The 55,166-nt window shown below is 74.9% G+C and carries 56 protein-coding genes (2 of these 56 cut by a window edge); 26 read left to right on the top strand and 30 right to left on the bottom strand.

The window, feature by feature from the left end:
- Positions 1–361: the 5' portion of a MerR family transcriptional regulator gene (locus CUT83_RS21815; RefSeq protein ID WP_101257515.1), read on the bottom strand. It extends 362 nt beyond the left edge of the window; the window shows 361 of its 723 coding nt (coding positions 1–361); the start codon lies at positions 359–361; its stop codon lies off the left edge, out of view.
- A gap of 65 nt (positions 362–426) precedes the next feature.
- Positions 427–999: a class I SAM-dependent methyltransferase gene (locus tag CUT83_RS21810; RefSeq protein ID WP_101257514.1), complete on the bottom strand. Its 573-nt coding sequence runs from the start codon at positions 997–999 to the stop codon at positions 427–429.
- A 90-nt stretch (positions 1,000–1,089) separates the two neighbouring features.
- Here CUT83_RS21810 and CUT83_RS21805 point away from each other — a divergent pair, with 90 nt between their 5' ends.
- Positions 1,090–1,746: a TetR/AcrR family transcriptional regulator gene (locus CUT83_RS21805; protein ID WP_158239043.1), complete on the top strand. Its 657-nt coding sequence runs from the start codon at positions 1,090–1,092 to the stop codon at positions 1,744–1,746.
- A 43-nt stretch (positions 1,747–1,789) separates the two neighbouring features.
- On the opposite strand, the gene CUT83_RS21800 is transcribed toward CUT83_RS21805, so the two are convergent.
- Positions 1,790–3,427, bottom strand: coding sequence for an ABC-F family ATP-binding cassette domain-containing protein (locus tag CUT83_RS21800; RefSeq protein WP_101257512.1), 1,638 nt, complete (start codon positions 3,425–3,427; stop codon positions 1,790–1,792).
- A 453-nt stretch (positions 3,428–3,880) separates the two neighbouring features.
- Between CUT83_RS21800 and CUT83_RS21795 the strand changes: the two genes are divergently transcribed.
- Both CUT83_RS21795 and CUT83_RS21790 read left to right on the top strand, forming a co-directional pair.
- Complete coding sequence (locus tag CUT83_RS21795) at positions 3,881–4,567, top strand: nitroreductase family protein (protein ID WP_101257511.1); 687 nt, start codon at positions 3,881–3,883, stop codon at positions 4,565–4,567.
- Positions 4,564–5,214: a nucleoside/nucleotide kinase family protein gene (locus CUT83_RS21790; RefSeq protein ID WP_101257510.1), complete on the top strand. Its 651-nt coding sequence runs from the start codon at positions 4,564–4,566 to the stop codon at positions 5,212–5,214. The genes CUT83_RS21795 and CUT83_RS21790 overlap by 4 nt, the downstream gene beginning before the upstream one ends.
- 388 nt (positions 5,215–5,602) lie before the next feature.
- Here the strand turns inward: CUT83_RS21790 and CUT83_RS21785 are convergent, their stop codons facing one another.
- Positions 5,603–6,364 (bottom strand): DUF1206 domain-containing protein, encoded by a 762-nt coding sequence (locus tag CUT83_RS21785; protein WP_240958247.1) that lies wholly within the window; start codon positions 6,362–6,364, stop codon positions 5,603–5,605.
- A 331-nt stretch (positions 6,365–6,695) separates the two neighbouring features.
- Here CUT83_RS21785 and CUT83_RS21780 point away from each other — a divergent pair, with 331 nt between their 5' ends.
- Positions 6,696–7,391: an ester cyclase gene (locus CUT83_RS21780; RefSeq protein WP_101257603.1), complete on the top strand. Its 696-nt coding sequence runs from the start codon at positions 6,696–6,698 to the stop codon at positions 7,389–7,391.
- A 104-nt stretch (positions 7,392–7,495) separates the two neighbouring features.
- On the opposite strand, the gene CUT83_RS21775 is transcribed toward CUT83_RS21780, so the two are convergent.
- The 5 genes from CUT83_RS21775 to CUT83_RS21755 form a co-directional block, all read right to left on the bottom strand.
- On the bottom strand, positions 7,496–8,476 hold the full coding sequence (locus tag CUT83_RS21775) for an acyl-ACP desaturase (protein ID WP_101257508.1): 981 nt from the start codon (positions 8,474–8,476) through the stop codon (positions 7,496–7,498).
- A 207-nt stretch (positions 8,477–8,683) separates the two neighbouring features.
- On the bottom strand, positions 8,684–11,125 hold the full coding sequence (locus CUT83_RS21765) for a Tex family protein (RefSeq protein ID WP_101257602.1): 2,442 nt from the start codon (positions 11,123–11,125) through the stop codon (positions 8,684–8,686).
- A gap of 90 nt (positions 11,126–11,215) precedes the next feature.
- Complete coding sequence (locus tag CUT83_RS31420) at positions 11,216–11,341, bottom strand: LPFR motif small protein (RefSeq protein WP_277347740.1); 126 nt, start codon at positions 11,339–11,341, stop codon at positions 11,216–11,218.
- 64 nt (positions 11,342–11,405) lie between these two features.
- The gene (locus CUT83_RS21760; protein WP_101257507.1) at positions 11,406–12,269 is read right to left on the bottom strand and encodes an SCO6745 family protein; all 864 of its coding nucleotides are present in this window, start codon (positions 12,267–12,269) and stop codon (positions 11,406–11,408) included.
- A 9-nt stretch (positions 12,270–12,278) separates the two neighbouring features.
- Entirely contained in the window at positions 12,279–13,073 is a 795-nt protein-coding gene (locus tag CUT83_RS21755; protein ID WP_101257506.1) for an enoyl-CoA hydratase/isomerase family protein, read from the bottom strand.
- 249 nt (positions 13,074–13,322) lie between these two features.
- On the opposite strand from CUT83_RS21755, the gene CUT83_RS21750 reads away from it, so the two are divergent.
- Positions 13,323–13,895 (top strand): ATP-binding protein, encoded by a 573-nt coding sequence (locus CUT83_RS21750; protein ID WP_101257505.1) that lies wholly within the window; start codon positions 13,323–13,325, stop codon positions 13,893–13,895.
- A 42-nt stretch (positions 13,896–13,937) separates the two neighbouring features.
- Here the strand turns inward: CUT83_RS21750 and idi are convergent, their stop codons facing one another.
- The 3 genes from idi to galE all read right to left on the bottom strand — a co-directional run bounded on the left by idi (position 13,938) and on the right by galE (position 16,778).
- Entirely contained in the window at positions 13,938–14,498 is a 561-nt protein-coding gene (gene idi, locus CUT83_RS21745) for an isopentenyl-diphosphate Delta-isomerase (protein WP_101257504.1), read from the bottom strand.
- 156 nt (positions 14,499–14,654) lie between these two features.
- Positions 14,655–15,593, bottom strand: a complete 939-nt coding sequence (locus tag CUT83_RS21740; protein WP_101257503.1) for a cation diffusion facilitator family transporter — start codon at positions 15,591–15,593, stop codon at positions 14,655–14,657.
- 177 nt (positions 15,594–15,770) lie between these two features.
- On the bottom strand, positions 15,771–16,778 hold the full coding sequence (gene galE / locus CUT83_RS21735) for a UDP-glucose 4-epimerase GalE (RefSeq protein WP_101257502.1): 1,008 nt from the start codon (positions 16,776–16,778) through the stop codon (positions 15,771–15,773).
- Between the two features lie 494 nt (positions 16,779–17,272).
- Between galE and CUT83_RS21730 the strand changes: the two genes are divergently transcribed.
- From CUT83_RS21730 to CUT83_RS21680, 11 genes are all read left to right on the top strand, one after another.
- A complete protein-coding gene (locus CUT83_RS21730) occupies positions 17,273–19,174 on the top strand; it encodes a DUF5941 domain-containing protein (protein ID WP_101257501.1) in 1,902 nt (633 codons plus the stop codon).
- Entirely contained in the window at positions 19,171–19,920 is a 750-nt protein-coding gene (locus tag CUT83_RS21725) for a phosphocholine cytidylyltransferase family protein (RefSeq protein ID WP_101257500.1), read from the top strand. Before CUT83_RS21730 ends, CUT83_RS21725 begins: the two co-directional genes overlap by 4 nt.
- Positions 19,908–20,969, top strand: coding sequence for an iron-containing alcohol dehydrogenase family protein (locus CUT83_RS21720; protein ID WP_101257499.1), 1,062 nt, complete (start codon positions 19,908–19,910; stop codon positions 20,967–20,969). The genes CUT83_RS21725 and CUT83_RS21720 overlap by 13 nt, the downstream gene beginning before the upstream one ends.
- A complete protein-coding gene (locus CUT83_RS21715) occupies positions 20,947–21,732 on the top strand; it encodes a CDP-alcohol phosphatidyltransferase family protein (RefSeq protein WP_101257498.1) in 786 nt (261 codons plus the stop codon). Before CUT83_RS21720 ends, CUT83_RS21715 begins: the two co-directional genes overlap by 23 nt.
- A gap of 50 nt (positions 21,733–21,782) precedes the next feature.
- Positions 21,783–22,655: a glycosyltransferase family 2 protein gene (locus CUT83_RS21710; protein WP_101257601.1), complete on the top strand. Its 873-nt coding sequence runs from the start codon at positions 21,783–21,785 to the stop codon at positions 22,653–22,655.
- A gap of 97 nt (positions 22,656–22,752) precedes the next feature.
- Entirely contained in the window at positions 22,753–23,700 is a 948-nt protein-coding gene (locus tag CUT83_RS21705; RefSeq protein WP_101257497.1) for an ABC transporter permease, read from the top strand.
- Entirely contained in the window at positions 23,687–24,520 is an 834-nt protein-coding gene (locus tag CUT83_RS21700) for an ABC transporter ATP-binding protein (protein WP_101257496.1), read from the top strand. The genes CUT83_RS21705 and CUT83_RS21700 overlap by 14 nt, the downstream gene beginning before the upstream one ends.
- 463 nt (positions 24,521–24,983) lie before the next feature.
- Complete coding sequence (hpnC, locus tag CUT83_RS21695; RefSeq protein WP_101257495.1) at positions 24,984–25,907, top strand: squalene synthase HpnC; 924 nt, start codon at positions 24,984–24,986, stop codon at positions 25,905–25,907.
- Between the two features lie 5 nt (positions 25,908–25,912).
- Positions 25,913–26,884, top strand: coding sequence for a presqualene diphosphate synthase HpnD (gene hpnD, locus CUT83_RS21690; protein WP_101257494.1), 972 nt, complete (start codon positions 25,913–25,915; stop codon positions 26,882–26,884).
- Positions 26,881–28,308 carry a hydroxysqualene dehydroxylase HpnE gene (gene hpnE, locus CUT83_RS21685; RefSeq protein ID WP_101257493.1) on the top strand — a complete coding sequence of 476 codons (1,428 nt, stop codon included), beginning with the start codon at positions 26,881–26,883 and terminating at the stop codon, positions 28,306–28,308. The genes hpnD and hpnE overlap by 4 nt, the downstream gene beginning before the upstream one ends.
- Positions 28,309–28,336: 28 nt before the next feature.
- Positions 28,337–29,419: a polyprenyl synthetase family protein gene (locus tag CUT83_RS21680; protein ID WP_420882469.1), complete on the top strand. Its 1,083-nt coding sequence runs from the start codon at positions 28,337–28,339 to the stop codon at positions 29,417–29,419.
- A 117-nt stretch (positions 29,420–29,536) separates the two neighbouring features.
- Here CUT83_RS21680 and CUT83_RS21675 read toward each other — a convergent pair whose 3' ends face one another.
- On the bottom strand, positions 29,537–30,331 hold the full coding sequence (locus CUT83_RS21675) for a tyrosine-protein phosphatase (RefSeq protein ID WP_101257492.1): 795 nt from the start codon (positions 30,329–30,331) through the stop codon (positions 29,537–29,539).
- 214 nt (positions 30,332–30,545) lie between these two features.
- Between CUT83_RS21675 and CUT83_RS21670 the strand changes: the two genes are divergently transcribed.
- The 6 genes from CUT83_RS21670 (at position 30,546) to CUT83_RS21645 (ending at position 35,274) form a co-directional block, all read left to right on the top strand.
- Complete coding sequence (locus CUT83_RS21670; protein WP_240958242.1) at positions 30,546–31,187, top strand: alpha-ketoglutarate-dependent dioxygenase AlkB family protein; 642 nt, start codon at positions 30,546–30,548, stop codon at positions 31,185–31,187.
- Between the two features lie 262 nt (positions 31,188–31,449).
- On the top strand, positions 31,450–33,411 hold the full coding sequence (locus CUT83_RS31415) for a sensor histidine kinase (protein ID WP_277347739.1): 1,962 nt from the start codon (positions 31,450–31,452) through the stop codon (positions 33,409–33,411).
- A 43-nt stretch (positions 33,412–33,454) separates the two neighbouring features.
- Positions 33,455–33,871: a roadblock/LC7 domain-containing protein gene (locus CUT83_RS21660; protein WP_101257490.1), complete on the top strand. Its 417-nt coding sequence runs from the start codon at positions 33,455–33,457 to the stop codon at positions 33,869–33,871.
- A 3-nt stretch (positions 33,872–33,874) separates the two neighbouring features.
- Positions 33,875–34,249, top strand: a complete 375-nt coding sequence (locus tag CUT83_RS21655; RefSeq protein ID WP_101257489.1) for a DUF742 domain-containing protein — start codon at positions 33,875–33,877, stop codon at positions 34,247–34,249.
- The gene (locus tag CUT83_RS21650; protein ID WP_101257488.1) at positions 34,227–34,847 is read left to right on the top strand and encodes a GTP-binding protein; all 621 of its coding nucleotides are present in this window, start codon (positions 34,227–34,229) and stop codon (positions 34,845–34,847) included. The genes CUT83_RS21655 and CUT83_RS21650 overlap by 23 nt, the downstream gene beginning before the upstream one ends.
- The gene (locus tag CUT83_RS21645) at positions 34,831–35,274 is read left to right on the top strand and encodes a hypothetical protein (protein ID WP_101257487.1); all 444 of its coding nucleotides are present in this window, start codon (positions 34,831–34,833) and stop codon (positions 35,272–35,274) included. Before CUT83_RS21650 ends, CUT83_RS21645 begins: the two co-directional genes overlap by 17 nt.
- Here CUT83_RS21645 and CUT83_RS21640 read toward each other — a convergent pair.
- Both CUT83_RS21640 and CUT83_RS21635 read right to left on the bottom strand, forming a co-directional pair.
- The gene (locus tag CUT83_RS21640) at positions 35,178–36,125 is read right to left on the bottom strand and encodes a transketolase family protein (RefSeq protein ID WP_101257486.1); all 948 of its coding nucleotides are present in this window, start codon (positions 36,123–36,125) and stop codon (positions 35,178–35,180) included. The genes CUT83_RS21645 and CUT83_RS21640 overlap by 97 nt on opposite strands.
- Positions 36,126–36,166: 41 nt before the next feature.
- A complete protein-coding gene (locus CUT83_RS21635) occupies positions 36,167–36,895 on the bottom strand; it encodes a thiamine pyrophosphate-binding protein (RefSeq protein WP_101257485.1) in 729 nt (242 codons plus the stop codon).
- A gap of 54 nt (positions 36,896–36,949) precedes the next feature.
- Here CUT83_RS21635 and soxR point away from each other — a divergent pair, with 54 nt between their 5' ends.
- Both soxR and CUT83_RS21625 read left to right on the top strand, forming a co-directional pair.
- Positions 36,950–37,411: a redox-sensitive transcriptional activator SoxR gene (gene soxR / locus CUT83_RS21630; RefSeq protein ID WP_101257598.1), complete on the top strand. Its 462-nt coding sequence runs from the start codon at positions 36,950–36,952 to the stop codon at positions 37,409–37,411.
- 118 nt (positions 37,412–37,529) lie between these two features.
- On the top strand, positions 37,530–37,874 hold the full coding sequence (locus CUT83_RS21625; RefSeq protein WP_101257484.1) for a DUF3140 domain-containing protein: 345 nt from the start codon (positions 37,530–37,532) through the stop codon (positions 37,872–37,874).
- Positions 37,875–37,923: 49 nt separating this feature from the next.
- On the opposite strand, the gene CUT83_RS21620 is transcribed toward CUT83_RS21625, so the two are convergent.
- Positions 37,924–40,119 (bottom strand): putative bifunctional diguanylate cyclase/phosphodiesterase, encoded by a 2,196-nt coding sequence (locus CUT83_RS21620; protein ID WP_277347738.1) that lies wholly within the window; start codon positions 40,117–40,119, stop codon positions 37,924–37,926.
- Positions 40,116–40,931: an SAM-dependent methyltransferase gene (locus CUT83_RS21615; RefSeq protein WP_101257483.1), complete on the bottom strand. Its 816-nt coding sequence runs from the start codon at positions 40,929–40,931 to the stop codon at positions 40,116–40,118. Before CUT83_RS21615 ends, CUT83_RS21620 begins: the two co-directional genes overlap by 4 nt.
- A 193-nt stretch (positions 40,932–41,124) precedes the next feature.
- Between CUT83_RS21615 and CUT83_RS21610 the strand changes: the two genes are divergently transcribed.
- Positions 41,125–41,475 carry a DUF8129 domain-containing protein gene (locus tag CUT83_RS21610; RefSeq protein ID WP_093849593.1) on the top strand — a complete coding sequence of 117 codons (351 nt, stop codon included), beginning with the start codon at positions 41,125–41,127 and terminating at the stop codon, positions 41,473–41,475.
- 167 nt (positions 41,476–41,642) lie between these two features.
- On the opposite strand, the gene CUT83_RS21605 is transcribed toward CUT83_RS21610, so the two are convergent.
- Positions 41,643–42,074 (bottom strand): DUF2267 domain-containing protein, encoded by a 432-nt coding sequence (locus CUT83_RS21605; protein WP_093849592.1) that lies wholly within the window; start codon positions 42,072–42,074, stop codon positions 41,643–41,645.
- A 175-nt stretch (positions 42,075–42,249) separates the two neighbouring features.
- Here CUT83_RS21605 and CUT83_RS21600 point away from each other — a divergent pair, with 175 nt between their 5' ends.
- Positions 42,250–42,651: a ChaB family protein gene (locus CUT83_RS21600; RefSeq protein ID WP_101257596.1), complete on the top strand. Its 402-nt coding sequence runs from the start codon at positions 42,250–42,252 to the stop codon at positions 42,649–42,651.
- Positions 42,652–42,675: 24 nt separating this feature from the next.
- Here CUT83_RS21600 and CUT83_RS21595 read toward each other — a convergent pair whose 3' ends face one another.
- From CUT83_RS21595 to CUT83_RS21540, 12 genes are all read right to left on the bottom strand, one after another.
- Positions 42,676–43,611 (bottom strand): glycosyltransferase family 2 protein, encoded by a 936-nt coding sequence (locus CUT83_RS21595; protein ID WP_101257595.1) that lies wholly within the window; start codon positions 43,609–43,611, stop codon positions 42,676–42,678.
- Complete coding sequence (locus CUT83_RS21590; RefSeq protein ID WP_241524819.1) at positions 43,601–44,473, bottom strand: glycosyltransferase family 2 protein; 873 nt, start codon at positions 44,471–44,473, stop codon at positions 43,601–43,603. The genes CUT83_RS21595 and CUT83_RS21590 overlap by 11 nt, the downstream gene beginning before the upstream one ends.
- Entirely contained in the window at positions 44,470–45,477 is a 1,008-nt protein-coding gene (locus tag CUT83_RS21585) for a glycosyltransferase family 9 protein (RefSeq protein ID WP_420882468.1), read from the bottom strand. Before CUT83_RS21585 ends, CUT83_RS21590 begins: the two co-directional genes overlap by 4 nt.
- A 5-nt stretch (positions 45,478–45,482) precedes the next feature.
- On the bottom strand, positions 45,483–47,141 hold the full coding sequence (gene rfaE2, locus CUT83_RS21580) for a D-glycero-beta-D-manno-heptose 1-phosphate adenylyltransferase (protein WP_241524818.1): 1,659 nt from the start codon (positions 47,139–47,141) through the stop codon (positions 45,483–45,485).
- Positions 47,142–47,181: 40 nt separating this feature from the next.
- Positions 47,182–47,904, bottom strand: coding sequence for a D-sedoheptulose-7-phosphate isomerase (locus CUT83_RS21575; RefSeq protein ID WP_101257481.1), 723 nt, complete (start codon positions 47,902–47,904; stop codon positions 47,182–47,184).
- Positions 47,901–49,121: a glycosyltransferase gene (locus CUT83_RS21570; protein ID WP_101257480.1), complete on the bottom strand. Its 1,221-nt coding sequence runs from the start codon at positions 49,119–49,121 to the stop codon at positions 47,901–47,903. The genes CUT83_RS21575 and CUT83_RS21570 overlap by 4 nt, the downstream gene beginning before the upstream one ends.
- Positions 49,118–50,083, bottom strand: coding sequence for a glycosyltransferase (locus CUT83_RS21565; RefSeq protein ID WP_101257479.1), 966 nt, complete (start codon positions 50,081–50,083; stop codon positions 49,118–49,120). The genes CUT83_RS21570 and CUT83_RS21565 overlap by 4 nt, the downstream gene beginning before the upstream one ends.
- A complete protein-coding gene (locus CUT83_RS21560) occupies positions 50,080–51,144 on the bottom strand; it encodes a glycosyltransferase family 9 protein (RefSeq protein ID WP_101257478.1) in 1,065 nt (354 codons plus the stop codon). Before CUT83_RS21560 ends, CUT83_RS21565 begins: the two co-directional genes overlap by 4 nt.
- Positions 51,141–51,842 (bottom strand): D-glycero-alpha-D-manno-heptose-1,7-bisphosphate 7-phosphatase, encoded by a 702-nt coding sequence (locus tag CUT83_RS21555; RefSeq protein WP_173915129.1) that lies wholly within the window; start codon positions 51,840–51,842, stop codon positions 51,141–51,143. The genes CUT83_RS21560 and CUT83_RS21555 overlap by 4 nt, the downstream gene beginning before the upstream one ends.
- Positions 51,839–52,912, bottom strand: coding sequence for a glycosyltransferase family 2 protein (locus tag CUT83_RS21550; RefSeq protein ID WP_101257477.1), 1,074 nt, complete (start codon positions 52,910–52,912; stop codon positions 51,839–51,841). The genes CUT83_RS21555 and CUT83_RS21550 overlap by 4 nt, the downstream gene beginning before the upstream one ends.
- Positions 52,909–54,546, bottom strand: coding sequence for a carbamoyltransferase family protein (locus CUT83_RS21545; RefSeq protein ID WP_101257476.1), 1,638 nt, complete (start codon positions 54,544–54,546; stop codon positions 52,909–52,911). Before CUT83_RS21545 ends, CUT83_RS21550 begins: the two co-directional genes overlap by 4 nt.
- A gap of 253 nt (positions 54,547–54,799) precedes the next feature.
- A protein-coding gene (locus CUT83_RS21540) for an NAD-dependent epimerase/dehydratase family protein (protein WP_420882472.1) crosses the window boundary here: on the bottom strand, positions 54,800–55,166 show its 3' portion. It continues 599 nt past the right edge of the window; only the last 367 of its 966 coding nucleotides appear in the window; its start codon lies beyond the right edge, outside the window; its stop codon occupies positions 54,800–54,802.

Here is a 55,166-nt window from a genome sequence, read left to right as displayed (position 1 = left end):
GGTCGTCCTCCGTCAGCCGCCGCCCGGCCCGCCGCTCCAGTTTCTCCCGGGTGGCCTCGGCCTCGGCGTCCGGAGCCCAGGAGGCCACCAGGGCCCGGTGCAGGGCCAGGTCCTCCGGGCTGAGGTCGGGGGGCAGCTGCCGCAGGTAGCGCTCGATGGCCGCCAGGGTCATCCCCTGGTGCTGCAACTCCTCGATCAGCGCGAGCCGCGACAGATGGCCGGGCCCGTACCGCCCCACCCGCCGCGGTCCGATCTCCGGCGGCGGCAGCAGCCCCCGGGTGGAGTAGAAGCGGATGGTTCGGACGGTCACGTCGGCTCGCGCGGCCAGCTCGTCGACGGTCAGGGAGGCAGCCGGATCCATGTCGGACAGTATTGCTGTCTCACCACAGTTGCGAAACCTCTTCCGACTCCGTCTCCGTCCCGGTCTCAGGGGCGGGTGGCCGCGATCCAGTGGGCGAAAGGCAGCTCCCGGCCCCGGGTCAGGCCGGTGAAACCGGCTGCGACGATCATCTCCCGGTGCCGGCCGGCGGGTCCGCGGAAGTCCGCCACCAGCAGGCGGCCCCCCGGCCGCAGGACACGGAACATCTCGGCGAAGGCGTGCTCGCGCCGGTCGGCGCGGACGTGGTGGACGGCGAAGCTGGTGACGACGGCGTCGAACGAGCCGTCCCCGGCGTCGAGTTCCTGGGCCGTGCCCAGGGTGAACGAAGCGTTCGCGCCCCGCCGGGCCGCCAGGCGGCGAGCGTGCTCCACCATCGGCTCCGACGGATCGACGCCGAGCACGGCGCCGCCCGGTGAAGCGGCCGCGGCGACCGCGAGGGTCAGCGCCCCGGTGCCGCAGCCGACGTCGAGCACCCGGTCGCCGGGACGGACCCCGGACCGCTCGGCGAGCCGCGCGAACAGCCGGCGGCGCGCCAGGGGCATGGCGAGCGAACTGAACAGCTCGTAGCGCCGGGGGTGGTTGATGAGGAGGCCGGGCCTGTCGGCCGCGGTTTCGGGCATGACGGTTCCCCCAATAACTTAGTGACGACTAACAACGGTTACCTTAGTCGCCACTAAGTTGCTGGGCAAGTGGACGGATACGATGGGGCCGTGCCCCAGCAGGAACCGACCACCACCCACCGCCGCACCCGGCTGAGCGCGGCCGACCGCAAGGCGTCGATCCTGGAGGCCGCCACCACCGTCTTCGCCGACGTCGGCTACCGGCGCGGCCGGACGGCCGAGATCGCCGCCCGCGTCGGCGTCAGCGAACCGGTGGTCTTCCAGAACTTCGGCTCCAAGGCCGCGCTGTACGCCGCCGTGCTCGACCAGGTGGCCGACTGGGTCGGCACGGGTCTGCGCGAGGAGCTGGACACCTGCTGCGGCGGCTCGGTGGCCGCCCTGCTCGACCACGTCCTCGCCCCCGGCCACATCGACCGGATGCACGCACGCGGCAATCTGGGAGCCCTGCTGGCCGACGCCGCCGCCCTCGCCGAGGAGCCCTCGATCACCGAGGCCTACGGCCGCTGCACCCGCCGCCTCGCCGAGGAGCTGACGGCGCTGCTGGCCCAGGGGCAGCGGGCGGGCGAGATCGCACCGGGGCTCGACCCGGCCGCCGGCGCGTGGTGGTTGCTGTCGTTCGTCGCCTCGCACCGCTTCCGCGGCACCGCTCTGCCCGAGGAGTCCCGGACGGAACTGGAGGACGGGCTCGCGCGGCTGACCCGCCGCATGCTCACCGGGGACGCCGGGCCCCGGACGGCCGGGAACTGAGCGCGGGCGCACCCCGTCCCCGGCCGTCCGGCTCCGGGACCGACTACAGCGGACCGGTCTCGGACAGCTCCCCGTCCAGCAGCAGCCAGCGGGTGATGCCGATCTCCCGCAGGAACGCCACATCGTGGCTGGCCACGACCAGCGCGCCCTCGTAGCCCTCCAGAGCGGTGGTGAGCTGCCGCACGCTGGCCATGTCGAGGTTGTTCGTCGGCTCGTCCAGCATCAGCAGCTGCGGCGCCGGCTCCGCCAGCATCAGCGCCGCCAGCGCCGCCCGGAACCGCTCACCACCCGACAGCGTCCCGGCCGGGCGGTCCGCCCGCGCACCCCGGAACAGGAAGCGCGCCAGCCGCGCCCGGACGCGGTTGTCGGTCGCCCCCGGCGCGAAGCGCGCCACGTTCGCCGCGACCGACAGCTCGTCGTCCAGCACGTCCAGACGCTGTGGCAGGTACCGCACCGGGACGTGCGCCACCGCCTCGCCCGCCGCCGGCTCCAGCTCCCCGGCGACCGTGCGCAAAAGCGTGGTCTTGCCCGCGCCGTTGCGCCCGACCAGCGCCACACGCTCCGGACCGCGCAACTCCAGCTCCGCACGGGCCCCGCAGCGCAGCTCCACAGCGCGCAGCGTCAGGACGGTACGGCCGCGCGGCACGGCGGTGTGCGGCAGGTCGACGCGGATCTCGGCGTCGTCCCGCACCGCCTCGGCGGCCTCGCCCAGCCGCTCCCGCGCCTCCTCCAGCCGCTCCTCGTGCAGGATGCGGTGCTTGCCCGCCGAGACCTGCGCCGCGCGCTTGCGCGCTCCCGCCACGATCTTGGGCAGGCCCGCGGTGGCGGCGGCCTTGCGGCCCTGGCGCATCCGTCCGGCGAGCTTGTCGTGCGCCTCGACCAGATCGCGCTTCTGCCGCCTGACGTCCGCCCTCGCCGCGCGGACCGCCCGCCCGGCCGCCTCCTGCTCGGTGGCCAGGGCCTCCTGGTAGGCGTCGAAGTTCCCGCCGTACCACTGGACCCCGCCGTCGCGCAGATCGGCGATCCGGTCCATGTGACGCAGCAGCTCGCGGTCGTGGCTGACCACCAGCAGCACCCCGTTCCAGGAGCGGACGGCCTCGTACAGCCGCCCGCGCGCGGTGATGTCGAGGTTGTTCGTCGGCTCGTCCAGCAGCAGGATCCGCGGCCGGGCCAGCAGCAGCGCGGCCAGCCGCAGCAGGACCGCCTCGCCGCCCGAGAGGTCGCCGATGGTGCGGTCCAGGCCGATGTGCCCCAGACCGAGCTGCTCCAGGGCCGCGCGGGCGCGCTCCTCCACGTCCCAGTCGTCGCCGACGGCCGTGAAGTTCTCCTCGCTCGCGTCCCCGGCCTCGATGGCGTGCAGCGCGGCGCGGACCTCCGCGATGCCCAGGGCCCTGTCCACGCGCAGCGCGGTGTCCAGATGGACGGTCTGGGGAAGGTGGCCCACCTCGCCGGTGGTGCGCACCGATCCCTCGGCCGGGGTCAGCTCGCCCGCGATCAGCTTCAGAAGGGTGGACTTGCCGGCGCCGTTGAGGCCGACCAGCCCGGTGCGGCCGGGGCCCGCGGAGAACTGGAAGTCCTCCAGCACGGGGGTGCCGTCCGGCCAGGCGAAGCGCACCCCGGTACAGACGACGGACGGACGGGACGGTGCGGGGGAGTGGGAACGGGAAAGGGGATGGGCCATGAGGGCCTCCTGCTGCTCTCGGTACGGAAAGGGAGCGACACGCGGGAGGCACCGGGAGGGGACGCCGTACGACGACGGGGGGAGCACGCGGGAGGCGGGGGACCGGAACCCCTGGACGGGGACGGTCCGGCCGGCCGTTACGGCCCGGTCGCTCCGGAGGGCGGCTCGCAGCCCGAGGTCGTCGCACATGCGGATGCCGCGCGGACGTACAAGCGTCCGGCGGTCCGGTGCCTCATGACCTCAGACGAGCAACGGCCTTCTCCGATCGACGACGACAGGGCCGGAAAAGACGTTAGGACGGGCCCGGCGGGGCCGCAAACGGTTTTCCGCCGTCGTGCCTCATGCCTGGACCCAGCCCCTGTGCCGCCGGTGCGCCACCGCTGTGCCGCCGGGCGCGCGGCCGGACGCGCCGCGGTGTTTACCGCCGTCCGCGGGTGTGCTGTGCTGCGGCGTATGGACCGTACCAATGGGCTCACCGACGAGCCGCCCGCCGCGTACCCCACCGTCCCGCACCGGCCGCCGCACGTCCCCGCCGAGGAGGCCGAGAGCCGCGCCCGCGCCTTCCACGACGTGATGGCCCGCCGCCGGACCGTGCGCGACTTCTCCGCCCGCCCCCTGCCCGACGGCGTCCTGGAGTGGGCCGTCCGCACCGCCGCCACCGCACCCAGCGGGGCGAACGTCCAGCCCTGGCGCTTCGTCGTCCTCACCGACCCCGAGCGCAGGGCGAGGCTGCGCGAGGCCGCCGAGGCCGAGGAGCGGGAGTTCTACGGACGCCGCGCCTCCGACGAGTGGCTCGACGCCCTCGCGCCGCTGGGCACCGACTGGCGCAAGCCGTTCCTGGAGACCGCGCCCGCGGTGATCGTGGTCTTCGAGGTCCACAAGGGGCCCGAGACCCCGCGCCCCTACTACACCAAGGAGTCGGTCGGCATCGCCGTCGGCCTGCTGCTGGCCTGCCTCCACCAGGCGGGCCTGGCCACCCTCACCCACACCCCCAGCCCGATGCGCTTCCTCAACGAGGTCTGCGACCGCCCGCCCGAGGAGCGCGCCGCGTACGTCATCCCGGTCGGCTACCCGGCCGACGGCGCACGGGTCCCCGACATCCGCCGCAAGGAGCTGGAACAGGTCATGGTGCGGCTGTGAACCCCCGGGCCCGGGGCGCGTTCGCACCCGTCACCCGGGAGCGGGCGGTCGGCGATCTCGCCGACCGCCTCGCCGCCGCCGAGGCCGCCGACGGCTCGCCCTGGCTGCGCACCGCCGTGGACGGCGCCCCGGCCGCCCGGCCTCATGAGTGGGCGGACGGCCTGGCCGAGGAGCTGCGGCTGCGCGGCCGACCGGTGCACCGGGTGAGCGCGGCCGGCTTCCTGCGGCCCGCCTCCCTGCGCCTGGAGTACGGCCACCGGGACCCGGACGCGTACTACGACCTGTGGCTGGACGACGGCGCCCTGTGGCGCGAGGTGTTCGGCCCGCTGAGTCCCGGCGGCACCGGCCGGGTGCTGCCCGACCTGTGGAACCCGGCCACCGACCGCGCCACCCGCAGCCCGTACGCCCGACTGCCGCCCGGCGGCGTACTGGTGATGGACGGTCCGCTGCTGCTCGGCCGCGGTTTCCCCTTCGACCTGGCGGTCCATCTGCTGCTCACCCCGGCCGCCCTGGCCCGCCGTACCCCGGCCGAGGAGCACTGGACACTGCCGGCCTTCGCCCGCTACGAGGAGGAGGTGCGGCCGGGACGGGCCGCCGACGTGGTCGTCCGCGCCGACGACCCCCGCCACCCGGCCTGGACCGGCTGACCCGGCGCTGGGCCGTCCGCCGTCCGCGCCGGGGCGGGGATGTCTCCACCGCCGTGTCCATGTCCTGTGGTTGGCCGCTCCCGGAACGGGGATGACGGGGCGAGGGAGGGGGCGCATGTCCTTTTCGGTTCTGAAGCGTCCGGCGGCGACCCTGGCCGGAGCGGCCTTTCTGGTACTGGGAGGGGTGCTCGTCCTGGTCACGGTGCTGCTCGTCATGGACATCGGGAAGGAGGAAGACCACTACTTCGGTGGCCGGGCCATGATCGGGAGAAAGAAGCTCCACCCGGCGGCACGCCGGCCGGGTCATCACCCGAGCCACCGCAACAGCCCGTACGCACGTCCCCAGGAAGAGGCAGCGGTCCGCCGGCAAGGCGGCGGCGCCCGCCCTCTAACCCTTGTGCCAGCGGGCCAGCGCGAACAGGAACAGGCCGTACAGCGCCAGCCCCGTGGCGACCGCCGCCAGCAGCCACGGGCCGGCCGGGGCGGTGGCCAGGGTGCGCAGGGACTCGTCCAGGCCCTTGGTCTCGTCCGGGTCGTACCGCACGGCCGCCAGGACCACGAAGCCGCCCGCCACCGCGAACACCAGCCCGCGCGCGAGGCCGCCCGCCACGCCCAGCACGTCCACGGCGCGGCGCAGGCGCGCCGGTACCGGGCCCAGTTCCTCGCGGAACTTGTACCGCAGTGCCCGCACTCCGCTCCACACGCCCACCGCGACGACCACCAGACCCAGCGCGCCGACCAGCCAGCGCCCCGCCGGCAGTTCGAACACCCGGGAGGTGAGGTCCTCGGGCCGGTCGCCGGCCGTTCCGCCGCTTCCGGTCCCCGCGGCGAAGGTGATCGCCGAAGCGGCCAGGACGGCGAGCACCGCGAACCGGGCGGCCGAGCGCAGCCGCTCCTTGGGTGTGTGGCCCTTCGGGCGCGCCGCGCCCAGCACGGCCTCCGAGAGCCGCCACAGGGCCAGTCCGGCCAGCCCGGCGCCGACCGCCCACACCAGGAAGTTCCCGAACGGCTGCTGCGCCAGCTCCCGCAGCGCGCCGCCGCTGTCTGCCCGGCCCTCCCGGTCGCCGAAGGCGACCCGCAGGGCCAGCAGGCCGATCAGCAGGTAGATCACGCCGTACGCGACCAGCCCCCAGCGGGCGGCGACCGTCATGGCGGAGCTGTGCGCGGCCCGTCTGGCGCCCCCGCGTATCGATGCCGGTGCCGGTGCGGATGTTCTCGTCGATGTCCTCATACCGCCCCGTCTGCCCCCGGCGGGCGCGCCGACGCGCGCGGGCGGGGGCCGGGGACCCGCACCGGTCACGGTGACCGAGCGTGGGCCAGGGCTCTCATGGGCCTCCCGGGTCTCCGGAAGGGCGGATTCCGTACGCGGCCGGACCCGTATCGGAAAGAAGGGAGGGGGCAAATGGGTTGATGCGGACATAATTCACATGGTGGCGATAGCCTGGGAGTGTCCCGACTTCTCCGACGGCGGAGGCGGCCTCATGACATTCATCCAGGTCATCGACTGCAGGACCCATCAGGCCGACGAGCTGGACCGGCTGATGGACGACTGGGTCCGGGCGACCCGGGGCAAGCGGACGGCCACCCACTCGATCGTCGCGCGGGACCGCTCCGATCCCGCTCATGTGGTGGAGATCGTGGAGTTCCCCTCCTACGAGGAGGCGATGCGCAACTCCCATCTGCCCGAGACCGACCGGATCTTCCAGCGGCTGGCGGCGGCCTGCGACGAGGGGCCGACGTTCACCGATCTGGAGGTGTCCCGGGACGAGCAGCTCAACACCGGCGTGACCCGCACCTTCATCGAGGAGGTGATCAACGGGCGGAACCTCGACGTGGCCGACGGGCTGTGCACCGGCGACTACCGCGAGCACGACCCCTCGCTCTCCTCCTACGAGGTCAGGCTGGCACAGGCCAAGGAGGAGAACCAGGAGATCCTGGAGGCGTTCCAGCCGGTGATGGTCGTCGAGGACCTGTTCGCCGAGGGCGACAAGGTCTGTGCGCGGCTGTCCTACACCGGCCGCCACTCGGGGCCGTACCAGGGGCTGGAGCCCACCGGCAAGGAGATCACCGGGACCGGCCACGCCACCTTCCGCTTCGAGGACGGGAAGATCGCGGAGAGCTGGTGGAACTGGGACGACCTCGGGCTGCTGCGGCAGGTCGGCGCCGTCGAGATCTGATCCGGGCCGGACTCTGATCCGGGCCGGACCGGGAACGGCCCGGACGCGCCCGTGCGGGGACGCCTCCGGACCATCCGCGCGCCAGGGGGCGGGGAAGGGGCCGCTCAGGCTCCGGCGGCCGCCTTGCGGGCCTCGATACGGGCGCGGCGGGCGGCCAGGCGCTCGTCGAGCCTGCGGGCCTCGCCGTCCAGGCCGTCCAGGTACAGGCCCAGCTCCTCCTGGGCCCTGAGGCCCTCCGGGCCGAGCCCGCCGATCTCCATGACCTTCAGATGGCGCAGCACCGGCTGGAGCACGTCGTCGTGGTGGATGCGCAGGTTGTAGATCCCGCCGATCGCCATCTGCGCGGCGGCCCGCTCGAAGCCGGGCATGCCGTGGCCGGGCATCCGGAAGTTCACCACCACGTCGCGCACCGCCGACATCGTCCGGTCCGGGGCCAGCTCGAAGGCCGCCCGCAGCAGGTTGCGGTAGAAGACCATGTGCAGGTTCTCGTCGGTGGCGATACGGGCGAGCATCCGGTCGCAGACCGGATCGCCGGACTGGTGGCCGGTGTTGCGGTGGGAGATGCGGGTGGCCAGCTCCTGGAAGGCGACGTAGGCCACGGAGTGGAGCATCGAGTGCCGGTTGTCGGACTCGAAGCCCTCCGACATGTGCGCCATCCGGAACTCCTCCAGCTTCACCGGGTCCACGGCGCGGGAGGTCAGCAGGTAGTCGCGCATCACGATGCCGTGCCGCCCCTCCTCGGCGGTCCAGCGGTGCACCCATGTCCCCCAGGCGCCGTCACGGCCGAAGAGGGTGGCGATCTCGTGGTGGTAGCTGGGGAGGTTGTCCTCGGTCAGCAGGTTGACCACCAGGGCGATGCGGCCGACGTCGGTGACCTTGGACTGCTCCGGTTCCCATGCCTCGCCGCCGAGCGGGCCGTCGAAGTTGCGGCCGTCGCTCCAGGGGACGTACTCGTGCGGCATCCAGTCCTTGGCGACCTTCAGATGACGGTCGAGTTCCTTCTCCACCACCTCTTCCAGGGCATAGAGCAGACGGGTGTCCGTCCACTGCTCCGAGCCGGGGGCGTGCGGGGTGGCGAGGGTCATGAAGGCTCCACGGAACGACGACGGGAAACGGTACCTACGAGACCGTAGGTTACGAAACCGTAGGTTGGCGGGCCCGGAAAAGGCAATATCGGTTCTGTGAGCGGATGCGGACCGTGTGTGCCCGGGGGCCGTGGAGGTGGGGTGGAGAACGGCGGAGGCGGGGGCGGCGCTGTGCGCCGCCCCCGCCTCCGCGGAGCCGTCCGGGCGTCAGAGCAGGCCGGCGCGGCGCAGGGCCTCGGCCATCTCGCTGTTGGCCGGAGCCGCGTCACGGCCCCGCCCGCCCCCGCCCCGCCGGTCGCCCTGGCGCGGGCGAGGAGCGGAGGCGCGCCGGCCGTCCCGCTGACCGCCTCCGCGCTGACCGCGCGCCGGACGGCCGCCGTCGCCCGCGCCGGGGCCGGTCTCGTCGTCCAGCCGCAGCGTCAGCGAGATCCGCTTGCGCGGCACGTCCACGTCCAGCACCTTGACCTTCACCACGTCGCCGGACTTCACCACCTCGCGAGGGTCCTTCACGAACGTCCTCGACATGGCCGAGACGTGGACCAGGCCGTCCTGGTGGACGCCGACGTCCACGAAGGCGCCGAACGCGGCGACGTTGGTGACCACGCCCTCCAGGACCATGCCCGGCTCCAGGTCGCCGAGCTTCTCCACGCCCTCCCTGAAGGTGGCCGTCCGGAACGCCGGACGCGGGTCGCGGCCGGGCTTCTCCAGTTCCCCGATGATGTCGGTCACCGTCGGCAGGCCGAAGGTGTCGTCCACGAACTCCTGCGGCCGCAGACCGCGCAGCACCTCGGTGTTGCCGATCAGCGCCGCGACGTCGCTGCCCGTCGCCTTCACCATCCGGCGCACCACCGGGTACGCCTCGGGGTGGACGGCGGAGGCGTCCAGCGGGTCGTCCCCGCCGCGGATGCGAAGGAAGCCCGCGCACTGCTCGTACGCCTTGGGGCCGAGCCGGGGGACGTCCTTGAGGCCCTTGCGGCCGCGGAAGGGGCCGTTGGCGTCGCGGTGGGCGACGATGTTCTCCGCCAGGCCCGCGCCGATGCCCGACACCCGCGACAGCAGCGGCGCCGAGGCGGTGTTGACGTCCACGCCGACGCCGTTGACGCAGTCCTCCACCACCGCGTCCAGTGAGCGCGAGAGCTTCACCTCGGAGACGTCGTGCTGGTACTGGCCCACCCCGATCGACTTGGGGTCGATCTTGACCAGCTCGGCCAGCGGGTCCTGCAGGCGCCGGGCGATGGAGACCGCGCCGCGCAGCGAGACGTCCAGGTCCGGCAGCTCGCGGGAGGCGAAGGCGGAGGCGGAGTACACCGACGCGCCCGCCTCCGAGACCATCACCTTCGTCAGCTTCAACTCCGTTTGCGCGGCGCACAGTTCGGCGGCCAGCCGGTCCGTCTCGCGGGAAGCGGTGCCGTTGCCGACGGCGATCAGCTCCACCCGGTGCTCCCGCGCCAGCCGCGCCAGCGTGGCCAGCGACTCCTTCCAGCGGTTCTGCGGGGCGTGGGGGTGGATCGTCTCGGTGGCGGCGACCTTGCCGGTGGCGTCGACGACGGCGACCTTCACACCCGTGCGGAAGCCCGGGTCCAGCCCCATGGTGGCGCGGGTGCCGGCGGGGGCGGCCAGCAGCAGGTCGCGCAGGTTGGCCGCGAACACCGCGACCGCCTCGTCCTCGGCGGCGGTGCGCAGCCGCAGCCGCAGGTCGATGCCCAGGTGCACCAGGATGCGGGTGCGCCAGGCCCAGCGCACGGTGTCGGCCAGCCAGCGGTCGGCCGGGCGGCCGCGGTCCTCGACGCCGAACCGGCGGGCGATCGCGCGTTCGTAGTCGGAGGGGCCGGTGGTCTCGCGCAGGGCCCCGCCCTCCGCGGCCTCCCCGGCGGGCTCCGGCTCCGGCTCCAGGGCGAGGTCGAGGACCTCCTCCTTCTCGCCGCGCAGCATCGCCAGCACCCGGTGCGAGGGCAGCTCGGTGAAGGGCTCGGAGAAGTCGAAGTAGTCGGCGAACTTGGCGCCCTGCTCCTGCCTGCCCTCGCGCACCTTCGCCACCAGCCGGCCGCGCCGCCACATCGTCTCGCGCAGTTCGCCGATCAGGTCGGCGTCCTCGCCGAAACGCTCGGTCAGGATCGCGCGGGCGCCCTCCAGCGCGGCGGATGCGTCGGCCACCCCCTTGTCCGGGTCGACGAACGCCGCCGCGGCGGCGGCCGGTTCCACGGACGGGTCGGCGAGCAGGCCCTCGGCCAGCGGCTCCAGGCCCGCCTCGCGGGCGATCTGCGCCTTGGTGCGCCGCTTGGGCTTGTAGGGCAGGTAGACGTCCTCCAGGCGCGCCTTGGAGTCGGCCGCCCGGATGCGGGCCTCCAGTTCGGTGTCGAGCTTGCCCTGGGAGCGCACGGACTCCAGGATCGCCGCCCGCCGCTCCTCCAGCTCCCGCAGGTAGCGCAGCCGCTCCTCCAGGTCGCGCAGCTGCGCGTCGTCCAGGCCGCCGGTGGCCTCCTTGCGGTAGCGCGCGACGAACGGCACGGTCGAGCCGCCGTCGAGCAGTTCGACGGCGGCCCTGACCTGCCGTTCCCGTACGCCGAGTTCCTCGGCGATCCTGCCCTCGACGGACGCCGCGCCGGACGTGCCGGCCGGTGCCGCGCCCTCGACGGGCGTCTCTCCGATGGACTGTGTCACGATCCGTTCCGCCTTACTCGGTGCTGGGTGCTCCCCCGGTAGCCCGCATTGTTACAGGCCGCACCGACAGGCGGACGGTCAGACGCGGCGTCCGGTGCGCGAAGCCCCGCCGAAGAGGCGGGCCAGTAGACGGAAGGGCAGCGTCACCACGGTCGCGATGGCGCCGCCGACGGTACGGAGTGCGTCTGCAATGGCTTTGAACATGCCGATCGCATGGCCGCTCTCGCGCCGGGCAAACCCGTTTCGCCCCCTTCCGTTCGGATTCCCCTCAGCCCTTGCCGAACAGGTCCGCGGGGAAGGCGCCCGAGGCGAGGGCCGCGCCGGTGAAGGCGCCGCACAGCTCGGTCAGCCGCTCGGTGCCCGCCGCGCCCAGGTGCTCGTACGGCGCGGCGTCGAGCCGGTCGGTCTCCTCCTCCAGCTCCTTGCGCAGGGCGGTGCCGGCCCCGGTCAGCTCGCCGTCGCCGTCCAGCAGTCCGCGCCCGCGCAGCCGCTCCTGGGCCTCCTCCCAGTCCCGGCGGTCCCAGCCCCGGGTGGCCAGCGCCCACCCGGGGCTCATGCCGCGGCCGCTGGCGGTGTGGCTGACCAGCGCCTCCATCGGGTCCAGCCCGGCGTGCTGGAGGACGGCGACATGGGCGTCACCGCGGTGCTCGCGCAGCAGCGAGGCGCCGTGCCACAGCGCCAGGTGCGGTGCCTCGGGCACGGGAAGGTCGGCGAGCGCCGCGTACAGCGGGCGGCCCGGGCGGACGCACCCCTCGGCGGCGCGCAGCGCCAGCTCGGCGGCCTCGGCCATCTCCTTGGACGCCACCGCCTCCTCGCCCAGCAGGCGCCGCAGCATGGAGTCGGCGGCGCGCAGCCGGGCGGCGAGCACGGTCTCGGGGGCGGCCAGCTCCCACACGGCCGGCAGGTGGCGGGCGACGAGGGCGTGGTGGAAGTTGTGGAAGGTCGCGGTGACGACCCCGGGCCCGACCCGGCCCAGCGCCGCGGCACGTCCGGCGAAGTAGACCGCGGAGGGGTCCTCGATGCCGTAGGGGGCCAGCTCGCGGGCCAGGTCGGGGGCGAAGTAGAGAGCCGAGTGCAGCGGGTTGACGGCATTGTGGCAGCGCCGTCCGGCTTTGGCGGGGAGGGACGTCATACCCGCACGCTACCCGTCGGTAAGTGGCCAGGTGAAGACCGGAGGGCGCCGTTCCAGGAAGGCGGCCACGCCCTCGGCCCGCTCACCGCTCTCCCGGGCGCGCTCCTCCCAGTACGCGATCCGCTCCGGTGGCACGGGGCCGGCCCCGGCGCCGTTCGCGAACTCCTTGGCGGCCGCCTGGGTGAGCTGCGAGCGCGAGACGAGCAGCCGCGCGAACCGCGCCACCCGCTCCTCCAGTTCGCCCTCCGGGTGCACCTCGTCGACCAGCCCGGTGCGCAGGGCCCGCTCGGCGCCGATCAACTCGCCGGAGAACAGCAGGTACTTGGCGGTGGCCGGGCCGACCAGGGAGACCAGGCGCCGGGTGGAGGAGGCGCCGTAGACGATGCCGAGTTTCGCCGGGGTGATGCCGAACAGGGCTCCCTCGGCGGCGAAGCGCAGGTCGCAGGCGACGGCGAGCTGGCAGCCGCCGCCCACGCAGTGCCCGCGCACGGCCGCGAGCGTGGGCCGGGGGAAGGCCGCCAGCGCCTCCTCGGCGGTCACCGCCAGACGGCGGGACTCCTCGTCGCCCTCGCGCAGGGCGGAGATGTCGGCGCCCGCGCAGAAGGTGCCGCCCTCGCCGGTGAGGACCAGGGCCCGTACGGCGGGATCGGCGGCGAGCCGCTCCAGCACGGCGGGCATCCGCCGCCACATGTCCGGTGTCATCGCGTTGCGCTTGGCCGGGTTGTCGATGGTGAGGGTGGCGACGCCGTCCTGGACGGAGACCGGCAGGGCCGGACCGCCGGCCGGCGGGGTGTGCGCGGACATGGGCCGGATCGTAACGGCAGGGGGCGCGGAGGCCGCGACGGGGGCCGCAGAAACGATCGCGCAAGGCCGGCCGTCCGCGAACGGCGCGTAAGTCTTCTGTCAATTGCCATCGATAAGTGCCGACTTGCAGTCACAGGGCCGGGATGCGCGCACCGCGGGCCGACACTCGTGGGGAGAACCGGTCCGGGACCGGCCCGGAACGGAGCCGGACGGAAGCGGCCGGCGAGAGCCGAGAGCGGGGTGCGGCAGATGGACGTCCGCGGTGGTTTCCTCCCGGGCCGGGACGGCCGGCCGTCCGCGCCGCCGCGGGAACGGCTCCGGCTCCGGTCGGGGGAACAGCCGGGGGAACAGCCGCACGCCCGGCCCGAGCCCCGCCACCGCCCCCGGCCGTACGAGGGCGCCTGGCGCTTCACCGTCCCGGTGCACGAGTCCTCCGTGCCCCGGGCGCGCCACGCCGTGCGGGACCTGCTTCGCCGCGCAGGGGCCCCGGTCGCCGACGAGCTGATGGACGGCCTGCTGCTGATCCTGTCCGAACTGGTCGCCAACGCCGTGCGGCACGCGGCCCTGCTCTCCACGGAGATCGGCGTCGAGATCTCCCTCGACGCCGGCCGGGTACGCCTGGGCGTCGAGGACGGCCACCCCTACCGTCCCGCGGCGCTGGCCGTCGCCCCGGGGCGGGAGCACACCGGGGGGCGGGGGCTGCTCCTGGTCAAGGCCGTCGTCGCCGAGGCCGGCGGTTCCTGCGAGGCCGAGCGGACCGCCTCCGGCGGCAAGGTGGTCCGGGTCGTCCTGCCGCGGGCCTCCCTGCCGCCGTCGCGGTGAGCGCGACCGCCGCGCCGACCGCCGCGCCGACCGCCGCGCGCCTCACCAGCCGGCCGAGACCCCGGTCACCTCGCGGATGCCGCCCCGCGCCGCGTCCAGCACCGTCATGAACCAGGCCGAGAACGGCTCCGCCTCGTGCCGCTTGAGCAGCTCCTCGGGCGTCACGAACGCCGTCTCGGCGATCTCCTCCGGATCCGGCCGGGGCATGTCCCGCACCAGCCCCGCGAAGAGGTGGTTGTACTCCTGCTCGACCAGGCCGGAGGCCGGGTCCGGGTGGTTGTAGCGCACCGTCCCCGCCTCCCGCATCAGACGGGGCGCCACGCCCAGCTCCTCGCCGACCCGCCGTGCGGCGGCGGCGAAGGGCCGCTCGCCGGGGTAGGGGTGGCCGCAGCAGGTGTTGGACCACACACCGGGGGAGTGGTACTTGCCCAGCGCCCTGCGCTGGAGCAGCAGCCGGCCCAAGTCGTCGAAGAGGAAGACGGAGAAGGCCCGGTGCAGCCGGCCCGGGGCCTGGTGGGCGGAGAGCTTCTCCGCGGTCCCGATCGTCCTGCCGTCCTCGTCGACCAGCTCGAGCATGATCGGGTCCGCCGTGCCGTTGGTCATGTCCGCCCTTCACCGTGCATGTGTCGGAACGGCATTTCTCCTATGTTCCGACTGTCCGCTCCAGTGTGCCGTACACGGACGGGGGCCGCTCGCCGGGCGGACGGCCCGCGGGCCCCGAGGCGCCGGCGGAGGACGGGGACGGGGCGGCGGGGAGCGTCAGTGGCACAACCGTCCCTCGCGCGCCGCGTGCCCGTGCGGCTCCAGCTGGAAGGTGCAGTGCTCGACGTCGAAGTGCCGACCCAGGCAGTTGTGGAGATCCCGCAGGATCCTGTCGTGGCCCCCCTCGGCCTCCAGCGCCTCCCGGCCGACCACCACGTGCGCGGAGAGCACCGGCATCCCGGAGGTGATGGTCCACACGTGCAGGTCGTGCAGGTCCTCCACCCCGGGCACGCTCAGGATGTGCGCCCGCACCCCGGCCATGTCCACATGCCGGGGCGCGGCCTCCAGCAGGACGTCGATGGCCTCGCGCGCCAGCCGCACCGTCCGCGGCACGATCAGCACCGCGATCAGCAGCGAGGCGACGGGGTCGGCCTGCCGCCAGCCGGTGAACATGATCACCAGCGCGGCGGCGATCACCGCCACGGAGCCCAGGGCGTCCGCCGCCACCTCCAGGAAGGCGCCCCGCACGTTCAGGCTCTCCCGCTGCCCGCGCATCAGCAGGGCCAGGGACAGGCCGTTGAGGGCCAGGCCGACGACGCCGAACAGGACCGTCAGCCCCCCGGGCACCTCCTCGGGATGGCGCAGCCGCTCGACGGCCTCCACCAGGATGTAGCCGCCCACCCCGAGCAGCAGCAGGGCGTTGAGCAGCGCGGCGAGGATCTCGGCGCGGGCGAGACCGAAGGTGCGCCGCTCGCTGCCGGGCCGGTTGGCGACGTGGATCGCCAGCAGTGCCATCCCGATGCCGACCGCGTCGGTGGCCACATGGCCGGCGTCCGCCAGCAGCGCCAGCGAACCGGTCAGCGCGGCGCCCGCGAGCTCGGCGAGCAGCAGGACGACCGCGATGGCCAGGGCCGCGCGCAGCCGCCCCCGGTACGCGGCTCCCGCCGTACCCGGCCCGGCCGGCCGCGGCCCGCCGTGGTTGTGCCCTGCGCCCATGGATGATGCCTCCCGTATGGCGGCCGATGCCGCCTGCGACCGGTGCGGACGATCCCAGTGAACTACGGGTGGGGGGTATGGGGCAACGCGGCACTGAACACCGTTGTCATCCCCTCTGACCTGCGCTTTCCATTCACCTGGCGGATAGCGTCCGCTCGTTCGGGGGACCGGCCCGGATCACTCGGGGAGCGCGGCCCCTTCCCGCTGGAGGCCGTCGGCGCCGCGCAGGCGCCGGCCCGCCCAGGCCGAGGCCACCATCTCGCGTACCCCGTACCGGGGCGCCCAGCCCAGCTCCACGCCGATCCGCCCGGCCGAGGCCACCACCCGCGCCGGGTCCCCCGGGCGGCGCGGGACGACCACCGGGGCGGGCTCGCGGATACCGGTGACCTCGGCGACGAGACCGGCCAGCTCCCGCACCGACACGCCCTCGCCGGTGCCCACGTTCACCGTCAGGTCCTCGCCGGCCGGGAGCCCGGCCAGCCGGCGGGCGGCGGCCAGATGGGCCTCGGCCAGGTCGGCGACGTGGATGTAGTCGCGTACGCAGGTGCCGTCGGGGGTGGGGTAGTCGTCGCCGAAGATCCGCGGGGCCTCGCCGCGGGTGAGGGCGTCGAAGAACATCGGGATGACGTTGGACACGCCGACGTCCGACAGCTCCGGCCGCGCGGCCCCCGCCACGTTGAAGTAGCGCAGACAGGCGGTGGACAGCCCGTGCGCCCGCCCCGCGGCGCGCACCAGCCACTCGCCCGCCAGCTTCGTCTCGCCGTAGGGGCTCATCGGGACGCAGGGAGTGTCCTCGGTGACCGTGTCCACGTCCGGCATGCCGTAGACGGCGGCGGAGGAGGAGAACACGAAGCCCCGCACCCCGGCGGCGACCACGGCCTCCAGCAGCACCGTGAGCCCGTACAGGTTCTCCCGGTAGTACGTCAGCGGATGCTCCACCGACTCGCCCACCTGCTTCTTCGCCGCCAGATGCACCACGCCCGTGACCCCGTGCCCGGCGAGCGTGCGGTCGAGCAGCCCGCGGTCGGCGACCGAGCCGCGCACCAGGGGCACGCCGGGCGGCAGCCGCTCGGGCAGGCCGCTGGAGAGGTCGTCGAGCACGACGACCCTCTCACCGGCCTCCGCCATCGCCCGCGCCACATGCGCGCCGACGTATCCGATCCCTCCGGTCACCAGCCATGTCATCGGGTCTCTCCTTCGTGGACACTCCCGGCTTCGACCGGGGGTGGGGTGCCTCCCGCCCGCGGTGGAGCAACGAAGCTCCTGCGGAGCAGGGCGGGAGAAGCCGGTTCGCCGCCGGGACGGACCGGCGTCCGCCCCGGCGGCCCGCAGCCGGCCCCCGCGGCGCGAGCCGTGGGAATCCCCCTCCTCCGGGAGGGAGAGGAAGCCAAGGCCGCAGCCTAACCACCGGTCGCGGACCGTCGCGGACACGCTCCTTGTGCGAGTCGCCGGGATCGAGGATCCTGGAACGCGGTCCGTGGTGTTCTGTCACCTTTCGTGACGGCGGGGCGCTTCCGCCCGGTGAATGCGGGGTGAACGGACGCTTCCACCTATCCGATAACCTCTGGCCATGTGCTGCCCGCCCCGGACGGGTGATGGCGCACTGTGACCGCTGCCCGGATGCCGCTCGATACGGACCGCGCCGCGGACAGTACGGCTTTCAAGGAGTGAGTTCGTTCTTGTCGACCGCCATTCTCACCGGTCCACCGGTCGCGGGGGCGCCCTTGGAGGGCGGTCTGCGGTCGCTGGGTTTCGATGTGCGGGTGGCGGAGGACGCCGCCGGGGTGGAGGCGGCGCTGGCGGCCGTCCCGGCCGGTGAGCGCGTCGCCCTCGTCGACCCCCGCTTCGTCGGGCACACGCACAGCCTGCGGCTGGCCCTGACCGACCCGCGCTTCCCCGCCGCCGCGATCCCCGGCGCACTGGCCGTCCGGCCCGCCGCGCGCGCCGCCCTGGCCCGCGCCGTGTCCGCCGTGTCCGCCGCGGCACCGTCCGCGCGGACCGCGCCGTCCGCGGCGGGAGGCGCGGCGCGCACCGCCGCCCCCGAGCCCGCCGGCCTGCCCGACCGGGCGGCCGCCGCCCTGGAGGAGGACGACCGGGCCCCGGCCGTGCACCGCCCCGAGCTGGGCGTCCTCGTCGCCGCCGTGCCCGCCGACGACGCGGAGCGGGCCGAGGCCGAGCGGGCCGTGGCGGCCGTCGACGAGGAGCGCGTGCGGCTGCGCTCGGCGGTGAAGTCCCGCGACGGTTTCTTCACCACCTTCTTCGTCAGCCCCTACTCCCGTTACCTCGCCCGCTGGTGCGCCCGGCGCGGACTGACCCCCAACCAGGTGACCACCGCCTCGCTGCTCACCGCGCTGGTCGCCGCCGCCTGCGCGGCCACCGGCACCCGCGGCGGCTTCGTCGCGGCCGGAGTGCTGCTGATCGCCTCGTTCGTGCTGGACTGCGCCGACGGACAGCTCGCCCGCTACGCGCTGAAGTACTCCACGCTCGGAGCCTGGCTGGACGCCACCTTCGACCGGGCCAAGGAGTACGCCTACTACGCGGGCCTGGCCCTCGGCGCGGCCCGCGGCGGCGACGACGTGTGGGCCCTGGCGCTGGGCGCGATGGTGCTCCAGACCTGCCGCCACGTGGTGGACTTCTCCTTCAACGAGGCCGACCACTACGGCAGGGACGGCGGGCTGGAGCGCGGGGGGGAGCCGGCCGCCGGGAGCACCGACCCCGCCGCCGCCCTGTCGGGGAGGCTCGACCGGGTCGGCTGGACGGTGTGGGCCCGCCGCATGATCGTGCTGCCGATCGGCGAGCGCTGGGCGCTGATCGCCGTCCTCACCGCCCTCACCACCCCCCGCACCACCTTCACCGTGCTGCTGACCGGCTGCGCGTTCGCCGCCTGCTACACCACCGCCGGGCGGGTGCTGCGCTCCCTGACCCGCAGGGGCGTGCGCACCGACCGCGCCGTGCGGGCCCTGGCCGAGCTGGCCGACTCCGGACCACTGGCCGAGGGCGTGGCCCGGGCCGCCGCGTCCCGGACGCGCGCGGCGCGGCCGTCCGCGTTCGCCGCCCCGGCCCTGGCCCTGCTCGGCTCGGCCGGCCTGGTGGCCGCCGCGCTGTGGGCCCCGGTCGGCCCCTGGCTGCCGGCCGCCGCGCTCGGCTACGCCGTCCTGTCCGGGCTGGCCGTCGCCCGCCCGCCGGTGGGCGCGCTGGACTGGCTGGTGCCGCCCCTCTTCCGCGCGGCGGAGTACACCACGGTCCTGGTACTCGCCGCCCGGTCGGACGCGGCGGGGGCCCTGCCCGCAGCGTTCGGGCTGGTCGCGGCGGTCGCCTACCATCACTACGACACGGTGTACCGCATCCGCGGCGGCACCGGCGCCCCGCCGCACCGGCTGGTGCGGGCGATCGGCGGGCACGAGGGACGCGCTGTGGCGGTCACGGCCGCCGCCGCCCTCTGGGCCGCCGGGCAGGGCTTCACGATCGCGCTCACGGCCCTGGCCGGGGCCCTGGCGCTCACGGTGCTCACCGAGAGCGTCCGTTTCTGGGTGTCCTCACACGCACCCGCCGTACACGACGAAACAGGAGAACCCGCATGATCGGCCTCGTGCTGGCCGCCGGCGCCGGACGGCGTCTGCGCCCCTACACCGACACCCTTCCCAAGGCCCTGGTGCCGGTGGACCCGGCGGGCGAGGGCACCACCACCGTGCTCGACCTCACCCTCGGCAACTTCCGCGAGGTCGGCCTCACCGACGTCGCCGTGGTCGTGGGCTACCGCAAGGAGGCCGTCTACGAGCGCAGGGCCGCCCTGGAGAAGAAGTACGGCGTCAAGCTCCACCTGGTGGACAACGACAAGGCCGAGGAGTGGAACAACGCCTACTCCCTGTGGTGCGCCCGCGACGTCATCAAGGAGGGCGTGATCCTGGCCAACGGCGACACCGTCCACCCCGTCTCCGTCGAGCAGACGCTGCTCGACGCCCGCGGCAAGGGGCAGCGGATCATCCTCGCCCTCGACACGGTCAAGAAGCTGGCCGACGAGGAGATGAAGGTCGTCACCGAGCCCGGCAGGGGCGTGCGCCGCATCACCAAGCTGATGGACCCGGCCGACGCCACCGGCGAGTACATCGGCGTGACCCTCATCGAGGGCGAGGCAGCCGCCGACCTGGCCGACGCGCTGAAGGCCACCTACGAGCGCGACCCGCAGCTGTACTACGAGGACGGCTACCAGGAGATGGTCGACCGCGGTCTCACCATCGACACCGCCGCCATCGGCGACGTGAAGTGGGTCGAGATCGACAACCACGACGACCTGAACAAGGCGCGGGAGATCGCGTGCCAGTACTGACCCGGCTCATCCCCTCGCCGGTCGTCGTCGACATCAGGCCCGGTGCGCTGGACGACCTGGCGACCCTCCTGGTCGACCAGCGCATCTCGGCCTCCGGCAAGCTCGCCATCGCCATCAGCGGCGGCTCGGGCGCGACCCTGCGCGAGCGGTTCGCGCCCGCCCTGCCGGGCGCCGACTGGTACGAGGTCGGCGGCGGGACGCTGGACAACGCGATCAAGCTGGCCGACGCGATGAAGTCCGGCCGCTACGACGCGGTCGTCGGCATGGGCGGCGGCAAGATCATCGACTGCGCCAAGTTCGCCGCCGCGCGCATCGGCCTGCCGCTGGTCGCCGTCGCCACCAACCTCAGCCACGACGGCCTGTGCTCCCCGGTCGCCACGCTCGACAACGACGCCGGCCGCGGCTCGTACGGCGTGCCGAACCCGATCGCGATCGTGATCGACCTCGACGTCATCCGCGAGGCCCCGATCCGCTTCGTGCGCTCGGGCGTGGGCGACGTGATCTCCAACATCTCCGCCGTCGCCGACTGGGAGCTCTCCCACAAGGTCACCGGCGAGTCGATCGACGGTCTGGCCGCCGCCATGGCCCGTCAGGCCGGCGAGGCGGTGCTGCGCCACCCGGGCGGCTGCGGCGACGACGAGTTCCTCACCGTGCTGGCCGAGGGGCTGGTGCTCACCGGCATCTCCATGTCGGTGGCCGGCGACAGCCGCCCCGCCTCCGGCGCCTGCCACGAGATCAACCACGCCTTCGACCTGCTCTACCCCAGGCGTGCCGCCGCGCACGGCGAGCAGTGCGGGCTCGGCGCCGCCTTCGCGATGCACCTGCGCGGGGCCGAGGAGCAGACGGAATTGATCGTCGAGGTGCTGCGCCGCCACGGCCTGCCCGTGCTGCCCGGCGAGATCGGCTTCGACGAGGACGAGTTCGTGCGCGCGGTGGAGTACGCGCCGCAGACCCGGCCCGGGCGCTACACGATCATCGAGCACCTGGACCTGTCCACCGACCAGATCAGGGACGCGTACGCCGACTATGTCAAAGCCGTCAGTAGCTGAACTCCGCCCGGTCGTGCACCCCGCCGGGGTGAAGGACCGGCGCAGCGGTGAGCACTGGGCCGGGCGCCTGTACATGCGGGAGATCTCGCTGCGCTGGACCCGGCATCTGGTGAACACCCGGATAACGCCCAACCAGCTCACCTATCTGATGGTGGTCGCCGGTGTGGCGGCCGGCGCCGTACTGCTGGTGCCGGGCCCCGCCGGGGCCGTCCTGGCCGCCCTGCTGATCCAGTTCTACCTGCTGCTGGACTGCGTGGACGGCGAGGTCGCCCGCTGGCGGAGGCAGACCTCCATCACCGGCGTCTACCTCGACCGGGTGGGCCACTACCTGGCCGAGGCGGCGCTGCTGGTCGGCTTCGGGGTACGGGCCGCCGACGTCTTCCGCACCGAGGGGGCCTCCGCGAACTGGCTGTGGGCCTTCCTGGGGACCGTTGCCGCGCTGGGCGCGATCCTGATCAAGGCCGAGACCGACCTGGTGGACGTCGCCCGCTCCCGCAGCGGCCTGCCCGCCGTGAAGGACGAGGCGGCCGTGCCCCGCTCCTCGGGGCTGGCGCTGGCCCGCCGGGCGGCCGCGGCGCTGAAGTTCCACCGGCTGGTCGGCGGCGTCGAGGCGTCCCTGGTGATCCTGGCGGTGGCGGTCGCCGACGCAGTGCACGGCGGTCTGTTCTTCACCCGGCTGGGCGTCGCCGTCCTGGCGGCCATCGCGGTCCTGCAGACGCTGCTGCACCTGGTGTCCATCCTGGCGTCGAGCCGGCTGCGGTGAGGGCGGTGAACGACATGACCGAGGGCGCGCGGTCCTCCTCCGGCAGGCCCCTGACGCTGGGCGCGGTCGTCCTCACCATGGGCAACCGCCCCGAGGAGCTGCGTGCCCTGCTGGACTCGGTCGCCAAGCAGGACGGCGACCCGGTCCAGGTGGTAGTCGTCGGCAACGGCGCCCCGCTGCCGGAGCTCCCGCAGGGGGTGCGGACGGTGGAGCTGCCGGAGAACCTGGGCATCCCCGGCGGCCGCAACGTCGGCATCGAGGCGTTCGGGCCCGGCGGGAGCGAGGTGGACGCCCTGCTCTTCCTCGACGACGACGGGCTGCTGCCGAACACCGACACCGCCGAGCTGGTCCGGCAGGCGTTCGCCGCCGACCCGGAGCTGGGCATCATCAGCTTCCGCATCGCCGACCCGGACACCGGAGCCACCCAGCGCCGCCACGTACCGCGGCTGCGCGCCTCGGACCCGATGCGCTCCTCGCGCGTGACGACCTTCCTCGGCGGCGCCAACGCCGCGCGGACGGCGGTCTTCCAGGAGGTCGGCGGGCTGCCGGACGAGTTCTTCTACGCGCACGAGGAGACCGACCTGGCCTGGCGGGCGCTGGACGCGGGGTGGATGATCGACTACCGCGCGGACATGGTGCTCCACCACCCCACCACCCTCCCCAGCCGCCACGCGGTCTACCACCGCATGGTCGCCCGCAACCGCGTGTGGCTGGCCCGGCGCAACCTGCCGCTGCCGCTGATCCCCCTCTACCTGGGCGTATGGCTGCTGCTGACTCTGGCCCGGCGCCCCTCGCGTCCCGCGCTGCGCGCCTGGCTGGGCGGTTTCCGGGAGGGCTGGACGACCCCGTGCGGTGCCCGCCGTCCCATGAAGTGGCGTACGGTGTGGCGCCTGACCCGACTGGGCCGCCCTCCCGTCATCTGACAAGCTCTGTCTGAGAGCATCGGGTCCGGTGACACCAGCCGGGGCCCGCTGCGCTCATTCCATCCCGGCTGCGCACTGTGAGGACGAAAGTTTCAACGTGAGCGAGACAACGCACGGTGGTGCGATCGCGACGGGCGAGCCCCCGCGTTCACCAGACGACGGCCTGTCCCCGGCCGAACTCGCCGCCAAGTACGGACTGACGGTGAGCGGCGCCCGGCCCTCCCTGACGGAGTACGTCCGGCAGCTGTGGGCGCGCCGGCACTTCATCCTCGCCTTCTCCCGGGCGAAACTCATGGCCCAGTACAGCCAGGCCAAACTGGGCCAGCTGTGGCAGGTGGCCACGCCGCTGCTGAACGCGGCGGTGTACTTCTTCGTCTTCGGCATCCTGCTGGGCGGCCGGGAGGGGACGCCGGGCGGCGACCAGAACTACATCCCCTTCCTGGTCACGGGCGTCTTCGTCTTCACCTTCACGCAGACCTCGGTGATGTCGGGCGTCCGCTCCATCTCCGGCAACCTGGGCCTGGTGCGGGCCCTGCACTTCCCGAGGGCCTCGCTGCCCGTCTCCTTCTCCCTGCAGCAGCTCCAGCAGTTGCTCTACTCGATGATCGTCCTGGGGGTCATCCTCCTCGGCTTCCAGCACTTCCCGGACTGGTCGTGGCTGCTGGTGGCGCCGATCCTGGCCCTGCAGCTGGTCTTCAACACCGGCCTGGCGATGATCATGGCCCGGCTCGGGAGCAAGACCCCGGACCTCGCCCAGCTGATGCCCTTCGTGATGCGCACCTGGATGTACGCCTCCGGCGTGATGTTCCCCCTGGAGTACATGCTCAGGGACCGTACCGGTGCCCCGGAGTGGCTGATCGTCGCCGCGCAGGCCAACCCCGCGGCCGTCTACATGGACCTCATGCGCTTCGCGCTCATCGACGGCTATACGGTCGCCGACCTCCCGCCGTACGCCTGGGCGCTGGCCGCGGGCTGGGCCCTGGTGATCGGCGCCGGCGGATTCGTGTACTTCTGGAAGGCGGAGGAGCGTTATGGCCGTGGCTGAGAAGAGCGCAGCCGCCGCGTCGGCGGACAAGGACGCGGAGGCCGCGGAGGCCGTCTCCGCCGAACGCCGGCCGACCGTCATCGCCGACGGCCTGCACATCGTCTACCGCGTCAACGGCGGCGCCCGGGGCAGGGGCAGCGCCACGGCGGCCCTCAACCGGATCATCCGCCGCAAGCCGGGCGGGAACGTGCGCGAGGTGCACGCGGTCAAGGGCGTCAGCTTCACCGCCTACCGCGGCGAGGCGATCGGGCTGATCGGCTCCAACGGCTCGGGCAAGTCCACGCTGCTGCGTGCCATCGCGGGCCTGCTGCCGGCCGAGCGCGGCAGGGTCTACACCGACGGCCAGCCCTCACTGCTGGGCGTCAACGCCGCGCTGATGAACGACCTGACCGGTGAGCGCAACGTCATACTGGGCGGACTGGCGATGGGCATGTCCAAGGCCCAGATCCAGGAGCGCTACCAGGGCATCGTCGACTTCTCCGGCATCAACGACAAGGGCGACTTCATCAGCCTGCCGATGCGGACCTACTCCTCCGGCATGGCGGCCCGGCTGCGGTTCTCCATCGCCGCCGCCAAGGACCACGACGTGCTGATGATCGACGAGGCGCTGGCGACGGGCGACAAGAAGTTCCAGAAGCGCTCGGAGGCCCGCATCCGCGAGCTGCGCAAGGAGGCCGGGACGGTCTTCCTGGTCAGCCACAACAACAAGTCCATCCGGGACACCTGCGACCGGGTGCTGTGGCTGGAGAGCGGTGAGCTGCGCATGGACGGCCCGACCGAGGACGTGATGAAGGCGTACGAGGAGTTCACCCGCAAGTAGCCCGGGCAGCCGGTGCTCCCCGGCGGCCTCCCGGCGGCTTTCCCGGCCCCCGCGCCCTGCCAGGGCGCGGGGGCCGGTGCGTGTCCGGCCCCCGTGCCCACCCGTGCGGCGGGGCGCCCGCGCGCACGACGTAAGCTGAGCCGGTGCCGGTGGGCGGTGCGCCGGACGTCCGGCACCCGGTCGGACGAGCAGCGGACCATGCTCCGGGCGTGCCCGAAATAGGATGTTCCGTACGCGGATCCCGCGGGCGGCGCCCGCGGGGGAGAGGCGCCGCCGACGCCGCGGGCATCCCGGCACCGCAGGCCCTCCCGGATTTTGTGGTGTCGCGGACGCCAACGGTGGCATGCGGACACAGGCGGCCGCAGGCGGGACACGGATGCCGTGACCGCCGCCGCTTCGAAAAGGACTGGACTGTCGGTTGGAGAGACGCAGAGGTGACGGCGATGGCAGCGGGCGGCACCCGGTGACCCCCGCGCGGGACGCGCGCAGCCGCGCCCTCCTGGACAAGGCGGCGCGCGAGAACTTCCCCGTGGCCCCCCGCTTCCTGCCCCGCGCCCGGCGGGACGATCTGATGGCCGTGTACGGCTGCGTACGCCTCCTGGACGACATCGGCGACGGCGACCTGCCGCCCGGCGGCGCCGACGCCGCGCTGCTGGGAGTGGACCCCGACCGGGCGGATGACCGCGGCGCACTGCTCGACGCCTTCGAGACCGAGCTGCACCGGGTCTTCCGCACCGCCCGGGACACGGGCGCCGGGGGCCGGGACGTCCCCCGCCACCCCCTGCTGTACGCCCTGGTGCCGACGGTGCGCCGCCACGCGCTGACCCCCGAGCCGTTCCTCGCCCTGGTCGAGGCCAACCGGCTGGACCAGAAGGTCCGCCGGTACGGCACCTGGGAGGAGCTGCTGGGGTACTGCGAGCTGTCCGCCAACCCCGTCGGCCGGCTCGTCCTGGCCGTCACCGGCACCACGACCCCCGAGCGCGTCCGCCGCTCCGACGCCGTCTGCACCGCGCTGCAGATCACCGAGCACCTCCAGGACGTCGCCGAGGATCTCGCGCTGCGCGACCGGATCTACCTCCCCGCCGAGGACCTGGAGCGCTTCCGCGTCACCGAGGCCGACCTCGCCGCGCCCACCGCGAACGCCTCGGTGCGCGCCCTGGTCGCCTGGGAGGCGCGGCGCGCACACGAACTGCTGAACGAAGGAGTCCCGCTGGTGGCCAGCGTCCCCGGCATACCGAAGATCCTCATCGCCGGATTCACCGGCGGAGGGCGGGCGGCCCTGCGCGCCCTGCGCTCCGCCCGGTACGACGTCCTGGGCGGCGCCCCGCGCCCGGGGAAGGCCGGTGTGCTGCGCGAGACCGCGGCCGTCCTGGGAGCGGCGAGGTGAGCCCGGTGGCCAGGCGGAGCGCGAACGCGGAGCGGGCCGCGCGGCAGGCGCCGCCCTCCCCGCAGGTCTTCGCCGCCTACCGCTACTGCGAGGCCGTCACCGGAGAGCAGGCCCGCAACTTCGCCTACGGCATCCGGCTGCTGCCCACCGCGCAGCGCCGGGCGATGTCCGCCCTGTACGCCTTCTCACGGCGCGTGGACGACATCGGCGACGGCCCGCTGGAGACGGAGGTCAAGCGCGCCCGGCTGGAGGAGACCCGCCATCTGCTCGACCTCGTCCGCGCCGGAAAGGTCCCCGACGACGCCACCGACCCGGTCGCCGTCGCCCTGGCCGACGCCGCGGAGCGCTTCCCGATCCCGCTGGGCGGGCTCGACGAGCTGATCGACGGCGTCCTGATGGACGTCCGCGGCCGCGCCTACGGGACCTGGGACGAGCTGAGGGAGTACTGCCGCTGTGTGGCCGGCGCCATCGGACGGCTCTCCCTGGGGGTCTTCGGTACCGTGCCGGGCGCCCCGGGCGCCGACCGCGCCCCCCACTACGCCGACACCCTCGGCCTCGCCCTGCAGCTGACCAACATCCTGCGCGATGTACGCGAGGACGCCGCGGAGGGCCGCACCTACCTGCCCCGCGAGGATCTGGCCGCGTTCGGCTGCGACACCTCGCTGAACCGCCACGCGCCGCCCGCCGGAGGGGACTTCGCCGGACTGGTGCGCTTCGAGGTGGGCCGCGCCCGCGCGCTGTTCACCGAGGGGCTGCGGCTGCTGCCGCTGCTGGACCGCCGCTCGGCCGCCTGTGTGGCGGCGATGGCGGGCATCTACCACCGCCTGCTGGCCCGCATCGCCCGCGACCCCCACGCCGTACTGCGCGGCCGGGTCTCCCTGCCGGCGCGCGAGAAGGCCTACGTCGCCCTGCGCGGCCTGTCCGGGCTCGACGCCCGGCTGGCCGCCCGCACGGCCCCCGGAGGGAGCACGACGTGACCGGCGCACCCGATCCGCGCGCCGTCGTCGTCGGCGGAGGGCTGGCGGGCACCGCCGCCGCACTGCGCCTGGCCGACGCCGGGGTGGCCACCACCCTGGTGGAGAGCAGGCCCCGGCTGGGCGGGCTCGCCTTCTCCTTCCGCCGCTCCGGCGCGGCCGGCGAGCTGACCGTCGACAACGGCCACCACGTGCATCTGCGCTGCTGCACCGCCTACCGCTGGCTTCTGGAACGCATCGGCGCGAGCGAGCTGGCCCCCCTCCAGCCCCGCCTGGACATCCCCGTCCACGACGCCGCGCGCGGCAGAACGGGCCGGCTGCGGCGCGCGGCCCTGCCCGTGCCGCTGCACCTGGGCGCCTCCCTGGCGCGCTACCCCCACCTCTCCCCGGCCGAGCGGCTGCGCGTGGGGCGGGCCGCGCTGGCGCTCGGCCGCCTGGGCAGGATCGACCCGTCCGACCCCGTCCTGGACGCCCAGGACTTCGGAAGCTGGCTGCGCCGCCACGGACAGTCCCCGCGCGCGGTACGGGCGCTGTGGGACCTGATCGGCGTCGCCACCCTCAACGCCCGCGCACCGGACGTCTCGCTCGGGCTGGCCGCGATGGTTCTCAGCACCGGCCTGCTCAGCGACCCCGGAGCGGCCGACATCGGCTGGTCCCGCGTCCCGCTGGGGCACCTGCACGACACACTCGCCGCCGCCGTGCTGGAGAAGGCGGGCGTGCGCGTGGTCCGGCAGGGCCGGGTGCGGGAGCTGACCCGGGAGCCGGACGGCACCTGGCGGGTGGCGGTGGACACCGGCGCGCGCCGTACCGGCCAGACGCTGCGGGCCGGTACGGTCGTCCTGGCCGTACCCCAGCGCGAGGCCCACCGGCTGCTGCCCGGGGGCGCGCTGGAGGAACCGGAGCGGCTGCTGCGCATCGGCGACGCGCCGATTCTCAACGTCCACGTGGTCTACGACCGCAAGGTGCTCCACCGCCCCTTCCTCGCCGCGCTCGGCACCCCCGTGCAGTGGGTCTTCGACCGCACCGCGGCCTCCGGGCTGCGGGACGCACCCGGAGGGGCGGAAAGCCAGTACATCGCGGTGTCCCAGTCCGCCGCGCAGGACGAGATCGACCTGCCGGTCGCCGCCCTGCGCGACCGCTACCTGCCCGAACTGGCCCGCTTGATGCCCGCCGCACGCGGCGCGAAGGTGCGCGACTTCTTCGTCACCCGCGAGCGCGCCGCCACCTTCGCCCCCGTGCCCGGCGTCGGACGCCTGCGCCCCGTCGCCCGCACCGGTGCGCCGGGGCTGTGGCTGGCCGGGGCGTGGACCGCCACCGGATGGCCCGCGACGATGGAGGGCGCCGTGCGCAGCGGGCTGACCGCCGCCCGGGAAGCGCTGGCCGCCCTCGGCCGCCCGCACGACGACGTCTTCCAGGAGGCGGCGTGAGCACGACACCGAACGCAGAGGAGACCCCGTGACCCCGGCGACCCCGAGGACCCTGACGGACACAGCCGTCGACACCGCGAGCGTCATCGAGCTGCTGGAACGCGGCCGCACCCTCGCCACGCCGATGCTGCGCGCCGCCGTGGCACGGCTCGCGCCGCCCATGGACTCCGTCGCCGCCTACCACTTCGGCTGGATCGACGCACAGGGCAACCCGGCCAGCGGCGACGGCGGCAAGGCGGTGCGCCCGGCGCTGGCCCTGCTGTCGGCCGAGGCCGCGGGCGCCGAGCCCGCCACCGGCGTCCCCGGGGCGGTGGCCGTGGAACTGGTCCACAACTTCTCCCTGCTCCACGACGACCTGATGGACGGAGACGAGCAGCGCCGCCACCGCGACACCGTGTGGAAGGTGCACGGCCCGGCACAGGCCATCCTCGTCGGCGACGCCCTGTTCGCGCTGGCGGGCGAGGTGCTGCTGGAACTGGGCACCGCCGAGGCCGCGCACGCCACCCGCCGCCTGACCCTGGCCACCCGCAAGCTCATCGACGGGCAGGCGCAGGACATCTCCTACGAGCACCGGGAGAAGGTCACCGTCGCCGAGTGCCTGGAGATGGAGGGCAACAAGACCGGCGCGCTGCTGGCCTGCGCCACCTCCATCGGCGCGGTCCTCGGCGGGGCGGACGAGGCCACCGCCGACGCGCTGGAGGCGTACGGCCACCACCTGGGCCTGGCCTTCCAGGCCGTCGACGACCTGCTGGGCATCTGGGGCGACCCGGCGTCGACCGGCAAGCTGCCCTGGAGCGACCTGCGGCAGCGCAAGAAGTCCCTGCCGGTGGTCGCCGCCCTGGCCGGCGGCGGGCCGGCCGCCGAGCGGCTCGGGGAACTGCTGGCCGCGGACGCCACCAAGAGCCAGCGGGAGTTCGAGGACTTCAGCGAGGAGGAGTTCGCGACCCGTGCCGGGCTGATCGAGGAGGCCGGCGGCCGCGAGTGGACCTCCCAGGAGGCCCACCGCCGGCACGCCACCGCCCTCGCCGCCCTGGACGGCGTGGACATGCCGGACCGGGTGCGCGAGCAGTTCGCCGCCCTCGCGGACTTCGTCGTCGTCCGCGAGGGCTGATCCCGCGGACGGGACCGGCGGGACCGGCTGTGGACCGCCGGTCCCGGGAAGCCGTGGGACGGCCGTGGGACAGCCGTGAGGCCCGGCGGGCCCGCCGGGCCCGGCGAGGCCCGGCGGTCAGAGATCCAGCAGGCGGCCGCGCAGCCGCTCGCGCAGACCGGGAGTGAGGCCGAGCCCCTCGGAGAGGTAGGACTCCACCCCGCCCCAGGTGTCGGTGATGGTGTCGAACGCCGCGTGCAGATAGGCGGGGCGGACCTCGAAGAGGGGCGCGATCAGCTCTTCGACCTCGGGCGACATCCCGCCGCCCGCGTCGGGGGAGCGGTGGATCCGGTAGCGGTGGTGCGGGGCGTTGGACTCCAGGTAGTCCGCCTCGATCGCGTCCTGCTCCACGTCCAGCGCCAGCAGCGTCACCGCGATCGACAGCCCGGCCCGGTCCTTGCCCGCCGCGCAGTGCATCAGGGCGGGCACGCTCTCCTCGGCCAGCTCCCGAAGCAGCCGGCCGTGCTCGGCGGTGCGCCGCCGGACCAGCAGCCGGTAGGAGGCCACCATCCGGGCCTCGGCCTGTCCGTCGCCGAGCAGGGACCGCAGCAGGGCCACGTCGCCCTCGCGCACCATCGTCCAGAACTCGGCGCCCTCGGCCGGGTCCGACAGCGGGATGTTCACGTTCCGCACACCCGGCAGTTCCACGTCCGGGCCCTCCAGGGCCTGGTCGGCGGAGTTGCGGAAGTCGAAGACCGTGTGCAGGCCGAGCCGGGAGAGGAAGGCGGCGTCCTCCTCGGTGGCGTGTGCCAGGTGCCCGCTGCGGTAGAGCAGACCCTGGCGCACCCGCCGGCCGTCGGTGGTCGGCAGACCACCGACCTCGCGGAAGTTGCGCACCCCCGTCAGCGCGGGTTCCACGGTTTCGGATGTCATGGGCACTCCTTGTTCCGGCCTCGCTCCGGGCGGCCGGGTCGGCGCGGGCGGTGCACCGCCCGCCGCGCGGTCCCGCACCGGCCACTGCGACCCTACGGCATGGGGGCGCGGAAGGGCCGGGTCCGCACGAGGATGGGGCGGAGGCGTGGAGATCCGGTGGAACAGTGGTGCCGGGACCGGTGTCGGCCCGGTGCCGGGAGGTGGGGTGGAAGGCGTGGACGACGGACTGTTCCGGCTCCCGGCGGCCGAGGTGGCGCCGGGCGCGGTGCACCTGCCCGGCCACCTGGACGGGGCCGCGCAGCGCGAACTCCTGGACGCCTGCCGCGCCTGGTCCCGTCCGCCCGCCGGGCTGCGCACCGTGCGCATGCCCCGGGGCGGCCGGATGTCGGTGCGCCAGGTCTGTCTGGGCCTGCACTGGTACCCGTACGGCTACGCCCGCACCGCGGTGGACGGCGACGGGGCGCCGGTCAAGCCCTTCCCGGCCTGGCTGGGCCGGTGGGCGCGGCGGGCGGTGGAGGAGGCGTACGGGAAGGGGCCGTGCACGGTCCCGTACGACATCGCGCTCGTCAACTTCTACGGGGGAGAAGCCCGTATGGGGATGCACCGTGACGGCGACGAGCGGTCCCGCGCCCCCGTGGTCTCGTTCAGCCTCGGCGACACCTGCGTCTTCCGGTTCGGGAACCCGGCCGGCCGCGGCCGGCCGTGGACCGACGTCGAGTTGCGCAGTGGCGACGCCTTCGTGTTCGCGGGTCCCTCCAGGCTGGCCTACCACGGCGTCCCGCGCGTCCGTCCGGGCACCGCACCGCCCGGGACCGGACTGCGAGGGCGGGTCAACGTGACGGTCCGGGCACGGTAACTTGCCCCCGGCAAACGAGGGTTATGATCGTGCCGCCCTTCCCCACGAGGCGTGACGATGCTTTCACTCGTTGGGGGCCGGCGAAGGGCGGCGAACGAGCCGAACTCGCCCGCGCCCCCGCCGGGTGACGATCAGCGTTGCGGCGGTGCCACGAGAGCCGGTGAGCGCACCGGCCCGCTGAGACGACCTCAACGTTCCGAGGACTGCGATGCCTGAGCCCCCGAGCCGCGCGGTGCGACAAGGAAGGGGAAGTTCCGCTCCCATGTCCGTCGACTCCCCGCCGCCCGCTTCCTCTCCTCCCGGCCCTCCGCCCCCTCCCGCGTACGGCGGCGCCCCGAACACCCCGAGCGCCCCGAACACCCCGAGCGCACCGGGGAGGCGCAGGAGGAAGAGGGGCGCGGGCGCCCCGCACGGCACCGGACAGCGCGGGGGTCCGGCCCGCGACACCGCCGCCGGCACCGCCCTGCGGTACCGCATGATCCGCCTCGCCGTCCTGCCCGCGGCCCTGGTCGCGGTCATCGCCGTGGCGGTCGTCGCCTATGTGCTGCGGGCGCTCGACGGTGTGCGGGAGGGGATCTCCGCCGGGCCCGACGACGCCACCGTCTGGGGTGTGCTCGGCGGCGCGCTGCTGCTCGGCTGCGCCGTGGTGGTCGGCGCGGCGCTCTCCGCCTCCTCGGAGGCGCGTTCCACCGCCGAGCGCCACGCCCGGCTGCGGCAGGGGGCGGCCCACAGCCGGAGCGAACTCCAGTCGATGCTCCACCGGCTGGAGAAGGGCGAGTGGCCGCGGCCACCCGTGCACAGCCCGTCGCCCGAACCGGAGGACGACTCGCTCGGCCTCGTCGTCCACGACGTCGGCCAGGCCCAGCGCGCCGCCGAACTGGCACTGGTCCAGGCGGTCGCGCTGGTGCGCGGCAACGCCGGCGGAAGCCAGGAGAAGGTCGAGGTCTTCGTCAACCTCGCCCGCAGGCTCCAGTCCCTGGTGCACCGCGAGATCGAGCTGCTGGACGAGCTGGAGAACGAGGTCGAGGACCCCGACCTGCTCAAGGTCCTCTTCCACGTCGACCACCTGGCCACCCGTATCCGGCGGCACGCGGAGAACCTCGCCGTCCTCGGCGGTGCGGTCTCCCGCCGGCAGTGGAGCCGCCCGGTCGCCCTGACCGAGGTGCTGCGCTCGGCCATCGCCGAGGTCGAGCAGTACTCCCGCGTCAAGCTGGTGCCGCCGATCGAGGGCACCCTGCGCGGCCACGCCGTCGCCGACGTCATCCACCTGCTCGCCGAACTGGTCGAGAACGCCACGGTGTTCTCCGCCCCCAACACCCAGGTCCTGCTGCGCGCCCAGCGCGTCACCGCCGGCCTCGCCGTCGAGGTCGAGGACCGCGGACTGGGCATGCCGGCCGCCGAGCAGCAACGGATGAACGGACTGCTGGCCGACCCCGACGGGATCGACGTCGCCGAACTGCTGCAGGACGGCCGCATCGGGCTCTTCGTGGTCTCCTCGCTCGCCCGGCGGCACGGCATCACCGTGCAGCTGCGGACCAACATCTACGGCGGCATCCAGGCGGTGCTCGTCGTGCCGGACGTGCTCCTGGGCGACGAGCGGGAGGAACCGCGGCGGCGTGCCGCCGCCGGGGCGGAAGCGGCCGGGCACCGCCCGATGCCGCCCGGGACCGTCCGTCAGGAGACGCCCCGTCAGGAGATTCCCGGGCAGGGGGCGCCGCATCAGCAGGCGTCCGCCCGCCCGGCCTACGGGCAGCAGGACCGCGGGCAGCACGCCTACGCGCAGCAGGACCACGGACAGCAGGCGTACGGGCAGCAGGCGGCCCGGCCCCTGCCTCCCACCGCCCCGGAGACGCCCCCGGAGACGCCCCCGGCGGCGGCGCACGCGGAGTACGGCCCGGCCGCCTCCCGGTCCCACCACCAGCCCCCCGCCGCACAGCCCGCCGCCCACGCCCCGCAGTCCGCGCCCGCCCCCCGGGCGGCACCGGCGCCACCGCCCCCGGAGGGCCACGGCGGGCCGCAGGGCGCGCGGGGCGATGACCGTCCGCAGCTCCCGCGCCGCCGCCGCCAGGAGCACCTCGTTCCCGAACTGCGCCGGTCTCCGCGGAGCCCCGGGGTGTCGGACGAGCCCGAGGCCGAGCACACTCCCGGCCTGATGGCCGCCTTCCGCCGGGGCGCCGGCCTCGCGGAGGGAACCGACGACGACACCCCCGGCCGGCCCGGCTAGCCCCGCGCACGGCCCTCACCCCCCCAAGGAGAAGAACGCGATCATGGTGAGCGATGCCCCCATCGGCCGGACGACCGACCTGTCCTGGCTGCTGACCGGTCTCGTCCAGCGCGTCCCGCACACCCGCAGCGCCCTGCTGCTGTCCTCCGACGGCCTGGTGAAGGCCGCCCACGGACTGGACACCGACACCGCCGACCATCTGGCGGCGCTGGCCTCGGGCCTGTACTCGCTGGCCCGCAGCGCCGGCATCCGCTTCGGCAGCGGCGGAGAGGCGCGGCAGGTGGTCGTCGAGCTCGACACCGCGCTGCTGTTCGTCTCGACCGCGGGCTCCGGCGCGTGCCTGGCCGTCCTCGCCGGGAGCGAGGCGGACGCGGCCGTCCTCGGATACGAGATGGCGATGCTGGTCAAGAGCGTCCGCCCGTATCTGGCCACACCGGCGCGGCAGCCGGCGGGGCACTGACGGATGCCGGAACCCGAGGAGGGCTTGTGGCTGGACGAAGCGGCCGGGCGCCTGGTCCGGCCGTACACCGTCAGCAACGGACGTACGCGCCCGACGGCCGACTTCAATCTGCTGACGATGGTGCGGTCCACCGGGGCCGAGCCGCAGAGCTGTCTGGGACCCGACCACGCCCAGGTGCTGAGTCTGTGCGACGGGCCGATAACCGTCGCGGAGATCGCCGCCCATGTACGACTGCCCGCCGTGGTGACCAAGGTGCTGCTCTCCGACCTGGTGGACTGCGGCGCGGTAACCACACGGGCCCCCATGCGGATGGGGGCGGACCCGACCGACCGAGGACTGCTGGAGGCGGTGCTGCATGGACTTCGCAAACGACTCTGATCCGTTTCCGACCGCTCTGAAGGTCCTGGTGGCGGGCGGGTTCGGGGTCGGCAAGACGACCTTCGTGGGAGCCGTCAGCGAGATCGAGCCGCTGAGCACGGAGGAGCTGCTCACCCAGGTCAGCGCCGCCACGGACAGTCTGGAGGGGGTGGAGGACAAGACGACCACCACCGTCGCGATGGACTTCGGGCGGATCACCCTGGGCGCCCGGCATGTGCTCTACCTGTTCGGCACCCCCGGCCAGGAGCGCTTCTGGTTCATGTGGGACGAGCTGTCCAGCGGCGCGCTCGGCGCCGTGGTGCTCGCCGACACCCGGCGCCTGGACCAGTGCTTCGCGGCCGTGGACTACTTCGAGCGGCGCGGCATGGGGTTCGTCGTCGCGGTCAACGAGTTCGACGGCGCCCACCGCTACCACCCCGACGAGGTCCGGATCGCCCTCGACCTCAAGCCCGAGGTACCGGTGGTGATGTGCGACGCGCGGCAGGCCAGTTCCGGCACGCAGGTCCTCGTGTCCCTTGTCCAGTACCTGATCGACTCAAGGAGCGGCCACGTTCCCCACGTCGTACGACCCCACCGGTCACCTGCCCCTCCCCCCTGAGGACGGGGAGGCCCCGGCGCGGGTGACACGGCTGCGCGAGCTGGGCATCGGGGACGCCCCCGTCCCGGAGTTCGACGACTTCGCCCGCAGGCCGGCGCGGACCACCGGCGCCCCCTACGCGATGGTCAACTTCATCGACGAGCACCGCCAGTACTTCGCCGGCCTGCGCTTCGCCGGGAACCCGGTCGTGGACGGGATCGGCATCCGCTCCTACCTGGGCGCGCCGCTCATCGACCGCAACGGCACGGCGCTGGGGACGGATCCGCCCGTCGGCCGGGCCGCCCTCCGCGCCCTCCGTCCTCCGCGCCCTCCGTCCTCCGCGCCGCGCCGTCAGACCGCGGCGCGGGCCGTGAAAGAGGTGATCCGCTCCCGCAGCGAGCGGGGGTCCAGACCGTGGGCCGCCAGGTGCTCGGCGGCCGTGCCGTAGCGGCGCAGCTCGGCCCGCGCCGTCCCCAGCCCGAGGATCCGGTGCGGGACGTCGGCCAGGGCCTCGGTGGCGGCGGCCGTGGAGGTGCCGGCCAGATACGGCTCTACCAGGACGACCTCGGGGGCGCCGGGGCCGGCGACGGCCGCCCGCAGTGCGGCCGTGTCGAAGGGACGGACGGTGGCGGCGTACAGGACCGTCGCGTCCAGCCCCCGTACGGCCTCCAGGACGGAGTCGAGCAGCGGGCCGACCGCGACGACCGCCGGCGCCCCGGGCCCGCCGCGTCGCACGGTGAGGAAGCCCTCCCCGGTGACCGGCCGGGGGCGGACGTTGGTCTGCGCCGACAGCCGGACGTACACCCGGTCGCCCCCGCCCCCGCCCCCGTCCCCGCCCCCGCCCCCGCCCGCGCAGGCGCGGCGCAGCAGCGTCTCGGCCTCGTCCGGGTGGCCGGGCACATGGACGGTCCAGCCGTCCAGGGTGTCCAGCAGCGCCACGTCGCCGGGCGCCATGTGGGTGAAGCCGCCGGCCGGCCAGTCGTAGGACCCTCCGGCGCTCACCAGCACCCCGCCCGTCCCCTGGTGCCCGAAGTCCAGCTTCAGCTGCTCGAAGGGACGCTCCACCAGGAAGGAGGCGAAGGTGTGCAGTACCGGGCGCATCCCGGTGAGGGCCAGACCGCCGCCGACCCCGACCAGAAGCTGCTCACGGATGCCGACGTTGACCACCCGGTCCGGGTGGCGTCCGGCGGCCCGGCGGAAGCCGTCCGCGCCGATCTCGGCGAGGACGACCGCCAGGCGCGGGTCCTCGTCCAGCAGGCGGGAGACGACGGAGGCGAAGCGTTCACGCATGGTGTCCATGTCCGGGTTCTCCTTGTGTTTTCCTGTGTTCTCCGCGCCGGTCAGGCGTGCTTGGGTTCGACACGGGCGACCACGGCGTGCGGGCGTCCGGGATGCGGGCGGGTGTACGCCGCGTACAGCGCCTCGTGGTCGCGGCCGTCGACGGTCAGCGCCGACCAGCCCGCGGCCGTGAAGCGGGAGGCGATGCCGCCGGGCGGGGGGTGGGAAGCCGAGGAGTTGTCGATCACCAGGGTGTGCAGGCCGTCGAGTCCGGTGGCGCCCGCGAAGTCGATGGCCTCGTGGTTGCTGCCCTCGTCCAGTTCGGCGTCCCCGACCAGCACCCACACCCGCGGCCCGGCCGGTTTCCGGGCGCGCAGCCCGAGGGTGGTCCCCACGGCCAGCGGCAGCCCGTGCCCGAGCGAGCCGCTGCCGATCTCCACGCCGGGGACCAGCGTGCGGTCCGGGTGATGCCCCAGCGGGGAGTCGTGGGTGCCGAAGCCCGGCAGCCAGTCGGCGGGGAAGAAGCCCCGGGCGGCGAGCACGGCGTAGTACGCCATCGGGCCGTGCCCCTTGGACAGCAGGAAGCGGTCCCGGCCGGGGTCGTCGGGGCGGTCGGGGCGGACGCGCAGCACCCGGTCGTAGAGGACCCACAGGGCGTCCAGGGTGGAGGTGGCGGCGGCGTCGTGCTTCTCGTCGCCGGTCATCAGGGACATCAGGGCCGGGAGAGCCTCGAAACCGAGGCCCTTCGGCGATCGGGGACCAGGGGTGTGCGGTGGTGTCGCGGTCGTCATGCCAAGAGGCTGCAACTTCAAGGAGACTTGAGGTCAAGCGGTATGCTCGCCGCCATGACCCACCGAGACGGACGCCTCGCTATCGGGGAGCTGGCCGCCCGCTCCGGGCTCGCCCCCTCCGCCCTGCGCTACTACGAGGAGATGGGCCTGATCCACTCCGAGCGGACCACGGGCAACCAGCGGCGCTATCCGCGTACCGCCCTGCGCCGGGTCGCCTTCGTGAGGGCCGCCCAGCAGGTCGGCCTCTCCCTGGAGGAGGTCCGCGCCGCGCTGGACCGGCTGCCCGTGGACCGGGCGCCCAGCGCCACCGAGTGGAACGCCGTGGCCCGCACCTGGCAGCGTCGGATCGACGCGCGGATCGGCGAGCTGGAGCGGCTGAAGGAGCGGCTGACCGGGTGCATCGGCTGCGGCTGCCTCAGCCTGCGCAAGTGCCGCCTGTACAACCCGGGGGACGCCGCGGGCTCGCAGGGCCCCGGCGCCCGCTACCTGGAGGGGGACCCCCTGCCGGAGTCCTGAGGGAAGCGGCCGGTGCGCGGGCGCCGGGGCCGCCGCGCCGGTGCCCGCGCACCGGCCCGGGTTTCCGGGTGCCGGGGTGCGGGCACTCGCGCGGCGCGAGAGATCCGGGAGGTTGACGATGGCCGACATCTCCGAGCTGGAGCTGGACGCTCTGTGGGACGAGTTCCACGCCGTGGTGAACATGACGTCGAACGAACTGGAGGCATGGCTCAGGACGAGCGTCGCCGGAGAGCGGACCGAGGAGCTGCCCGAGCAGGCCGGCTCCGAGCGGGGACGGCAGGTGCTGGCGATCCTGCGCAAGCGCCGCACGGACCTCACCGACGACGACGTCGCGGCGATGCGCGACGTGGTCGACACCGTCGGCGCCGAACGCGAGCGGGTGCGCGTCGCCGAGGCGGTACGCGACTCGGACTGGCGCCACCGGATGATGTCGCTGGGACACGACCCCGTCAGGGCGTCCTGACCGCGGCGCGGTCCGGGCCGGGCGCGGTGCCGTGCGCCCGGCCCGTCCGTCACTGTCCGGCGGCCAGCGGCAGCGCCCGCGACGACAGGCGCTCGGGCGGGCCGGGACGGGCGTAGTACCAGCCCTGGGCGGAGTCGCAGCCCAGCTTCCGCAACTGGTCGGCCTGGGCCGCGGTCTCCACGCCCTCGACGGTCACGGCCAGCTCCAGGGCGTGCGCCAGCGAGACGATCCCCTCCACGACCTTGAGGTCGACCGGGTCGGCCGGGTCCTGCTGCAGGCCCCGGGTGAAGGAGCGGTCCAGCTTCAGGGTGGTCGCGGGCAGCCTGCGCAGACTGGCCAGGTTCGAGTAGCCGGTGCCGAAATCGTCCAGGGCGATCCGCACCCCCAGGTCGGCGAGCCGGCGTAAAGGCTTCAGCTCCGCGTCGTCGGCGCGGATCAGGGCGCTCTCGGTGACCTCCAGGCAGAGCGAGGCCGGGTCCAGCCCGGCGTCCTCCAGCACCGCCACGGTCTCGGAGACCAGCTCCGGGTGGTGCAGCTGCCGCGGCGAGAGGTTGACGTTCACCCGCAGCGGCCGGGTGCCGCCGATGCCGCGCACCTGCCACTCGCACGCCTGCCGCACCGCCTGCTCCAGCACCCAGCGGCCCAGCGGCACGATCAGTCCGGTGTGCTCGGCCAGCGGGATGAAGCGGTCCGGGCCCAGCACCCCGTGGAGCGGATGCGCCCAGCGCACCAGGGCCTCGGCGCCCTCCACGCTGCCGTCCTCCATCCGCACCAGCGGCTGGTACTCGATGAAGAACTCCTCGCCCTCCAGCGCCGCGGGCAGATGGGTGGTCAGCATGTGGCGGCTGATGGTGCGGGCGTCGCAGTCGGGGTCGGCCAGCTCGTAGCGGTTGCCGCCCCTGGCCTTGGCCCGGTACATGGTGATGTCGGCGCTGCGCAGCACCTCCGCCGGGGTCAGCTCCCCGACCGGGCCCTCCACCACGCCGATGCTGGCGCGCACCGGCAGCTCCCGGCCGGCCAGCGGGATCGGGCAGGACAGCGCGTCCAGTGCCCGCCGGGCCAGGTCGGTCACCTCCGAGCGCGAGGAGGGGTCGCTGACCAGGGCCACGAACTCGTCGCCGCCGATCCGCGCGACCATGTGGCGCGGCGAGGCCACACAGCTCTGCAGCCGCTCGGCCACGTTCACCAGCAGCTGGTCGCCGACCGCGTGGCCCAGGCTGTCGTTGACCGTCTTGAAGCCGTCCAGGTCCAGGTAGCACAGGCCGATCCGGGCGGTGCCGGAGCCGGGGGACAGGACGTGCTCCAGCCGCTCGAAGAACAGGGTGCGGTTGGGCAGGTCGGTCAGCGCGTCGTGGGTGGCCTCGTAGCGCAGCCGCAGGTTCAGCAGGCGCCGCTCGGTAATGTCCTCCATCAGCGCCAGCATGTAGCGCGGCTCGCCGTCGGGGCCGCGCAGCAGCGAGACGGTCAGGTTGGTCCACAGCACGGTGCCGTCGCTGCGTGTGTACGGCTTCTCCACGCGGTAGTGGTCGCGCTCGCCGCGCACCAGCTCCTCGTGGACCCGCCAGACGCCCGGGGCGTCGTCGGGGTGGACCCAGTCGGAGACGCGGCGGCTGCGCACATGCTGCTCCGAGCCGCCGAACATCTTCGCCAGCGCGCTGTTGATGTCGAGGATGGTCCCGTCCATGTCGGCGATCCCGATGCCGACCGTGGCGCCCTCGAAGACCGCCCGGAAGCGGGTCTCGCTCTCGTGGAGGGCCTTCTCGGCGCTCTCCCGCGCCGCGAGCGCGGACCGGGCCAGCGTCTCCTGCTCGAAGCGGGTGCGCTCCTGCAGCGCGCGGGCGAACCCGGCCGAGACGGCGTGCTGGAGACGGGCGCAGCGGGCCCGCCCGTCCTCGGTCGGCAGCACCGCCGGGTCGCTGCAGTACAGCAGCAGGTAGGCGTCCACCACGCCGAGCACCTGCGGCAGGGCATCGGGCGAGGTGCAGTGCGCCTCGACGAGGGCCGTCCCCACCTCGCGCCCCGGCGAGGGGTCGAAGGGGCGGGCGTGCAGCGCCTCGCCGAGGGTCCGCGCCAGGGGGAGGAGGTAGTCCTCGAACTCGGTGCGGGTCATCGAGGTGGCCGTGGCGGGGTAGACCGCGCGGCTCCAGATCCGGGCGAAGCGGCGGTATCCGTCGTGAGGGTCGCCGGAGGCCTCCGGCGCGAGGGGGCGGCCGGAGGCGGCGGGCCCCTGTGGAGTGGGGCTCACGCCTTGCGTCCCACTCCACCGAAGCCGGTGAAGATCACGGGGTCCTCCTGGTCCACCGGTCCGTCCGGGCGCCAGTTCGGCATGGACACCAGACCGGGCTCGACCATCTCGAAGCCGTCGAAGAAGCGTTCCACCTCGGAGCGTGAGCGCATGATCAGCGGTGAGCCGATGTTGCGGTAGACGCCCTCCACCTGGTCCCCCTGCTCGGGCCTGCGTGGGCCGCCCTCGACCGAGGCGTGGGTGAGGACCAGCAGGCTGCCGGGGGCGAGCGCGTCGCGCAGTTCGGCGACCTTCGCCCACGGGTCGTCGCCGTCCTCCAGGAAGTGCAGCAGCGCCACCAGCAGCAGGGCCACCGGGCGCTCCAGGTCGAGCAGGCGTCCGACCTCCGGGCTGCCGAGGATGTCCTCGGGCTTGCGGAAGTCGGCGGCGACGACGCCGGTGCGCTCCTCCCGGCCCTCCAGCACGGCCCGGCTGTGGGCGACGGCGACGGGGTCGTTGTCGACGTAGACCACCCTCGCCTCGGGCGTGGCGGCCTGCGCGACCCCGTGGACGTTGCCGAAGGTCGGGATGCCCGAGCCGATGTCGAGGAACTGGGTGACGCCCTGCCGCGCGGCGAAGTGGACGGCCCGGCGCATGAACGCGCGGTTGGCCTGCATGATCTTCGGCAGCCCCGGGAACACCTCGATGGCCCGCCGGGCGGCTTCCCGGTCGGCCTCGAAGTTGTGCGACCCGCCCAGGTAGTAGTCGTAGATGCGGGAAACGCTCGGCACGGACAGGTCTATGTCCTGTGGAGCCCAGGCGGGACGCTCCATCAAACTCTCCAACCGGTCGGTGAATATGACAGGGACTCCTGAGGCTACTGATCCCAGGCTGACAGGTACACGGATCCGGAACGCCGACGTTCCGGCACCGGGTCGCTACGTATAGCTTGCCCCGGTTCCTCCGTCGGGATAATCGTGGCGGCCGCCGGGTTTTCGAGACCCCCGGCCCGGACACCCGGGATGGATGAGTACCACCGATCACGACGAACTCCCGTTCCCCGACTACGATCACCTCTCCGCGGGCGAGCTGGAGCACCGGATCCGGGCCCTGTCGCACGACGACCTGGAGCGGCTGCTCCACTACGAGCGCGAACACGCCGGCCGAACCCATGTGATCGCGCTGCTGACGGCCCGTGCGCACCAGCTGGAGGAGGGCAGCCCGCGCTCCCCGGGCGGCGCCGAGCCGCCCTCGGGGCCGCAGGGCGAGCCCGGCGGATCCCCCGTCAGCCCGGCGACCTCGCCGGAGCCCTACAACCCGCCCCCGCACGGCACCCCCGACCAGCGCGCCAAGCCGGTGGGCAACCGCTTCCGGTAGAGGCCGCCGCGCAGGCGGGGCCCCCGGGAGCATGTCCCCGCTCCCGGGGGCCCTGTCCGTGCCCGTGCTGTCGGTGCCAGTGCCAGTGCCAGTGCCAGTGCCGTCCGGGCCCGTCCTGTCCGTGTCCGGCCGCCCTCCGGAGGGCGGCCGGACACGGACAGGGGCCGTCACTCCCCGGCGCGGGTGGACGGCAGCAGTTCGCGGATGTCCGGCGGCAGAACGTGGCCCACCTTGAGCATCAGCTCGGGCGAGACCGCCGCGTCCAGCACCTCCAGCACCGCCGTGGCCTCCCGCACCGCGGTGTCCTCCGTCGCGCGGGACCGCCAGGCCACCCGCCCGGCGAAGGTGATCAGGTCGAACGGCTCGCCGTGGGTGCGGGCGTCGGCCCGCCGCTGCGGCGAGGTCTCGTGCCCGGCCACCACCCGGCGCAGCGACTCCGCCGCCTCGCCGGGCAGCTGGGCGGCCAGATGATCGGCCACGCCGTCCGGTATCCGCTCCGCCAGCGTCTCCAGCGTGGCCCGCAGGGCCCGCTCGGCCGTCTGCCGGTCCGGCAGGTCCGCGTGCGCCTGCACCTGGCCGGTGAGCTCCTCGTACCGCATGGTCGGCACTCCTCTCTGCGTCCGGGCGTCCGGTGCGTCCGGTCGGGATCTCGCAAGGGGGCCGGCCGGGGCCCCTCGGATGCGGGTGACCCTGCCGGTGCGCATCGACACCTGCCGTTTCCGTGACCGTCGGCCGGGAACCCGTAACGGACCCGACCGATCGGAGGTGAGGAACGTGCCCGCACGGAAGGAGCTTCCGTCGACCCTGGAGCGCTCCCCCCAGGAGGCACAGCGCACCTGGATCAAGGCCCACGACTCCGCCGTGGAGGAGTACGGAGAGGGCCGGCGCGCGCACCAGACCGCCTACAGCGCCCTGAAGCACAAGTTCGAGAAGGTGGGCGACCACTGGGAGCGCAAGGAGGGCGGCCGCAAGGGGCCCTCCGACGAGCGGGCCGCCCGCCCGCGCGGCAGGGGCGGACGCAGCGGCGAGGGCGTCGACGAGAACGCCAGCAAGGAGCACCTGTACTCCGTCGCGCAGCGACTGGACATAGGCGGACGCTCCCGGATGAACAAGGACGAGCTGCTACGGGCCATCCGCAAGGCCAACCGCTCGAAGACCCGCGAGGCACGCTCCTAGCGCGCCGCAGCGAGGCCGCCCGTCTCAGCCGACGTAGCGGCGGGCGGCGGAGCGGCGCTGCTCCTCCTCCAGCAGCCGCAGCCGCTCCTCGACCTCCCGCGGCACCGCCCGGCGCTCGCGCAGCACCCACGGCAGCCCGGCCAGTGCCCGGCCGAAGGCCCGCGCCGACACCGCGTCGCGCGGCACCGTGCGCGCCAGACGCCAGGTGCGGCGCAGCGCCGCGGGCAGCGGGCGGCGCAGCCAGCCGAACCACAGCGTGTTGCGCAGCCCGTCCTCCCGGCGCGCGGTGGCGTCCCGCGCCGCCGAGGGCGCGTGGTGGACCGTCAGCTCCCCGGCGTAGGCGAGCCACCAGCCGCGCACCATCAGATCGGTGGCCAGCAGTTCCTCCTCGCCGCCCAGCCACAGCCGGGGCGAGAAACCACCCGCCTCCCGGAAGGCGTCGGTACGCAGCACCGTGGCCGCGGCCAGGAACGAGCCCAGGGCCGGACCGGGCAGCCACCCGGGGCCGGGGACGGGCGAGTCGCGCAGTTCGGCGACGATCGGGTCCTCGGCCCCGCCGGGCTCCACCACGATGCGCGCGGTGACCGCCGCCAGGCGGGGGCGGGCGTCGAGCAGCTCGGCGGCCCCGGCCAGCGCTCCGGGCTCCCACCAGGAGTCGTCGTCGCAGAAGGCCACGTACGGCGTGGTCACGCGCTCCACCGCCACATTGCGCCCCACCGCCCCCAGATTCCGCTCCGCCCGCAGCAGCCGCACCCACGGATGGACGCGCGCGACGGTCTCGGCGGTGCCGTCCTGCGAGGCGTTGTCGACGACGAACACCGGCGGGCGCTCGGGCAGTTCGGCCAGCCGTCCCAGGGTGCGCAGCAGTTCCTCGCGGCGGTTGTGGGTGATCACCACGACCGAGACCCGGGAGCCGGTCTCCCCGCCGGCTTCGGCGGTTTCGGAGTGCTCAGGGGCCACGGAGCTGTCCTTCCACACGGCGTACGGCTTCCTCGGTGTACGGCGGCAGGGGCCTGCGGGCGCGCACCGCCGACGGCAGCCGGGCCAGCGCGCCGAGCAGGGCGCGGCGGGCCTCCGGATCGCGGCGGGCCCGCGCGGCCAGCGCACCGGTGCGGCGCGCGGCCAGCGGCAGCGGCCGGCGCAGCCAGGTGGTGAGCAGTTCGTTGCGCAGCACCCGGGAGCCGCGCCCGGAGCGCGGCGAGGGGTCCGGATGGTGGTGGGCGACGACCTCGGGGCAGTGCGCGACCCCCCACCCCCGGGCGGCCAGATCGTAGGCGAGCAGGGTCTCCTCGGCGCCGAAGAACAGCAGCGGGTGGAAACCCCCGGCGTCCAGGAACGCCGACCGCCGCACCACCGAGGCGCACCCCAGGAAACCCAGCACCTGCGGGCCCGGCAGATCCCGGGCCGCGCCCAGCGGGGAGCCGGCCAGCAGGTCGTTCAGGGGGTCGGGGTCCTCCCCGGGGCCCACCAGGGTACGGGCGGCGATCAGCCCCAGCCGCGGATGGGCGTCGAGCAGTTCGGCGGCCCCGGCCAGCGCTCCGGGCTCCCACCAGGAGTCGTCGTCGCTGAAGGCCACGTACGGGGTCTGAATCGCCGCCACGCCCAGGTTGCGGGCGACCGCCCCCCTGTTCTCGGGCAACGGCAACAGCGCCACCTGGGGGAAGAGGGACGCGACCATGGTGCGGGTGTGGTCGGTCGAGGCGTTGTCGACCACCAGCACCGGCGGGTGCTCGGGCAGCGAGGTCAGCGCGCGCAGTGTGCGCGCCAGGCTGTCGGCGCGGTCGCGGGTGGCGATGACCACGCCTGTCGGCGAGCCGTTCAACCGGTACGCACCTCCGGCAGCAGGGACAGCGCCTCCAGAACCTCCTCCGGCCGGATGCGCAGCAGCAGGGGATCGGGGCGGTGGCCGTGGGGGTCGCCGGGCGGGCCCGGGTGCCACAGCACCCGGTGGCGCTCCAGCGGCGGCGGGCCCCACAGCGCGGGCGGCACCGGCCCGAACAGGGTCACCGACGGAGTCCCGTGGGCCACCGCCAGATGGGCCACACCGGTGTCGCCGCTCACCACGGCCGAGGCGCCCGCGACCAGCGCCGACAGCCGCTCCAGCGGCGGCTCGCCGTGGACGTCGGCGTCGGGCAGGCCGGCCGACTTGGCCAGCCGCGCCAGCAGGTCGTACTCGTGGGCGCCGCCGGTGACCACCACCCGGTGCCCGGCCCTCCGCAGTCCGGCGGCCACGGCCGCGTACCGCTCGACGGGCCAGCGGCGGGCCAAGGAGCCCGCGCCGGGGTGGAGCAGCACCGCGCCCGGGGCGGGGCAGGCCGCGGCGGGCGGCGGCAGACGGAGGTCGGCGGGGTCGGCCGGGATGCCGTACCAGGCCAGCAGGCGGCACCAGCGGTCGCGTTCGTGCTCCCCGGCGTACCACCGCGGGCCGTCGTCGGCGGCGAAGGCCAGCAGACGGCCGGGGCTCAGCGCCGCCAGCGCCCGCATGCTCTGCGGCCCTTTGCCGTGCAGATCGACGGCCACCTGCGGCGGCGGCCCGTGCCACCCGGTGATCTCGGGTACGGCGCGGCCCGGCGCGGAGGCGGGCAGCAAGGTGTCCACCGCGCCGCTCGCGCGGACGAGGGGGGCCAGCTCCGCCGGCGTGGCGAGTACGGTCTCATGGCCGGGGAACGCCCGGCGCAGCGCCCGCAGCGCGGGCACCCCGGCCAGCAGGTCGCCCAGGCCCAGCGCGCGCAGCACCAGCAGCCGGGGCCGGTGGGGGGCGCCCGCGGAACCGTTCACGGGGATCGCCGGCCGGGCGCCCGCGGCCTCCCGTTCCGGACCGTTCACCGCGTTCACCGCGCCCCGTTCCGGGACACGGAGCTCCGGGACACGGACACCGCCGCACGCTCGGCGATACGGCTGCTGGAGCGGCCGTCGAGGTACGGCAGCAGCACCGCCTGCCCGCCCCAGCCCTCCACCAGCGCGGCCTCGGGCAGCTCGGCCAGCGCGTAGTCGCCGCCCTTGACCCACACGTCCGGGCGCAGCCGCTCCAGCAGTTCCTCGGGGGTGTCCTCGTCGAAGACCGCCACCGCGTCCACGCACTCCAGGGCGCGCAGCACCCGGACGCGGTCGGCCAGCGGGTTGATGGGCCGGCCCGGTCCCTTGCGGCGGCGCACCGAGGCGTCCGAGTTCAGGCAGACCACCAGGCAGTCGCCGGTGCGGCGGGCCGCCTGGAGCAGCCCGACATGGCCCGCGTGCAGCAGGTCGAAGCAGCCGCCGGTGGCCACCACCGTGCCGCCCGCCGCCCGGACCCGGGCCACCAGGTGCTCCGCGTCCTCGCCGCGGGCGGCCGAGGGGGGCCGGGGCGCGGCCCGGTCGGGGAAGGCCAGCGCCGCCGCGCCCCCGGCCGCCACATAGCCGGTGGCGGCCGCCACCGCGCCGCGTACGGCGGTCTCCGGCAGCGCGCCGTCGGCCAGCAGCCCGGCCGCGGCGGCCGCGAACTGGTCGCCGGCGCCGCAGGAGTCGCCGCTGTGCCGCGCGGGCGCGGGCACCAGCAGAGGGTGGTCGCCGTAGGACAGCAGCGCGCCGCGGTCGCCCAGGGTGATGGCCACCGAGGCCGCGCCCCAGGCCTCGGCCAGCGCCCGGGCGTGGCGGGCCGCCGTGTGCAGGCTCTCCGGCTCGCCGGACGGCCCCGCCGCCCGCGCCGCCCCCGCCGCCCGCGCCGGCCGCGCTGTCTTCGGGGGCTTCGGGGGCTTGGAGACCCCGGGGGCCCTCGCCGGATCCGCGCCGGCCGCCGGGCCGGACGACCCGCCGGGGACGCCGGGACCGCCCTCCAGCCGCCCGGCGAACAGCCGGGCCTCCGCCGCCGTCGGGGTCACCAGACGGGCGCCCGGGACCGGCTCGCGGCCGCGCGGATGCGGATCCCACACCAGGGGCACCCGGGCGGCCCGCTCCGCCAGCAGCCCGCGTACGGCGTCAGCGGTGCCCCGGCCGTAGTCGGAGACCAGCAGGGCCGGGGCCGAGGCGATCGCCTCGCGGACCTCCCCGGGCACGGTCCCGCCCCCGCCGGGACCCCCGCCGAAGAGGGCCCGGCCGTCGCCCCGGTCCATCCGGACCACCGGGCGGCCACCGGCCAGCACCCTGGTCTTCTCCGACAGGGCGCCGTCCAGGGGCAGGGCGGCCACCGACACCCAGGGAGCCAGCAGTTCGCGCAGCCGCGCGCTCGCCGGATCCTCCCCCAGCGCGGTCACCAGGGTGACCGGGCGGCCGCCGAGCGCCGCCACATAGGCGGCCAGGGCGGCGCCGCCCGGACGCAGCCGCTCCTCGCAGTCCTCCAGGACCGGTACCGGCGCGTCCGGGGCCAGACGGTCCGCGCGGCCGACCAGATCGCGGTCGAGCAGGGCGTCGCCGACCACGACCAGCGGTGCGGCGGCGCCGCCCGGCGCGTCGAAGGCACCGGGCGCCGGGCCGTACAGCGAACCGGGCAGCGGGCCGGACATCGGATCGGACATCGGATCGGACATCGGATCGGGCGTGGGATCGGGCGTGGGATCAGGCGTCGGCGGCATCGTCCGCGCTCCCCTCTTCCGGGACGCCCTCCAGGGCGGCGTCGAACGCGGCGCACACCATGTGCACCGTCACCAGGTGGAGTTCCTGCACCGTCGCGGTGGAGCCCGCCCGTACGCACAGCGACTCGTCGCTGCCCGCGGCCAGCGGATTGGGCGCGGGCCCGGTCAGCGCCCACACCGACATCCCCGCCCCGCGCCCGGCCTCGGCGGCCGACAGCAGGTTGGCGCTGGCGCCGCTGGTCGACAGCAGCATCAGCACATCGCCCTCGCGCCCGTGCGCGCGCACCTGCCGGGCGAACACCTCGTCCACGCCGTAGTCGTTGGCGATCGCGGTGGTGGAGGAGGTGTCGGCGTGCAGGGCGATGGCGGAGAAGGGCGGGCGGTCGTCGCGGTAGCGGCCCACCAGCTCGGCCGTCAGATGCTGGGCCTGGGCGGCGCTGCCGCCGTTCCCGGCCGCGAGCAGCCGCCCGCCGCCCGCCAGCACCCGCGCCAGGCGCTCACCCCAGCTCTGGGCGGTGCCGGCCTGATCGCGGAAGGGCGCCAGCGCGTCCAGCAGCTCGTCGCAGTGGCCGGCGACCGGCCCCGTCGCCGGGGCGGGGGCCGGAGCCGGTGCCGGTGCCGGTGCCGCCCGGACGCGGCGTACCTTCGCGCCGTTCCCGGCGGCGGACTTGGAGCCGTTCTTCGTGGTGGTCCTGGGTGTCGTCATCGAATCGCCCCCGTCGGAACGCGGTGGCGCGCGACCACCTGGGCGTACACCTGCTCGGCGCCTTCGGCCACCCGCTCCCAGGAGAAGCGGGCCAGGGCGCGCTCACGACCGGCCTCGCCGTAGCGGCGCAGCAGCTCGGGGGAGCCGGTCAGTTCGTTGACGGCGCGGGCGAGCGCGCCGGGGTCGTCCGGCGGCACCAGCCGCCCGGTGACCCGGTCGGCGACCGAGTCCAGATGGCCGCCGACGCCGGTGGCCACGATCGGCACCCCGCAGGCCATGGCCTCCAGCGGGACGATGCCGAACGGCTCGTAGCGCGGCGTGGACAGCACCAGGTCGGCGCCGCGGATCAGCTCGGGCATCCGCTCGTGCGGCACCGCGCCCAGCAGCCGCACCCGGTCCGCCACCCCCAGCTCCCCGGCCAGCCGCCGCAGCCGCACCGCCTCGGGGTCGGTCTCCAGCAGCGCGGGTTCGGGGCCGCCGGCGATCAGCAGCTCCGCGCCGGGGATCCCGGCCAGCGCCGTGATCGCCTGGTCGAAGCCCTTGCGCGGCACCAGGCGGCCGATCGCCAGCAGCCGGTGCGGGCCGTCGCGCCGGGCGCCGCGCCCGGCCGGGTCCCCCGGGCTGAACTCCAGGGTGTCCACACCGCAGGGCACCACCGACGTCCGCTCCGGCGGCACGCCCATCGCGGCCAGCTCGAACACCTCGTCGGCGCAGGTCGCCAGGACACGGGCGCACTCGCGGCCGATCCGCCGCTCCAGCCCGGTCCGCTCGGGCGGACTGGTGTCGTCCGCGCCCTGGTGGCGCCGCTTGACGGTGCCCAGCGCGTGGAAGGTCTGCACGACCGGGACGCCCCGGCCCTCCGCGCCGAGCAGCGCGGCCGTGCCCGACATCCAGAAGTGCGCGTGCGCCACGTCCGGCCGCCGTGCCTCCCAGCGGCGCGCCAGATGCTCGCCGAAGGCGGTCATGTGCGGCAGCAGTTCGTCCTTGGGCACCTGCCGGGGCGGCCCCGCCGGCACGTGCTCGACGGTCACGCCCGGCGCCATCGGCACCCGGTCGGGCGGCTCGGGGGAGTCCCGGCGGGTGTGGACGGTGACCTGGTGGCCGCGCCGCGCCAGCTCCTTCGACAACTGCGCGACGTACACGTTCTGGCCTCCGGCGTCGGGGCCGCCGAGCGCGGCGAGCGGGCTCGCGTGCTCGGACACCATGGCGATCCTCATCGGGCCACCTCCTTGATCAGCCGCTCCCAGTCGTCCAGGAAGCGCGGCAGCCCGTAGCGGGCCAGTGCGGCCGTGCGTGCCTGCTCGCCGACGTGGCGCGCGTACGCCGGGTCGGCGAGGAAACCGCGGACGGCGTCGGTCAGGACGTCGAGCCGGTTGGAGAGCACCCCGGCCCCCTCGGGCACGGCCGCGGACGCCTCGGTGGTGTCCAGCGCGACCACGGGCATGCCCAGGTGCATGGCCTCCAGCAGCGACAGGCCGAGCGAGGTCCAGCGGACCGGGTGCACGTACACCCGCCGCCGGGCCATGGCCCGGTGCAGCTCGCGCTGGGGGAGTTCGTGGGAGCGGCAGCGCTCCTCCGGGACGCCGAGCCGTTCGGCCAGCCCCCGCGTCCGCATGCCGAAGACGTCCAGCGGCGCGGCCTCGGCGAAGCGCGGCAGCAGGTCGGTGCCGGTGGTGCGGCCGCGGCGCAGCGGCTCGTTGACCACCACCGCCGCCCGCTCCAGGTCGCCGGTGTACAGCGGCCCGGGGTCGACGATGCCGTGCTCGACGACGGCGGTGGGGGAGGGGCCGCAGTCCCAGAACAGCCGGTTGAAGTGCGTGACGTGGACGATCGGCAGACCCGGCTGCCCGGCCATCGGATGACGGGTGTCGGGCACGTTGCCGTCCGGCGCGTTGTGCTCCAGGTAGACGGCCGGCACATCGCGGCCCGGCAGCCGGCCGCCCAGCCACTGCTCGGCCAGGCCGAGCTCGTGGGGGCGCTGGAGCACCACCAGGTCGACGTCCGTCTCCCGCAGCTCCTCGGGGGGCAGTTCCACCACGCTGTCCGGCCAGTCGAAGGTGACGGCGCGGCCGAGTCCGTCGGGGCCCCGGTCGGGGGTGACGGGCACGAGATAGGTGTGCGGGCCCTGGACGAACGCGGTGGTCCAGGAACCGTGTACATGCCACAGCAGGATCCTCATGCGGCGCCCTCCCGGCCTGTGCTCTGCCGACCGCCTTCGGCGTCTGTGCTCTGCCGACCGCCTTCGGCGGCGGCCTTCTCCACGGCGGTGACCACGTCCTGGGGCGTCACGCGGTCCAGACAGGGGTGCCCGGGGACGGGGCAGACGCGGGCCCTGGTCCCGGCGCACGGGGCCTGCTGGTCGCCCAGCAGCACCAGGGGCACCCGGAAGGGGGCCCAGCGCTCGGCCGGGACGACCGGCGAGAACAGCGAGACCACCGGCGCGCCCACGGCGGCGGCCAGATGCGCCGGGCCGGTGTTCCCGGTGACCACGGCCGCCGCGCCCGCCAGCACTCCGGCCAGTTCGGCGGGCGAGGTGCGTCCGCCCAGGTCCAGCCCCGCGCGGCCGGCCACGTACGAGGTCAGCTCGCGCTCCTCGGGCACGCCGGTGACCACCACCCGGTGCCCGGCCTCCGTCAGGGCCCGGGCGGCCTCGGCCGACAGCTCGGGGCTCCAGCGGCGGGCGGGCACGCTCGCGCCCGGGTGCAGTACGACATAGCCCGGCGGCCCGGCCAGTTCCTCCACCCCGGGCGGCGGCAGCACCCGCAGCCGCCCGTCGTCGCCCTCGGGCAGGGGGAAGCCGGCCGCCTCGGCCAGCGCGAGCGCGGCCTCGGCCTCGTGCGCGTGCTCGTCGCGCCGGTGGCGGACGTCCAGCAGCGAGCCGGGGTAGTGGACGCTGTCGGCGGCGATCCGGGACACCCCCGCCATCCGCAGCACCAGGGCGGTCGGCAGGGGGCTCTGGTGGGCCGAGGCCAGGACCAGGGCGGTGTCGCAGCGCCGCCCGGCGACCAGCTCCACCGCCTCCTGGACGCCGTCCCGCGCGGTGGGGGGCGGGTCGAGGCCCACCCAGGGGGCGTCCCAGACGACGACCTCGTCCACCCCCGGCAGCATCCGCCCGGCGGGCGCGCCGCGCGGACCGCACAGCAGCGTCACATGGTCGGCGCGCGCGGCCACGGCCCGTACCGCCGGGCCTGCCAGCAGCACGTCCCCGAAGCTGTCCAGACGTGCGACGAGTGCTCTCATGACGGCCTCCGGACGGTGGCGGTACGGGCGGCTGTGCGGGCGGACGTACGGGAGGCCGCGCGGGCCGCGGCACGGGCGGGCCCGGAGGCCTGGGGTGCCTGGGCGGCCGGTGCGAACGCCCGCACGGGAGCGCGGCCTTCCCCGGCCCGCTCGCCGGCGGGGCCGGGCCACGGCCCGTCCAGCGCGGCGCGCACCGCCGTGAGCAGGTCGGGGGCGACCGCGGAAGCCTTCCGCACCTCCTCCGCAAGGGTCACGGGAGTGGGAACGAGGATGCCGCGGGCGCCGGCGGCACGCGCGGCTTCCATGTCGGAGCCGATGTCCCCGATCACCACGCACTCGGCGGGGGCCGCGCCCAGCCGCCGGGCCGCGTCCAGCACCAGGGCGGGGGCGGGCTTGCGGCAGGCGCAGCCGTCCTCCGGGCCGTGCGGGCAGACGGCCCAGGCGTGGAAGGGGCCCAGCAACTCGTCGATCCGGGCGTGCACCCGGCCCATGTCGTCCCAGCCGATCAGACCGCGCGCGACGCCGGACTGGTTGGTGACCACCGCGGCCGGCACACCGCGCGAGCGCAGCAGCGCCATCGCCTCGGCGGCGCCCGGTACCGGGCGCACCAGTGCCGGGTCGCCGTTGTAGGGGACGTCCTCCACGAGGGTCCCGTCCCGGTCGAGGAGCACCGCGCGCACCGCGCGCACCGCCGTCATGCCGTGCCTCCCCCGATACGGTCCCCGACGTGCTCTCCGCCGTCGTGCCCGCCGCCCGGGCCCGCCTCCCAGGGGGTGGCGGCGCGGTGGCGCAGCGTCCCGGCCAGCCGGTGGTACACCGCCAGCGGCGGTATGAGCGCGCTGGTCACCAGCATGGTCGTGACCTCCTCGCGGGTTCGGGGCCCGGGCGCGATCCGGGCGCGGGCGAACTCGGCCGTGCCCAGCAGCCATCCCGCCCCGGCCAGGGCCGCGGCCCACCGCCGCCCCGCCGCGGCCGAGACGAGCGCGGTGAGCCCGGCGGCGGTGACCGCCGCGTGGCGGCGGATGCGCCCCCGGGGGGCCGCGGCCCGCCGCCACCAGGCGGGGCCGTGCAGCCGCAGCATCAGCGCGTCGTCGGCGTTGCCGCGCTGTGTGCGCAGCGACACCCAGCGGCCGGCCGGCCGCACCGGGTGCGTGGTCAGCCGGTTGCCGCGCCGGATGCGCCAGCCGTCGTCCAGCACCCGCAGCGCCAGGTCGGCGTCCTCGCGGAAGGCGCGCGGGAAGCGCTCGTCGAAGCCGCCGACCGCCTTGAGCGCCTCGGTGCGGTAGGCCATGTCTGCCGTGGCCCACTGGGCGCGGGCCAGTCCGGCGGTGTTGCGCTCCCAGTCGGTGGGGCGCCGCCCGGTGGGCAGCGGCACGTCCAGCACGCCCTGCACCCCGGCGACGGTGGGGTCGGCCTCGCCCAGGTCGCGGGCCAGGGCCTCGCGCCAGCGGGCGCCGACGCGCACGTCGTCGTCGAGGAAGGCCACCCAGGGGGCGGTGACCAGCTGCCAGCCGATGTTGCGGGCTCCGGCCGGGCCCCGGCCGCCGGTCTGCACCACGGTGGCGCGCTCGCGCAGCGGGCCCAGGACGTGCAGCGGCAGGTCCTCGCGGAGCGGCTCGGGCTGCGGCCGGTCGTCCACGATCACGATCTCGCGCGGCTCGGGGCCGGCCGACCCGCCCAGCGATGCCAGGCAGTCGGCCAGGCAGGGGCGGCCGACGGTGGGTATGACCACCGAGTAGTCGACGGCGGCCCGGTGCGGGGCGCTCACGCGAAGAACCTTCCGCGGCGGACCGCGAACGGTCCGATGGCCAGCAGGTCCACGGGGGAGGAGCCGAAGCACTCCAGCGCGTCGCGCGGGGAGTCCACCATCGGGCGTCCGGCGGTGTTGAGGCTGGTGTTGACCACCACCGGCAGCCCGGTGCGGCGCTCGAAGGCCTCCAGCATCCGCGCCACCAGCGGCTCGTCGCCGGGGTTCACCGTCTGGATGCGGGCGGTGCCGTCCACGTGCACCACCGCGGGGATGCGGCCGCGCCACTGCTTGGCCACGTCGTGCACGAAGAGCATGTACGGGCTGGGCAGCGGCCCGTCGAAGATCTCCGCGGCGCGCTCCTCGGCGACCATGGGCGCCACCGGGCGGAACTCCTCGCGGCCCTTCACCCGGTTGAGCCGGTCCAGGTTCTCCGCCCGGCCCGGGTGGGCCAGCAGCGAGCGGTGGCCCAGGGCGCGCGGACCGTACTCGGCGCGGCCCTGGAACCAGGCCACGATCCCGTCGCCGGCCAGCGTCTCGGCGACCGTCTCGGCGATGTCGGCGGGCCGCTCGTAGGGGACGGCCGCCTCCTTCAGGAAGTCCTCGATCTCCTCGTCCGACCAGCCGCGGCCCAGGGCGGCGCCGGGCATCGGCGGCGGGGACTCGTCGTGCGCGGCGGCCAGGTGCAGGGCCGCGCCCAGCGCGGTGCCCGCGTCGCCGGCCGCGGGCTGCACCCACACCCGCTCGAAGGGTCCCTCGGCGGCCAGCCGGGAGTTGGCCACGCAGTTCAGCGCCACCCCGCCGGCCAGGGTCAGCTCCCGGCCGCCGCCCTCGGCGTGCAGCCAGCTCGCCAGGTCCAGCAGCGTCTCCTCCAGCACAGCCTGGGCGCTGGCGGCCAGGTCGGCGTGGTCCTGGTTCCACTCGGCGCCCGCCTCGCGGGCGGGGGCCAGCGCCGCCCACTCCACCCCGTGGGCGGTGAAGCCGCCCCTGCCGTCGCTGTGCACCCACTGGCGCAGCTGGGGCAGGAAGCGCGGCTTGCCGTAGGAGGCCAGTGCCATGACCTTGTACTCGTCGCTGGAGCGCAGGAAGCCCAGGTGCTCGGTCAGCTCCTCGTAGACCAGGCCGAGCGAGTGCGGCAGCCTCTGTGTGGCCAGTACCTCCAGCCGGTCGCCGTGGTAGCGGCCGGACAGGTGGGAGGCGCACTCGCCGCGCCCGTCGAGGACCAGGACCGCGCTGTCGCGGTGCGGCCCGGCGATCCCGGCGGACGCGGCGTGCGCCATGTGGTGCGGCACGAAGCGGACGACGGAGGGGTCCAGGCCGGGCAGCGCCTCGGCCAGGAAGGACGGGGCGCGGCGGGCGTACTCCTGGCGCAGGTGGTCCCAGGGGTCGTTCAGGCCCAGGGACTCGGCCGGCGCCGACAGGGCGGGGTCGAAGGAGTAGGCGACCGCGTCCAGGTCGGCGGGGGTGAGACCGGCCTGCCGCAGGCACCAGGCCGCCGACAGCTCGGGCATCTCCCAGGCGGAGAACGGCACCGGCCGTTTGCCGTGCTTGCGCCGGCTGAACCGCTCCTCCTCCGCCGCCGCGACGGTGCGGCCGTCGACCACCAGTGCCGCCGCCGGGTCGTGGAAGACGGCGTTGATGCCGAGGATGCGCATGAGGGATGCCTCCGTGATGTCGGTCCCGGTGCGTCCAGGTGCCCCTGGGGATGCCGTGGCGTCCGTGGTTACCGTCGGCGGTGATGCCAAACGCCGAAGGTCGACTCTGTACGGGGGAACTGACTCCAACGGGTGACAGGGAACGCGCCCGGGAAGAGCGCGGGGAAGGGCCGGGCGCGGTCCGGCCCGGGTGGGAGGGACCGCGCCCGGCTCGGGTCCGGACCCCGGTCCGGGCGGCGGTCCGGGCGGCGGATCAGGCGGCGGCCCGGCGGGCGAACCAGTCGATGGTCCGCTCCAGCCCCTCCTGCCAGCCCACGCGCGGTTCCCAGCCCAGCCTCTCCCTGGCCAGGGAGGTGTCCGGGCAGCGCCGGGCGGGATCGTCGCCGGGCCGCTCGACGAAGGTGATCGGTGAGGCCGAGCCGGTGAGCTTGACGATCCGGCGGGCGATGTCCAGGACGGTGGTCTCCTCCTCGCCGCCGATGTTGACCGGCCCCGGCAGATCGCTCCCGGCGAGCGCGACGATGCCCGCCACGGTGTCGTCGACGTAGCACAGCGAACGGGTCTGGCCGCCGTCCCCGGCCACCGTCAGCGGTTCGCCCGCCAGGGCCTGCCGGACGAAG

The sequence above is a fragment of the Streptomyces barkulensis genome (genome assembly GCF_002843305.1).
In the GTDB taxonomy this organism is placed as follows: domain Bacteria; phylum Actinomycetota; class Actinomycetes; order Streptomycetales; family Streptomycetaceae; genus Streptomyces; species Streptomyces barkulensis.
This window is presented reverse-complemented; position numbering and strand designations above follow the sequence as displayed.

Excerpts from the sequence above, each read along its gene's own strand:
- CUT83_RS21795 (WP_101257511.1), top strand. The coding sequence starts at position 3,881 with ATGGACCGTACCAATGGGCTCACCGACGAGCCGCCCGCCGCGTACCCC.
- CUT83_RS31415 (WP_277347739.1), top strand. The coding sequence starts at position 31,450 with ATGTCCGTCGACTCCCCGCCGCCCGCTTCCTCTCCTCCCGGCCCTCCG.
- CUT83_RS21780 (WP_101257603.1), top strand. The coding sequence starts at position 6,696 with ATGACATTCATCCAGGTCATCGACTGCAGGACCCATCAGGCCGACGAG.
- CUT83_RS21570 (WP_101257480.1), bottom strand. The coding sequence starts at position 49,121 with ATGAGGATCGCCATGGTGTCCGAGCACGCGAGCCCGCTCGCCGCGCTC.
- CUT83_RS21635 (WP_101257485.1), bottom strand. The coding sequence starts at position 36,895 with ATGACGACCGCGACACCACCGCACACCCCTGGTCCCCGATCGCCGAAG.
- idi (WP_101257504.1), bottom strand. The coding sequence starts at position 14,498 with ATGACCAACGGCACGGCGGACCCGATCATGCTCGAGCTGGTCGACGAG.
- CUT83_RS21740 (WP_101257503.1), bottom strand. The coding sequence starts at position 15,593 with ATGGGCGCAGGGCACAACCACGGCGGGCCGCGGCCGGCCGGGCCGGGT.
- CUT83_RS21655 (WP_101257489.1), top strand. The coding sequence starts at position 33,875 with ATGCCGGAACCCGAGGAGGGCTTGTGGCTGGACGAAGCGGCCGGGCGC.
- CUT83_RS21760 (WP_101257507.1), bottom strand. The coding sequence starts at position 12,269 with ATGACGTCCCTCCCCGCCAAAGCCGGACGGCGCTGCCACAATGCCGTC.
- CUT83_RS21565 (WP_101257479.1), bottom strand. The coding sequence starts at position 50,083 with ATGAGGATCCTGCTGTGGCATGTACACGGTTCCTGGACCACCGCGTTC.
- rfaE2 (WP_241524818.1), bottom strand. The coding sequence starts at position 47,141 with ATGTCCGATCCGATGTCCGGCCCGCTGCCCGGTTCGCTGTACGGCCCG.
- CUT83_RS21610 (WP_093849593.1), top strand. The coding sequence starts at position 41,125 with ATGAGTACCACCGATCACGACGAACTCCCGTTCCCCGACTACGATCAC.
- CUT83_RS31420 (WP_277347740.1), bottom strand. The coding sequence starts at position 11,341 with ATGTTCAAAGCCATTGCAGACGCACTCCGTACCGTCGGCGGCGCCATC.
- CUT83_RS21725 (WP_101257500.1), top strand. The coding sequence starts at position 19,171 with ATGATCGGCCTCGTGCTGGCCGCCGGCGCCGGACGGCGTCTGCGCCCC.
- CUT83_RS21555 (WP_173915129.1), bottom strand. The coding sequence starts at position 51,842 with ATGACGGCGGTGCGCGCGGTGCGCGCGGTGCTCCTCGACCGGGACGGG.
- CUT83_RS21575 (WP_101257481.1), bottom strand. The coding sequence starts at position 47,904 with ATGACGACACCCAGGACCACCACGAAGAACGGCTCCAAGTCCGCCGCC.
- CUT83_RS21750 (WP_101257505.1), top strand. The coding sequence starts at position 13,323 with ATGGACGTCCGCGGTGGTTTCCTCCCGGGCCGGGACGGCCGGCCGTCC.
- CUT83_RS21660 (WP_101257490.1), top strand. The coding sequence starts at position 33,455 with ATGGTGAGCGATGCCCCCATCGGCCGGACGACCGACCTGTCCTGGCTG.
- CUT83_RS21800 (WP_101257512.1), bottom strand. The coding sequence starts at position 3,427 with ATGGCCCATCCCCTTTCCCGTTCCCACTCCCCCGCACCGTCCCGTCCG.
- CUT83_RS21650 (WP_101257488.1), top strand. The coding sequence starts at position 34,227 with ATGGACTTCGCAAACGACTCTGATCCGTTTCCGACCGCTCTGAAGGTC.
- CUT83_RS21560 (WP_101257478.1), bottom strand. The coding sequence starts at position 51,144 with ATGAGAGCACTCGTCGCACGTCTGGACAGCTTCGGGGACGTGCTGCTG.
- CUT83_RS21615 (WP_101257483.1), bottom strand. The coding sequence starts at position 40,931 with ATGGAGCGTCCCGCCTGGGCTCCACAGGACATAGACCTGTCCGTGCCG.
- CUT83_RS21785 (WP_240958247.1), bottom strand. The coding sequence starts at position 6,364 with ATGACGGTCGCCGCCCGCTGGGGGCTGGTCGCGTACGGCGTGATCTAC.
- CUT83_RS21810 (WP_101257514.1), bottom strand. The coding sequence starts at position 999 with ATGCCCGAAACCGCGGCCGACAGGCCCGGCCTCCTCATCAACCACCCC.
- CUT83_RS21675 (WP_101257492.1), bottom strand. The coding sequence starts at position 30,331 with ATGACATCCGAAACCGTGGAACCCGCGCTGACGGGGGTGCGCAACTTC.
- CUT83_RS21775 (WP_101257508.1), bottom strand. The coding sequence starts at position 8,476 with ATGACCCTCGCCACCCCGCACGCCCCCGGCTCGGAGCAGTGGACGGAC.
- CUT83_RS21625 (WP_101257484.1), top strand. The coding sequence starts at position 37,530 with ATGGCCGACATCTCCGAGCTGGAGCTGGACGCTCTGTGGGACGAGTTC.
- CUT83_RS21605 (WP_093849592.1), bottom strand. The coding sequence starts at position 42,074 with ATGCGGTACGAGGAGCTCACCGGCCAGGTGCAGGCGCACGCGGACCTG.
- CUT83_RS21715 (WP_101257498.1), top strand. The coding sequence starts at position 20,947 with ATGTCAAAGCCGTCAGTAGCTGAACTCCGCCCGGTCGTGCACCCCGCC.
- CUT83_RS21755 (WP_101257506.1), bottom strand. The coding sequence starts at position 13,073 with ATGTCCGCGCACACCCCGCCGGCCGGCGGTCCGGCCCTGCCGGTCTCC.
- CUT83_RS21700 (WP_101257496.1), top strand. The coding sequence starts at position 23,687 with ATGGCCGTGGCTGAGAAGAGCGCAGCCGCCGCGTCGGCGGACAAGGAC.
- CUT83_RS21545 (WP_101257476.1), bottom strand. The coding sequence starts at position 54,546 with ATGCGCATCCTCGGCATCAACGCCGTCTTCCACGACCCGGCGGCGGCA.
- CUT83_RS21640 (WP_101257486.1), bottom strand. The coding sequence starts at position 36,125 with ATGGACACCATGCGTGAACGCTTCGCCTCCGTCGTCTCCCGCCTGCTG.
- soxR (WP_101257598.1), top strand. The coding sequence starts at position 36,950 with ATGACCCACCGAGACGGACGCCTCGCTATCGGGGAGCTGGCCGCCCGC.
- galE (WP_101257502.1), bottom strand. The coding sequence starts at position 16,778 with ATGACATGGCTGGTGACCGGAGGGATCGGATACGTCGGCGCGCATGTG.